Source organism: Maricaulis sp. B-26 (assembly GCF_056857855.1).
This window is the reverse complement of sequence record NZ_JBSXNX010000018.1, coordinates 55640-111806: the sequence shown is the minus strand read 5'-3', so window position 1 is coordinate 111806 and position 56167 is coordinate 55640. Positions and strand designations below refer to the sequence as shown.

General features: G+C 64.7%; 55 protein-coding genes and 1 pseudogene (1 of these 56 only partly in view). 33 read left to right on the top strand and 23 right to left on the bottom strand.

The window, feature by feature from the left end:
* Window positions 1-217 precede the first annotated feature (217 nt).
* A complete protein-coding gene (locus AC13HB_RS05550; protein ID WP_482948740.1) occupies window positions 218-1681 on the bottom strand; it encodes a serine hydrolase domain-containing protein in 1464 nt (487 codons plus the stop codon).
* A gap of 164 nt (window positions 1682-1845) precedes the next feature.
* Here AC13HB_RS05550 and AC13HB_RS05545 point away from each other — a divergent pair, with 164 nt between their 5' ends.
* Window positions 1846-2277 carry a MarR family winged helix-turn-helix transcriptional regulator gene (locus tag AC13HB_RS05545; protein WP_482948739.1) on the top strand — a complete coding sequence of 144 codons (432 nt, stop codon included), beginning with the start codon at window positions 1846-1848 and terminating at the stop codon, window positions 2275-2277.
* Between the two features lie 607 nt (window positions 2278-2884).
* On the opposite strand, the gene AC13HB_RS05540 is transcribed toward AC13HB_RS05545, so the two are convergent.
* The gene (locus AC13HB_RS05540) at window positions 2885-3550 is read right to left on the bottom strand and encodes a YiaD family glycine zipper/OmpA-like lipoprotein (protein ID WP_482948738.1); all 666 of its coding nucleotides are present in this window, start codon (window positions 3548-3550) and stop codon (window positions 2885-2887) included.
* A gap of 311 nt (window positions 3551-3861) precedes the next feature.
* Here AC13HB_RS05540 and groES point away from each other — a divergent pair, with 311 nt between their 5' ends.
* The 4 genes from groES to AC13HB_RS05520 all read left to right on the top strand — a co-directional run bounded on the left by groES (window position 3862) and on the right by AC13HB_RS05520 (window position 8382).
* A complete protein-coding gene (gene groES, locus AC13HB_RS05535; RefSeq protein ID WP_482948737.1) occupies window positions 3862-4152 on the top strand; it encodes a co-chaperone GroES in 291 nt (96 codons plus the stop codon).
* Window positions 4153-4201: 49 nt separating this feature from the next.
* Window positions 4202-5845, top strand: a complete 1644-nt coding sequence (gene groL, locus AC13HB_RS05530) for a chaperonin GroEL (protein ID WP_482948736.1) — start codon at window positions 4202-4204, stop codon at window positions 5843-5845.
* A gap of 195 nt (window positions 5846-6040) precedes the next feature.
* Window positions 6041-8020: a S9 family peptidase gene (locus tag AC13HB_RS05525; RefSeq protein ID WP_482948735.1), complete on the top strand. Its 1980-nt coding sequence runs from the start codon at window positions 6041-6043 to the stop codon at window positions 8018-8020.
* Between the two features lie 20 nt (window positions 8021-8040).
* Window positions 8041-8382 carry a hypothetical protein gene (locus tag AC13HB_RS05520; RefSeq protein WP_482948734.1) on the top strand — a complete coding sequence of 114 codons (342 nt, stop codon included), beginning with the start codon at window positions 8041-8043 and terminating at the stop codon, window positions 8380-8382.
* A 92-nt stretch (window positions 8383-8474) separates the two neighbouring features.
* Here the strand turns inward: AC13HB_RS05520 and AC13HB_RS05515 are convergent, their stop codons facing one another.
* Window positions 8475-9593 (bottom strand): glycoside hydrolase family 3 protein, encoded by a 1119-nt coding sequence (locus AC13HB_RS05515; protein ID WP_482948733.1) that lies wholly within the window; start codon window positions 9591-9593, stop codon window positions 8475-8477.
* 337 nt (window positions 9594-9930) lie between these two features.
* Here AC13HB_RS05515 and AC13HB_RS05510 point away from each other — a divergent pair, with 337 nt between their 5' ends.
* Window positions 9931-11103 (top strand): hypothetical protein, encoded by a 1173-nt coding sequence (locus tag AC13HB_RS05510; protein WP_482948732.1) that lies wholly within the window; start codon window positions 9931-9933, stop codon window positions 11101-11103.
* 282 nt (window positions 11104-11385) lie between these two features.
* On the opposite strand, the gene hisS is transcribed toward AC13HB_RS05510, so the two are convergent.
* A complete protein-coding gene (gene hisS, locus AC13HB_RS05505) occupies window positions 11386-12861 on the bottom strand; it encodes a histidine--tRNA ligase (RefSeq protein WP_482948731.1) in 1476 nt (491 codons plus the stop codon).
* A gap of 155 nt (window positions 12862-13016) precedes the next feature.
* Here hisS and AC13HB_RS05500 point away from each other — a divergent pair, with 155 nt between their 5' ends.
* Window positions 13017-13493: a hypothetical protein gene (locus AC13HB_RS05500; RefSeq protein ID WP_482948730.1), complete on the top strand. Its 477-nt coding sequence runs from the start codon at window positions 13017-13019 to the stop codon at window positions 13491-13493.
* On the opposite strand, the gene AC13HB_RS05495 is transcribed toward AC13HB_RS05500, so the two are convergent.
* The 4 genes from AC13HB_RS05495 to AC13HB_RS05480 form a co-directional block, all read right to left on the bottom strand.
* On the bottom strand, window positions 13490-15619 hold the full coding sequence (locus AC13HB_RS05495; protein ID WP_482948729.1) for a protein-disulfide reductase DsbD family protein: 2130 nt from the start codon (window positions 15617-15619) through the stop codon (window positions 13490-13492). The two genes, AC13HB_RS05500 and AC13HB_RS05495, sit on opposite strands and share 4 nt — an antisense overlap.
* Before the next feature lie 153 nt (window positions 15620-15772).
* Window positions 15773-16555: a SapC family protein gene (locus tag AC13HB_RS05490; protein ID WP_482948728.1), complete on the bottom strand. Its 783-nt coding sequence runs from the start codon at window positions 16553-16555 to the stop codon at window positions 15773-15775.
* A 156-nt stretch (window positions 16556-16711) separates the two neighbouring features.
* Window positions 16712-17332 carry an OmpW/AlkL family protein gene (locus tag AC13HB_RS05485; protein WP_482948727.1) on the bottom strand — a complete coding sequence of 207 codons (621 nt, stop codon included), beginning with the start codon at window positions 17330-17332 and terminating at the stop codon, window positions 16712-16714.
* Window positions 17333-17457: 125 nt separating this feature from the next.
* Window positions 17458-19524 carry a TonB-dependent receptor gene (locus AC13HB_RS05480; protein WP_482948726.1) on the bottom strand — a complete coding sequence of 689 codons (2067 nt, stop codon included), beginning with the start codon at window positions 19522-19524 and terminating at the stop codon, window positions 17458-17460.
* Between the two features lie 114 nt (window positions 19525-19638).
* On the opposite strand from AC13HB_RS05480, the gene AC13HB_RS05475 reads away from it, so the two are divergent.
* From AC13HB_RS05475 to AC13HB_RS05455, 5 genes are all read left to right on the top strand, one after another.
* On the top strand, window positions 19639-20067 hold the full coding sequence (locus AC13HB_RS05475; protein WP_482948725.1) for a transcriptional repressor: 429 nt from the start codon (window positions 19639-19641) through the stop codon (window positions 20065-20067).
* 25 nt (window positions 20068-20092) lie between these two features.
* On the top strand, window positions 20093-21040 hold the full coding sequence (locus AC13HB_RS05470) for a thioesterase family protein (RefSeq protein WP_482948724.1): 948 nt from the start codon (window positions 20093-20095) through the stop codon (window positions 21038-21040).
* 322 nt (window positions 21041-21362) lie between these two features.
* A complete protein-coding gene (locus AC13HB_RS05465; RefSeq protein ID WP_482948723.1) occupies window positions 21363-23144 on the top strand; it encodes an ABC transporter ATP-binding protein in 1782 nt (593 codons plus the stop codon).
* Between the two features lie 121 nt (window positions 23145-23265).
* Window positions 23266-24120, top strand: coding sequence for a thioredoxin family protein (locus tag AC13HB_RS05460; RefSeq protein WP_482948722.1), 855 nt, complete (start codon window positions 23266-23268; stop codon window positions 24118-24120).
* Between the two features lie 15 nt (window positions 24121-24135).
* The gene (locus tag AC13HB_RS05455; RefSeq protein ID WP_482948721.1) at window positions 24136-24951 is read left to right on the top strand and encodes a PhzF family phenazine biosynthesis protein; all 816 of its coding nucleotides are present in this window, start codon (window positions 24136-24138) and stop codon (window positions 24949-24951) included.
* Window positions 24952-24954: 3 nt separating this feature from the next.
* Here AC13HB_RS05455 and AC13HB_RS05450 read toward each other — a convergent pair whose 3' ends face one another.
* Window positions 24955-25416, bottom strand: coding sequence for a hypothetical protein (locus AC13HB_RS05450; protein WP_482948720.1), 462 nt, complete (start codon window positions 25414-25416; stop codon window positions 24955-24957).
* Window positions 25417-25605: 189 nt separating this feature from the next.
* Here AC13HB_RS05450 and AC13HB_RS05445 point away from each other — a divergent pair, with 189 nt between their 5' ends.
* A complete protein-coding gene (locus tag AC13HB_RS05445) occupies window positions 25606-26907 on the top strand; it encodes a trypsin-like serine peptidase (RefSeq protein ID WP_482948719.1) in 1302 nt (433 codons plus the stop codon).
* Between the two features lie 160 nt (window positions 26908-27067).
* Here AC13HB_RS05445 and AC13HB_RS05440 read toward each other — a convergent pair whose 3' ends face one another.
* Window positions 27068-28306 carry an alpha/beta hydrolase-fold protein gene (locus tag AC13HB_RS05440; protein WP_482948718.1) on the bottom strand — a complete coding sequence of 413 codons (1239 nt, stop codon included), beginning with the start codon at window positions 28304-28306 and terminating at the stop codon, window positions 27068-27070.
* Window positions 28307-28421: 115 nt separating this feature from the next.
* Between AC13HB_RS05440 and AC13HB_RS05435 the strand changes: the two genes are divergently transcribed.
* Entirely contained in the window at window positions 28422-29093 is a 672-nt protein-coding gene (locus tag AC13HB_RS05435) for a lysoplasmalogenase (RefSeq protein WP_482948717.1), read from the top strand.
* 44 nt (window positions 29094-29137) lie between these two features.
* Window positions 29138-30667 carry a glutamate synthase-related protein gene (locus tag AC13HB_RS05430; RefSeq protein WP_482948716.1) on the top strand — a complete coding sequence of 510 codons (1530 nt, stop codon included), beginning with the start codon at window positions 29138-29140 and terminating at the stop codon, window positions 30665-30667.
* Here AC13HB_RS05430 and AC13HB_RS05425 read toward each other — a convergent pair.
* Window positions 30664-31287 (bottom strand): TetR/AcrR family transcriptional regulator, encoded by a 624-nt coding sequence (locus AC13HB_RS05425; RefSeq protein WP_482948715.1) that lies wholly within the window; start codon window positions 31285-31287, stop codon window positions 30664-30666. The two genes, AC13HB_RS05430 and AC13HB_RS05425, sit on opposite strands and share 4 nt — an antisense overlap.
* A gap of 112 nt (window positions 31288-31399) precedes the next feature.
* Between AC13HB_RS05425 and AC13HB_RS05420 the strand changes: the two genes are divergently transcribed.
* A complete protein-coding gene (locus tag AC13HB_RS05420; RefSeq protein WP_482948714.1) occupies window positions 31400-32137 on the top strand; it encodes a CPBP family intramembrane glutamic endopeptidase in 738 nt (245 codons plus the stop codon).
* A gap of 60 nt (window positions 32138-32197) precedes the next feature.
* Here AC13HB_RS05420 and rpoH read toward each other — a convergent pair whose 3' ends face one another.
* The 3 genes from rpoH to AC13HB_RS05405 form a co-directional block, all read right to left on the bottom strand.
* Window positions 32198-33085, bottom strand: coding sequence for an RNA polymerase sigma factor RpoH (gene rpoH / locus AC13HB_RS05415; RefSeq protein ID WP_482948713.1), 888 nt, complete (start codon window positions 33083-33085; stop codon window positions 32198-32200).
* A gap of 159 nt (window positions 33086-33244) precedes the next feature.
* On the bottom strand, window positions 33245-33634 hold the full coding sequence (locus AC13HB_RS05410; protein ID WP_482948712.1) for a DUF6768 family protein: 390 nt from the start codon (window positions 33632-33634) through the stop codon (window positions 33245-33247).
* Window positions 33631-34203, bottom strand: a complete 573-nt coding sequence (locus AC13HB_RS05405) for an RNA polymerase sigma factor (protein ID WP_482948711.1) — start codon at window positions 34201-34203, stop codon at window positions 33631-33633. Before AC13HB_RS05405 ends, AC13HB_RS05410 begins: the two co-directional genes overlap by 4 nt.
* 136 nt (window positions 34204-34339) lie before the next feature.
* Between AC13HB_RS05405 and AC13HB_RS05400 the strand changes: the two genes are divergently transcribed.
* Both AC13HB_RS05400 and AC13HB_RS05395 read left to right on the top strand, forming a co-directional pair.
* Window positions 34340-35278, top strand: coding sequence for a homocysteine S-methyltransferase family protein (locus tag AC13HB_RS05400; RefSeq protein WP_482948710.1), 939 nt, complete (start codon window positions 34340-34342; stop codon window positions 35276-35278).
* Window positions 35224-35349, top strand: coding sequence for a pentapeptide repeat-containing protein (locus AC13HB_RS05395; RefSeq protein WP_482948709.1), 126 nt, complete (start codon window positions 35224-35226; stop codon window positions 35347-35349). Before AC13HB_RS05400 ends, AC13HB_RS05395 begins: the two co-directional genes overlap by 55 nt.
* Here AC13HB_RS05395 and AC13HB_RS05390 read toward each other — a convergent pair.
* The 4 genes from AC13HB_RS05390 to AC13HB_RS05375 form a co-directional block, all read right to left on the bottom strand.
* The gene (locus tag AC13HB_RS05390; protein ID WP_482948708.1) at window positions 35316-35711 is read right to left on the bottom strand and encodes a hypothetical protein; all 396 of its coding nucleotides are present in this window, start codon (window positions 35709-35711) and stop codon (window positions 35316-35318) included. The two genes, AC13HB_RS05395 and AC13HB_RS05390, sit on opposite strands and share 34 nt — an antisense overlap.
* Window positions 35712-35788: 77 nt before the next feature.
* Window positions 35789-36355 carry an HNH endonuclease gene (locus tag AC13HB_RS05385; protein ID WP_482948707.1) on the bottom strand — a complete coding sequence of 189 codons (567 nt, stop codon included), beginning with the start codon at window positions 36353-36355 and terminating at the stop codon, window positions 35789-35791.
* A gap of 433 nt (window positions 36356-36788) precedes the next feature.
* A complete protein-coding gene (locus tag AC13HB_RS05380) occupies window positions 36789-37220 on the bottom strand; it encodes an ester cyclase (protein WP_482948706.1) in 432 nt (143 codons plus the stop codon).
* 154 nt (window positions 37221-37374) lie between these two features.
* Window positions 37375-38043, bottom strand: coding sequence for an alpha/beta hydrolase (locus AC13HB_RS05375; protein WP_482948705.1), 669 nt, complete (start codon window positions 38041-38043; stop codon window positions 37375-37377).
* A gap of 236 nt (window positions 38044-38279) precedes the next feature.
* On the opposite strand from AC13HB_RS05375, the gene gluQRS reads away from it, so the two are divergent.
* The 8 genes from gluQRS (at window position 38280) to AC13HB_RS05335 (ending at window position 44665) form a co-directional block, all read left to right on the top strand.
* Window positions 38280-39152: a tRNA glutamyl-Q(34) synthetase GluQRS gene (gene gluQRS / locus AC13HB_RS05370; protein WP_482948704.1), complete on the top strand. Its 873-nt coding sequence runs from the start codon at window positions 38280-38282 to the stop codon at window positions 39150-39152.
* Between the two features lie 61 nt (window positions 39153-39213).
* Window positions 39214-40014, top strand: coding sequence for a sulfotransferase domain-containing protein (locus tag AC13HB_RS05365; protein ID WP_482948703.1), 801 nt, complete (start codon window positions 39214-39216; stop codon window positions 40012-40014).
* A gap of 75 nt (window positions 40015-40089) precedes the next feature.
* Window positions 40090-41142, top strand: coding sequence for a Rieske 2Fe-2S domain-containing protein (locus AC13HB_RS05360; protein WP_482948702.1), 1053 nt, complete (start codon window positions 40090-40092; stop codon window positions 41140-41142).
* On the top strand, window positions 41142-41357 hold the full coding sequence (locus tag AC13HB_RS05355) for a twin transmembrane helix small protein (protein ID WP_482948701.1): 216 nt from the start codon (window positions 41142-41144) through the stop codon (window positions 41355-41357). The genes AC13HB_RS05360 and AC13HB_RS05355 overlap by 1 nt, the downstream gene beginning before the upstream one ends.
* A 4-nt stretch (window positions 41358-41361) precedes the next feature.
* Complete coding sequence (locus AC13HB_RS05350; protein WP_482948700.1) at window positions 41362-41937, top strand: cob(I)yrinic acid a,c-diamide adenosyltransferase; 576 nt, start codon at window positions 41362-41364, stop codon at window positions 41935-41937.
* 122 nt (window positions 41938-42059) lie between these two features.
* The gene (locus AC13HB_RS05345; protein WP_482948699.1) at window positions 42060-42647 is read left to right on the top strand and encodes a YceI family protein; all 588 of its coding nucleotides are present in this window, start codon (window positions 42060-42062) and stop codon (window positions 42645-42647) included.
* A 336-nt stretch (window positions 42648-42983) separates the two neighbouring features.
* On the top strand, window positions 42984-43733 hold the full coding sequence (locus tag AC13HB_RS05340) for an electron transfer flavoprotein subunit beta/FixA family protein (protein WP_482948698.1): 750 nt from the start codon (window positions 42984-42986) through the stop codon (window positions 43731-43733).
* Between the two features lie 2 nt (window positions 43734-43735).
* On the top strand, window positions 43736-44665 hold the full coding sequence (locus AC13HB_RS05335; protein WP_482948697.1) for an electron transfer flavoprotein subunit alpha/FixB family protein: 930 nt from the start codon (window positions 43736-43738) through the stop codon (window positions 44663-44665).
* 62 nt (window positions 44666-44727) lie between these two features.
* Here AC13HB_RS05335 and AC13HB_RS05330 read toward each other — a convergent pair whose 3' ends face one another.
* The 4 genes from AC13HB_RS05330 to AC13HB_RS05315 form a co-directional block, all read right to left on the bottom strand.
* On the bottom strand, window positions 44728-46140 hold the full coding sequence (locus AC13HB_RS05330; RefSeq protein WP_482948696.1) for an amidohydrolase family protein: 1413 nt from the start codon (window positions 46138-46140) through the stop codon (window positions 44728-44730).
* An 87-nt stretch (window positions 46141-46227) separates the two neighbouring features.
* Entirely contained in the window at window positions 46228-47310 is a 1083-nt protein-coding gene (locus AC13HB_RS05325; protein ID WP_482948695.1) for a helix-turn-helix domain-containing protein, read from the bottom strand.
* A gap of 75 nt (window positions 47311-47385) precedes the next feature.
* Complete coding sequence (locus AC13HB_RS05320) at window positions 47386-47724, bottom strand: hypothetical protein (RefSeq protein ID WP_482948694.1); 339 nt, start codon at window positions 47722-47724, stop codon at window positions 47386-47388.
* A gap of 266 nt (window positions 47725-47990) precedes the next feature.
* Complete coding sequence (locus tag AC13HB_RS05315) at window positions 47991-48581, bottom strand: TlpA family protein disulfide reductase (protein WP_482948693.1); 591 nt, start codon at window positions 48579-48581, stop codon at window positions 47991-47993.
* 27 nt (window positions 48582-48608) lie between these two features.
* Between AC13HB_RS05315 and argH the strand changes: the two genes are divergently transcribed.
* The 5 genes and pseudogenes from argH (at window position 48609) to AC13HB_RS05290 (ending at window position 54249) form a co-directional block, all read left to right on the top strand.
* Window positions 48609-50048, top strand: coding sequence for an argininosuccinate lyase (argH, locus tag AC13HB_RS05310; protein WP_482948692.1), 1440 nt, complete (start codon window positions 48609-48611; stop codon window positions 50046-50048).
* Between the two features lie 11 nt (window positions 50049-50059).
* Entirely contained in the window at window positions 50060-50227 is a 168-nt protein-coding gene (lptM, locus tag AC13HB_RS05305) for an LPS translocon maturation chaperone LptM (protein WP_482948691.1), read from the top strand.
* Between the two features lie 111 nt (window positions 50228-50338).
* Complete coding sequence (locus AC13HB_RS05300) at window positions 50339-51238, top strand: hypothetical protein (RefSeq protein WP_482948690.1); 900 nt, start codon at window positions 50339-50341, stop codon at window positions 51236-51238.
* A gap of 55 nt (window positions 51239-51293) precedes the next feature.
* Window positions 51294-51491, top strand: a pseudogene (locus AC13HB_RS05295) (IS6 family transposase); the annotation flags it as partial.
* A gap of 208 nt (window positions 51492-51699) precedes the next feature.
* Window positions 51700-54249, top strand: a complete 2550-nt coding sequence (locus AC13HB_RS05290) for a DUF4175 domain-containing protein (protein ID WP_482948689.1) — start codon at window positions 51700-51702, stop codon at window positions 54247-54249.
* A 22-nt stretch (window positions 54250-54271) separates the two neighbouring features.
* Here the strand turns inward: AC13HB_RS05290 and AC13HB_RS05285 are convergent, their stop codons facing one another.
* Window positions 54272-55132, bottom strand: coding sequence for an MJ0042-type zinc finger domain-containing protein (locus AC13HB_RS05285; protein WP_482948688.1), 861 nt, complete (start codon window positions 55130-55132; stop codon window positions 54272-54274).
* Window positions 55133-55253: 121 nt separating this feature from the next.
* On the opposite strand from AC13HB_RS05285, the gene ftsE reads away from it, so the two are divergent.
* Both ftsE and AC13HB_RS05275 read left to right on the top strand, forming a co-directional pair.
* Window positions 55254-56102 carry a cell division ATP-binding protein FtsE gene (gene ftsE / locus AC13HB_RS05280; RefSeq protein WP_482948687.1) on the top strand — a complete coding sequence of 283 codons (849 nt, stop codon included), beginning with the start codon at window positions 55254-55256 and terminating at the stop codon, window positions 56100-56102.
* Window positions 56095-56167: the 5' end (the start) of a cell division protein FtsX gene (locus tag AC13HB_RS05275; RefSeq protein WP_482948686.1), read on the top strand. Its footprint extends 833 nt past the window's final position; 73 of the gene's 906 nt are visible here — the first part of the coding sequence; its start codon is at window positions 56095-56097; the stop codon falls past the right edge of the window. The genes ftsE and AC13HB_RS05275 overlap by 8 nt, the downstream gene beginning before the upstream one ends.

Here is a 56167-nt window from a genome sequence, read left to right as displayed (position 1 = left end):
TCGCCGGCCCGGGCGGATTTGCGGATGTCAAAGAGCCCGGGGAGTATAGCAAGTGCGCAGCCTCGGAGGATAAGCGGGGATTGCCGCGGGAGAGGCTTCCGGTTTCCCCCTGCCCTCTCCCGTTTCCCGCATCCCCTCGAACACCGTCATGCCCCGGCTTGTCCTGAAGGACTCCCGACCGCATGAGGGATATCGCCGAACGGGCTCCCGTATTTCCCTAAGGAGCGTCCCCGTTGAGCTGGTCGATAAAGGCTTGTGCCTCTGTGCTGTCCGGAACCCGTTCGATATAGGCCCGGTACATGTCCAGCGCTTCGACCTCGCGGCCGGTTACGCGCAGCCCCTGCGCCAGGCTGAAGATTGCGTCATCTGAATCCGGGCTGATCGCCCGATTGAGGCGCAAGAGGTTGAGGCCCGCATCGCTCTGTCCGCGGTGGATGTATTTGAAAGCGGCAAGTTCGATGACGCCTCGTCGCGGTTCGCGGGCCGTTTCATCGCGACGGAACATCGCCAACCCGGCTTCATGGCCCATCGACACGGTTGCTGCGATGAGGTCCTGAGTGAAAGCATAACTACGCGTCTCGTCCGTCGGCCCGACGATGAGTTCATGGGCAAACATCTCGACACCCCAATAGCCGTCGACATCGCCGTTGGTGAGCACGATGAAGGTGGTGTCTTGATCCGGGAAGATCATCAATTCGACGGCAACGCCGTAATGCCCACCGGAATGGCCCAGAACACGTTGACCATTGAGCGTTTGCTCGATCACCCCATAACCGTAATTGCCGATCGGTGTCTCGCTGCGCCCTTGCAAAAAGACCGCTGTCATTTCAGGGCCCAGCAGGCGGTGATTATTGAGCGCCACGACGAAACGGTGCAGGTCGGCGAGGGTCGACATGGCGCCGCCCGCGGCACTCCCGCGTTGCTCCCAGCGTTCGGTGCAATCCTCCCATTCGCCCGGATGTTCGAGCGACCTCATATAGCCGATCGCTCGATCGGGGACAGTCTCGTCAAGCCGCGGAAAGCCGGTGTCGTTCATCCGGGCCCTGTCGAAGACCGCGCTTCGCACGTGATCGTAATAGCTGCTGCCGGTCACGGCCTCGATGATCAAGCCCAGGACGATGTATCCACCATTCGAATAGGAAAAGGCAGACCCCGGCTCATGCTCGAGGGGAATGTCCGCGAACAAGGAAAGATAGTCGCGATGCGTGTCCGGCCTTTCGCCTTCCAGGGCGTCCAGCCCTTCCCAGTAATTGCCGATCCCCGACGTGTGCATGAGAAGGTGTTCGACCGTTACGCGGGTCGATGCCGTGCGGTTCGGATAGTCGGGCAGATAGTTGCCTATCGTATCCTGGAGTGAAATGGCGCCGGCCTCGACCAGCTGCAGTATGCAGACCGCTGTGAACATCTTGGACAGCGACGCCAGGCTGAATTTGGTCGACGTGGTGTTTGGCTGCCCTGTCCGCCGGTCCGCCAGACCATAGGCTCCCTCGAACTCGATGGTGCCGTTTCGTGCGAGCAGGACGGCTCCGCTGAAATCATCGGCTGTGGCAAGATTGGAAGCGTGAGCCGCCAGAGCGGACGCGCGGGAACGCCCTCCCATGCAGCCGGAGATCGCCAGGGACGAGGCCGTTGCGACACCGAGGGTTAGAGCGTCACGGCGGGATATGAGCGGGATCGACATACGCTGATTTCACTTTCATCTTGGACACAGTCCAATTATTTATGTAACTGATTACGGATATGTCAAGCCACACTGATACCCCTTCAGAAAATCCCGCGATCGATGCCGTGCAGGCGCAAGGTGCGGCCGCCTTGGGCGGCCGATTACGGCGCCTGAGCGATCGCATGGATCGCGACGCCAAGTCTTTATATGACAAGTTCGGTGTCGCCTTCGAACAGCGCTGGTTTCCCGTGTTCAACTGCCTCCTGGACGGGACACCCATGTCGGTTACGGATATCGCCGACCGCCTGCGCGTTTCCCACGTCTCCGTCAGCGTTATCCGCACGGGCCTCGAACAGGCCGGCCTGATCGCCTCGCGTCCCGACGAACACGATGGCCGACGACGCGTGCTGGCTTTGACAGAGAAGGGCGAAGCATTGGCGCAGGAAATGGAACGACTCTTCGATGCCCTCAACAAGGCCGCAACCGAGCTGAACGCGGAAGCCGGCGATGCGATCGCAACGATCGCGAGATTGGAAAAGGCGCTCGACGAAAAACCGCTTTCCACCCGGGTCATGGACCTTCTCGATCGGCCGGAACGCCATGGGGAGAAATAGCACCGGGCAGATCTCGCACCGAGCGGGGGAATTCTGCGGCGAGCGAGCAAAAGGGGCAGACGAATCTAACGCGGACATTCTTCCCGCCTTATGGCGCTCGCCCCCTCGCTCCAATCCCCGCATCCTCCCGACCACCGCCATCCCCCGGCTTGTCCGGGAGATCTCGTCACTCACGCTGACAGGATAGGTGAAGTCCCCCGAATGACCGCTGCGCGCTCACCGAGGGATGACGGGGTGTGTGGAGAGAGGCGAAGGAATAAGGGATACGGAGAGAGAGTGTGTGTGTGAGAAGTTAGGCGCGTCCGCCGCGCCCACTTCCCCATTCATCTCTTGCCGAGATTCCGCCGCACGGGTCCAGCGCCGTCAAGGCGCATGCCCGCTGTGCGACGCCGAAGGCGGCCTTGACGGCGCTGGCCCCGTGCGGCCTGCTGGCTGGCATGAGATGTATGGGTACGTCTGCGCGAGGCGCGAGAGCCCCGGTATGCGCAAGAAACAGGAACAGGTGAGCTTGCCGCGCCAATCCCACCCGTCACAATTCCACCCGCCCCAACCAAAAACGGCCCGCACAAGGCGGGCCGCTTCCAGATTCAGTTTCAGACAGTCCCGGTCAAGCCACGTGCGGGCGGATCAGGATTTCAACGCGGCGGTTCTGCTGGCGGCCATAGGCCGTCGAATTGTCGGCGATCGGCGAGCGTTCGCCCATGCCGGCGATGTAGAAGCGGTCGCGCAGTACGCCCTGGGCGATGAGATAGGAGCCGACCGAAGAGGCGCGCTGCTCGGACAGGCGCTGATTGTAGTCGGCAGCGCCGGTCGAGTCGGCATGACCGATGACGTCGACATAGGTCGCCGGATAGCGGTTCAGCACCACCGAGACATCGTTGAGGATGGCGTAGTACTCGCCCTTGATGCTGGCCGAATTGGTGTCGAAGGTCACATCGCCCGGCATGATCAGGCGAAGATCGTTTCCTTCGCGGCGAACGCCGACGCCGGTATCGCTCAGCGCCTCGCGCATGGCGGCTTCCTGGCGGTCCATGTAATTGCCGATGGCGCCGCCCGCGAGCGCGCCGATACCCGCGCCGATGAGGGCGTTGGTCCGGCCTTCCTCGCTGTCGGACGTATTGGTCATATAGCCCAGCGCGGCACCGGCGGCTGCGCCGATCAGGACGCCGCGGCCGGTATAGTTCGGACGCGTTTCGCCGGTGACCGGATCCGTCGTCGTGCAGGCAACCATGGCCAGGGCCGTCAGGGGAATGACTGCGAAGCGAAGTTTCATGGGTTCTACCTTTTAGCTACCGCTGGTGGTGTATCGAACATCATACTGCCGAATATGACAGTCTTTCCAGATGCCCGATAGCCGGACCCGTATGAACGGCAAATGACCGGCCCTTGCCAGCGGCTTGGCAGCGCCTTGTCGGAACAAGGCTTTCCGCCTTACTGCACCTGGGCCGAAGATTCCCATTTGCCACCTCTTGACGCCCCTGCGGTCACCGCCTATCTGCCCGCTGTTAGCAGTCGGCTGGGGTGAGTGCTAACGCACCCCGGTCGCTGTCGGAACCACAGTCCTCTTGTTGGAGAAAGACAAAGATGACCTTTCGTCCCCTGCACGACCGCGTGCTTGTGAAGCGCGTCGAAGAAGAGTCCACGACCAAGGGCGGGATCATCATCCCGGATACGGCCAAAGAGAAGCCGCAGGAAGGCGAAGTCGTCGCCGTCGGCGGCGGCGCGATCAAGGAAGACGGCTCCGTGCGTCCGCTGGACGTCAAGGCCGGCGACCGCATCCTGTTCGGCAAATGGTCGGGAACCGAAGTCACCCTGAACGGTGAAGAACTCCTGATCATGAAAGAGTCCGACATCCTCGGCGTGATGGGCGCTTAATCAGCCGCCCTCCCCCTGAAACGACACTCTAGAAAACGGATACAGAGACATGTCTGCCAAAGACGTACTTTTCTCCTCCGACGCCCGCGAGCGCATGCTGCGCGGTGTCGACACGCTCGCCAACGCCGTCAAGGTCACGCTGGGTCCGAAGGGCCGCAATGTGGTGATCGAGAAATCCTTCGGCGCTCCGCGCACCACGAAGGACGGCGTTTCGGTCGCCAAGGAAATCGAGCTGACCGACAAGTTCGAGAACATGGGCGCGCAAATGCTGCGCGAAGTCGCCTCCAAGACCAATGACGTCGCCGGCGACGGCACCACGACCGCCACGGTCCTGGCCCAGTCCATCGTCCGCGAAGGCATGAAGTCGGTTGCGGCCGGCATGAACCCGATGGACCTCAAGCGCGGCATCGACAAGGCCGTCGCGGTGGTGGTCGAGGACATCAAGTCCATCTCCACCCCGATCAAGGGTTCGGACGAAGTCGCCCAGGTCGGCACCATCTCCGCCAATGGCGAGAAGGAAATCGGCGACATGATCGCCAAGGCCATGGACAAGGTCGGCAATGAAGGCGTGATCACGGTCGAGGAAGCCAAATCCCTCGAGACCGAGCTCGACGTCGTCGAAGGCATGCAGTTCGATCGCGGCTACCTGTCGCCCTACTTCATCACCGACGCCGACAAGATGCAGGCCGAGCTGGAAGAGCCCTACATCCTGCTCTTCGAGAAGAAGCTCACCTCGCTCCAGCCGATGCTGCCGATCCTCGAATCGGTCGTGCAGTCCGGTCGTCCGCTGCTCATCATCGCGGAAGACGTGGAAGGCGAAGCGCTGGCCACCCTCGTGGTCAACAAGCTGCGGGGCGGCCTGAAGATCGCGGCCGTGAAGGCTCCGGGCTTCGGCGATCGCCGCAAGGCCATGCTGGAAGACATCGCCATCCTGACCGGCGGCCAGGTCATCTCCGAAGACCTCGGCATCAAGCTGGAAACGGTGAGCCTGGACATGCTCGGCTCCGCCAAGCGCGTCACCATCACCAAGGATGACACGACGATCGTCGACGGCATCGGCGGCAAGGAAGAGATCGAGGCGCGCGTGACGCAGATCCGCCGCCAGATCGAGGACACCTCCTCCGAGTACGACCGCGAGAAGCTGCAGGAACGCCTGGCCAAGCTGGCCGGCGGCGTTGCGGTGATCAAGGTCGGCGGTGCCACCGAGATCGAAGTGAAAGAGAAGAAGGACCGCGTTGACGACGCCCTCAACGCCACCCGCGCCGCGGTGGAAGAAGGCATCGTTCCGGGCGGCGGCGTCGCCCTGCTGAAGGCCTCCTCCAAGCTGGCCGGTCTGGAAGGCGACAATCCCGACCAGACCCAGGGCATCGCCATCGTGGCTCGCGCCCTGCAGTCCCCGATCCGTCAGATCGCCACGAATTCGGGCGTCGAAGGTTCGATCGTCGTCGGCAAGGTGCTGGAAAACAGCTCCGCCACCTTCGGCTTCAACGCGCAGACCGAAGAGTATGGCGACATGCTCACCTTCGGCGTGATCGACCCGGCCAAGGTCGTCCGTACGGCTCTGCAGGACGCCGCCTCCGTGGCCTCCCTGCTGATCACAACGGAAGCCGCCGTCGCCGACGTCCCGAAGGACGACAGCGCCCCGGCCATGCCCGACATGGGCGGAATGGGTGGCATGGGCGGCATGATGTAATCATCATGAAGCCGCCCATCATCGAAAGGTGAGCAGACCGGCAAGCCGGTCTGCGGGGGCGGCATGATGTAATCATGCCGGTCACCTGACCGTACAAGCGAAGGCCCGCTCCGATGGAGCGGGCCTTTTCTTTTGCTTGCCACCCGCCCTGTGGTTGCGGCTATGCTGCGGCAGCGCTCACAGGGGGAGGCCGTCATGATACCGGCACGCATTTTCGCAACATCTGCCATCACCATTCTGCTCGCGGCCTGCCAGCCCGCAGAAGACGCGTCTCCGGGCGAGGCGGCGAACGAGGCCGCCGCCACCGAAAGCGTCGCCGAGTACGACGCCGCCACCTTCCACATGACGACGAGCTTCGGCATGGCCGCGTCCAGCGGGCACGCCTTCTCGGCCGAGACCGGACATATCCTGATCTCCTCGGACGAAACCGGCGTGTTCAACGCCTATGCGGTGGACCCGGCCAGCGGCGACCGTGTGGCGCTGACGCAGTCGGAGAGCAATGCCACCTATGCCGTGAGCTGGTTCCCCGAGGACGACCGCGTCCTCGTGACCGCGGATAATGGCGGCGACGAGCTCAACCACATCTTCGTGCGCGAGCTCGACGGACGCCTCACCGACCTCACCCCCGGCGATAATGTGAAAGCGCGATTCATCGGCTGGTCGCCGGACGGACAGGATATCTGGATCGCCACGAATGAGCGCGACCAGGGCGCCTTCGATATCTACGAGTACGACACGCTGAGCTATGAGAGCGGTTTCGTGTTCGAGAATACGGATGCGCTGCAGATCGGCGATGTCAGTCCGGACGGCCGCTGGCTCGCCCTGGTGCGCAACCGGACCTCGGCCGACAGCGACATCCTCCTGGTCGACCTCGCCGCCGACGATCCGGCGCCACAGCTGATCACGGAGCATGAGGGCAATATCGCCTATGGCGTCTACACCTTCACCCCGGACAGCGAGGCCCTCGTCTACGCCACCGACGAGCATGGCGAGTTCAACCAGGCCTGGACCTACGATCTCGTCACCGGCGAGGAAGCGCCGCTCGTCGAAGCCGACTGGGACGTCTCCTATGTCAGCTATTCGCCCTCCGGCGATTATCGCGTCGTGGGCGTCAATGCCGATGCCCGCACCGACGTGACCATCACCGACACCGGAACCGGCGAGCCGGTCACCCTGCCCGACCTGCCGGCCGGCGATTTGCGCTCGGTCCGCTTCTCGCGCGATGAGGGGCAGATCGCCTTCCTGATCAATGCGGCCACCTCGCCTTCAAACCTGCATGTGGTCGATCTGGCGACCCAGGATCACGCCCAGCTGACCAATGCGCTCAACCCGGCCATTTCCGAAGACGAGATGGTGGACGCCGAAGTGGTGCGTTTCGAAAGCTTCGATGGGCTGGAAATCCCGGGCATTCTCTACCGCCCGCACGGCGCCAGCGCCGACAATCCGGTCCCCGCCCTCGTCTGGGTTCATGGCGGTCCGGGCGGGCAGAGCCGGATCGGCTATTCCGCCACCATCCAGCATCTGGTCAATCACGGCTATGCCGTCTACGCGGCGAACAATCGCGGCTCCTCGGGCTACGGCAAGACCTTCTATCACATGGACGACCGCCGGCACGGCGAGGAAGACCTGATGGACATCGTCTCCGCCGGCAACTGGCTGCGCGAGCAGGACTGGGTCAATGGCGACCAGGTCGGCGTGATCGGCGGTTCCTATGGCGGCTATATGACCGCGGCCGCCCTCACCTTCCATCCGGACGCCTTCGATGTCGGCATCAATATTTTCGGCGTCACCAACTGGGTGCGCACGCTGCAGTCCATCCCGCCCTGGTGGGAGAGCTTCCGCGAGGCGCTCTATGACGAGATGGGCGATCCGGCCACCGATGCCGAGCGCCATGAACGCATCTCACCGCTGTTCCATGCCGAAAACATCGAGCGCCCCATGCTCGTCGTCCAGGGCGCCAACGATCCGCGGGTCCTGCAGGTGGAAAGCGACGAGCTCGTCGCCGCCGTGCGGGCCAATGGCGTGCCGGTCGAATACGTGCTCTTCCCCGATGAAGGCCACGGCTTCCGCCGCCGCGACAACCGCATCGCCGCGTCAGAGGCGTATGTGGACTTCCTCGGCACCTATCTGCGCGGCGAAGGGGCTGCGGAAGAGGTGAGCGAGTCCGGGGACTAGATTGGAAAAAGGGGATGGGGGTGAGTAAAGCAATTGCGGGGCGCGTAGTGCGGTATGCTCTCCTCCTTGGCACTGTCGGTTGGTATTTTCTCGCTGTCCGGGGTGGGCAGTCTGTGCTCGATGAATGGATCGCTCCCAGCTTGGCTGTATCAATTTTTATTTTTCTAGTTACTTCATTTATAATTATTTCAATATTTGATTATGCAAACATTGGTAAGTCCAAAAATTATAATTACAAATTATTTGAGCATATCTTTGCAAGTGCTGTAAATCTCGTCACTATAGTATCGGTTTTTATTTTGGGTGGTTTTTTTGCGATAGTAATAGGGAGCGTAATTTTTAAGACGACATTGTCAGGTTAAACTTGCCTTGAAGCGGCGCTGTCAGAAGAAAATCGTGAAAAACAGGGACACACACCATTTTATGTCCGGTCACATGTTAAACTGTCGCCTTCTCACACCCGCGCCTTCAGCGCTTCCAGCCGCGCGACCGAGGCGTCGATGCGCGCTTCCGTCAACCGGCCGCCGGCAATCGCCTCGCGGACCCAGCCGGTCACGCGCTGCGGGAGCTCCGGGTCGGGGGCGGCGGAATTTGACATCATGATGATGTCATTTCCGGCCTCGATGGCGCGGAGCACGGCTTCGCGCTGATCGAAATTCTCGCGGATGGCGGCCATGTCCAGATCGTCGGTCATGATCGCCCCGGTAAAGCCGAGCCGGTCGCGCAGGAGATCGTCCAGAATGGCCTTCGAGAAGGTCGCGGGGACGCCGCTCGGATCGAGCTCGCGATTGATCAGATGCCCGCCCATGATGAGATGGGCGGAATTTCTCTCGATGAGACGGCGGAACGGGTCCAGTTCGGCCTCGCTCCAGGTTTCGGAGATGTCGACGAAACCATCATGGCTGTCGCCGCGCGAGCGTCCGTGTCCCGGGAAATGCTTGATAGCGCAGACGGCGCCTTGCGCCTCGAACGCCTCGATAAAGGTGTGGGCGTACTCGGCGACGGCGCGTCCGTTATCGCCATAGGCGCGGCCATGCCGTCCGATCACGGCGTTCTCCGGATCGTGCAGATCGGCGACGGGCGCGAGGTTCATGTTGAAGCCGGCAGCCCGGAATTCGCGCGCGCCGATTGCGTAGATCTCCTCCGCGCCAGCCATGCCGCGCTCCTCGACCACCTGCTTGGCGCGCGGGATCCAGGTATAGCCGAGATCGCGCGAGAGACGCTGGACCAGCCCGCCTTCCTGGTCGATCGCCATCCAGGCATGCGGATCGGCCTCGCGGAAGCGGCGGGCGGAACTCTCCGCGCCCTCGCGGGAGCGCACATTATGGCGCAGGAAGAGCACGCCGCCGATACGGCGCGCGCGCAGATGGGCGTCGATGATGTCCGCACCCGTCGTTTCGGCACTGGAGCCGATGAAGCCGAGCAGCAGCATGCGGCCCACCTTCTCGTCCAGCGGCATGGCGGCGGCTTCCGCGAGCGCGGCGGGCAGGCCGGCAGCACCGGCCCCGATGGCGCAGGCCCCGGCTGCGCCCCAGCGCAACATCGTCCGGCGACTGGGCATCCTTAACGTCATCCATGTCTCCACTCTTCACGCACCGCCGGGGCGAAGGCCCCGCAGACGGTCAACCGTAAGCCAGAATGACGGCGATCTGTCAAAATGGTCATAACGGCGCAAGCATCCGGACGGACCGGCTTTGCCACTTTATGCAGGCCGTGATTGCTCACGATTGCGGCCCCTTTCGTGACTTGGCGCGGCAGGCACCCCTATCGACCTGCCGCGCCCTTTCTTTCCCGCCTCCTGTCCATGCCCGAGCACTTCGCAACATGACGAAATATTCAGACGGAAGAACTGGGCCTGTAAGATGATCAATGACAGGGTCGTGACAACTACACTGATCGAGGGACACAAAATGAAACGCATTCTTCTTGCCAGTGCCGCGATCGCGAGCCTCGGCACCGCCGCTTTCGCGATTGATGGCGACGACAAGCAGCAGACCCGCGTTCGCGTGGCCGACAACTACGGCGTGGTGGTCGCCGGCGACGGACCGATCGTCGAACTGCGCGGCGAAAACGGCGAGCGCACGCTGCATATCGAACGGGACGGCTTCGAGACCGAACTTCTCATCAACGGCCAGCGCGTCGAAATCCATGACGGCACGGTCACGGTCGACGGACAGGCCGTCGAGGCCTCGCCCAACAGCGTGGTGGTCATCGAAGGCAACGAAATCCGCGTCGTCGACGGCGGATTCGAAACGCGCTTCGACGGCGAATTCGAACTCCACATGGCCGAGCGCGCCGAGCACTTGGCGCGGATGCACGAAGACATGGACGCGATGGTCTTCGATGTCGATATCGACGGCATTCATGCCGACGTCATGACGTCCCTTCAGGCGACTCTGGAAGATCTGGACGGCGATCACTACTACCGCGGCCACGACTGGGACGAGCTGAGCGACGAAGAGCGCGAAGAGGTCCGCGAGGCCCTGCGCGAAGCCCGCGAGGAAGTCCGCGAAGCCATGCGCGAGGTGCGCGTCGAGATGCGCGAGGCCGAGCGCGAGCAGGGCGAAATGCGCCGCCACATGCGCGTCGAGATCCGGCGTGCCGGCGAGGAAATGGCCCGGGCCGAACGCGAGATGGCGCGTGCCGAGCGCGAAATGGAACGCGCAGTGCGCGACGCCGAACGCGCCGAGCGCGAGATCGTCCGCATGCGCATTCATCGCGACGGCGAGACCATGCACGGCGAGGATCACGCCACGATCCTGCGCCGCCATCGCGATGGCGAAGATATCCATGTCGAACGCCGCGACGTCCGCATCGAACAGGATGACAGCGGCCGCCGCCGCGTCTGGATAAATGGTGAGGAGCAGGAAGGCGACGATCTCGTCAACTGGCTCAACCGCCTTGAGAGCGACCGTCTCGACGGCGCGCGGGACGACCGCCGCGCAGAGCGTCACGCCGAACGCCGCGCCGAACGCCATGTCTACCGTTTCGACATGGATGGCGACGACGAGGTGATCGAGCTCGATGGCGGCGAACGCGTGGTGATTCTCCGCCGCGAAGTCGAGACCGACGACGACAACTGACCCGGTCGCGAACCGGACGGACAGAACGGGTCGGCCTGCGCCGGCCCGTTTTTCTTTGCCGGATCGCCTTCAGCGCGGGAAATCGGGACAAAAAAAGGGGCTGGCAAAGCCAGCCCCATAGATAACGGTTGGTCGATAAAGGGCGTCTCCTCCCCGAAACGCCAAAGGACAAGACGGTCAGGTCCAGTCCTGATGTGACGTTGACGCAGGCTTACCCTTGCGTCAACCCCAGTAATCCGAAGACGTGGGGATAAATACCGCGCCGATTTCGTCTTTTTGGCTCTAGTCGTTTCTTGCCGCCAGCTCGCGAACAGCCTCGATCCAGCTTTCCCGGGACACGGTCTGCTGGGCCGGTTGTTCTTCGCGCCATTGCTTGTTGTCGCTGATATCGGCGGCGAGCCGGGCGCCCAGTTTGAGATCCTTGATCGTCACCTGGCCGTTCTCGCGCTCGTCCGAGCCGACGATGACTGCGGCGACGGCACCGCGGCGGTCGGCATATTTCATCTGCTTGCCCATATTGCCCGATCCGACGAAGGCTTCGGCGCGGAAGCCCGCCGCACGCAGCTCGCCCGCCATGGCCAGGTATTCCGCGGACTGGCCCTTCTCCGCATTGACGACGAGCACCAGCGGCTTTTCCGTCGCAGCTCCGGCCAGACCCAGCGCGGACAGGGCCGCGGCGAAGCGGCTGACGCCGAAAGAGAAACCGGTCGCCGGAACGGCCTGACCGGTGAAGCGGGCGACAAGATCGTCATAGCGCCCGCCGCCGCCGACCGAACCGAACTGGATCGGCTTGCCGTCCTCGTAATGCGCCTGGGCCAGCAATTCCGCTTCGAAAACGGGGCCGGTGTAATAGCCCAGCCCGCGCACCACGGACGGGTCGAACACGGCCCGGCTTTCGCCGACGCCGATCGCAGCCAGCACAGCATGGATTTCCGCCAGCGCCGCCAGCCCGTCCTGGCCGGCCTGCGAGGCGCCGACCAGCGGCTCGAGGCGCGCGATCACATCGTCCCGGCTGCCACCACTGGCATCGAGAAAGGCGAGAACAGTGTCGATCCCCTTCGTGTCGAGGCCGGCGCCTTCGGTGAAGTCGCCGGATTCGTCCTTGCGCCCCTCACCCAGCAGTGCCGCCACGCCCTCTCGGCCCAGACGATCCAGCTTGTCGGCCGCCCGCAAGACGCGCATGCGACGGTCCGGATCGGCCGCGCCAATGCTTTCCAGCACACCGTCGAGCACGCGGCGGTCATTCACCCGCACCACGTAGTCGCCATCATTCAGCCCGACGGCACGCATGACGTCGGCCGCCAGGGCGATCATTTCGGCGTCGGCCGCAGGACTGGCCGCACCCACCGTGTCGGCGTCGCACTGGACGAATTGCCGGAATCGGCCCGGCCCCGGCTTCTCGTTGCGGAAGACATCGCCCGCCTGATAGCGGCGATAAGGCTTGTTCAGGTCCTGATAGTTCTCGGCCACGAAGCGCGCCAGCGGCGCGGTGTGGTCGTAGCGCAGGGACAACCACTGGCCGTCATCGTCTTCAAGAGCGAAGACGCCTTCATTGGGACGTTCCTCGTCCGGCAGGAATTTGCCCAGCGCGTCGGCAAACTCGAAAGCCGGCGTCTGCAGCGGCTCGAAACCCCAGCTGTCATAGACCGCGCTGGCCGTCTCGACGAGATGATGCTCGACCCGGAGGACGGAACCGCTGCGGTCTTCGAATCCGCGCGGACGGCGGGCCTTGGGTCTGAAGGGCTTCTTCGAGCTCATCTGTGTCTCCGGTCAAAGGTCTGGGGGTGTTTTCCATACCAGGGGAGGGACTGTGAACCCGTTTTGGCACCCCGGACCATGCAATTGCCGCTGATTTACAGGAAATCAAGACGATAGGTGGAATAATCCGCGCAACACCCCGGAGGAGTTCCGTCATGATCCGCCGCACCCTGCTGCTGGCCGCCCTCGTTCTCGCAGGCAGCGCCCCTGCCCTCGCCGGTCCCGGCGCCGACTTCGCGGCCTTCGCGCGGACGATCGGAGCGCAGACGGCTGAGCGCTCGCGTGAGGCTGCCGCCCGGCCGGCAGCGCCCGCCACGCCGCTGGGTATCGAGGACCCGCTCACCTTCGAGCTGGAACAATTCTCCGTCGAGGCCCTGCTGATCAGCCGCCGCATCGACGCCTCCGGCGGTCCCGTCGATCTGCGCTGCATTTTCCGCGGCATGTCGGAAGACGCGGCACGCCGCCTTGAGGCGCTCAATACCGCCGGGACGGCGGCCGAGCAGGCGCATATCTATCGTGAGATTTCCGAGCTGATGCGCGACGCCGCCGAAATCGCCCCCGCCGTGGACAGCGATGCCGATATCGAGGGCGTCGAACTGCCCGCCAGCTGCCCGGCTGCGACCCGCGACTAGCCGGCCGCCGCTTCCAGCGCCTCGACCAGTCCGGACCGGGTCAGCACGATCGGGAGAACTTCCGGCTCGCCGCTATTTGCCGGATAAAGCAGATAGAGCGGCACGCCCGCCTGGCCGTGCGAATAGATGAGCTGCGTGATTGCCTCGTCCCGATTGGTCCAGTCGGCCCGCATCTCGACCACGTCCAGGCGCTCGAAAGCCTCCTGCACATTGCGATCGTTCAGCACGGTGACCTTGTTGACCTGGCAGGTCACGCACCAGGCGGCCGTGACGTCGACGAAGACCGCCTGGCCGCCCGCCTGCAATTCGGCCACGCGCGCCTCGGACCAGGTTTCGTAACGAGCGCCATCGACGGGCGTCGCAGTCGCCGCGGGCAGGCGCGACACGCCCACCACGCTGGCGATTGTCGCGGCGAAGGCGATGGCGGCGAGGACCGACCAGGCGGCCCCCTTCACGCTGTGCGCCCAGACCGCAAACCCGAACAGGACCATGGCAATGCCGAGCAGGAGCACGCCGGTCGCGCCGGACTGGATGGAAAGCACCCAGCCCAGCCAGACCACCGATGCGAACATCGGGAAGGCGAGGAGCTGTTTGAAAATCACCATCCACTGGCCCGGCCTGGGCAGGACACGCAGCAGGCTCGGCGCGAAGGCAAAGACGACGAAGGGCGCGGCGAGTCCCAGGCCCATCGCGGCCGCGACCAGCAGCACGACGATGGCCGGCTGGGTGAGAGCCAGTCCCAGCGCGCCCGCAGCAAGCGGACCGACGCAGGGCGCGGCAACCACGACGGCCAGCACGCCGGTGAAGAAGGCGCCACGCTTGCCCGGCTGGTCGGCCAGGCCCGATCCCGCGCCCATCAGGCGGGTACCGATCTCGAACACGCCCAGCAGATTGAGGCCGATGGCGAAGAAGAGCATGGCGAGGCTGGCTACCACGACCGGCACCTGCAGCTGGAAGCCCCAGCCGACGGGCAGGCCGAATTCGCGCAATCCGACGAGGAGCGCGGCGAGCAGCACGAAACTGGACAGCACCCCGATCAGGAAGAAGACGCCCTGGAGCCGGATCGCGCCCGCCTCGTTATGGGCGACGCGGACGAATTTCAGCACCTTGATCGAGAGCACCGGGAAGACGCAGGGCATCAGATTGAGCAGCAGACCGCCCCCGGCTGCTAGCAAGAACAGCATGGCCAGATTGCCCAGCGGGAGCGGTGCGGCAGGCGGTGCGGCCGGAGCGGCGTTCTCTATCGGCGCCGTGACGGCTCCGGCTTCGGCACGGATCTCGAACGCGGCCGGCTGCCAGCCGCTGCCGGTATCGCGTTCATAGGTCACGACGCCGCCATACTGTCCGGGCTCGAGCGCGCCCTCGACGCGATAACCCGGTTCCGTCAGGAGCAGGAAACCGTCCTCGACCGGTTCGACGGTCTGGACTGCGGCATGCCGGATCAGACCGGCCTCGAAGGGGAAGAATTTCACCGAGCGCCAGCTTGCCGGGTCCCCGGCGAAATCGCCGCCGGACACCTGCAGGGCGAAACGGCCGTTCTCGACGTCCACGCCGCCGCTTAGGGCCGGGTCGGGTTGCGGCACGGCGTCCAGCGCGCCGCGCACATACCAGTAGCCGGCCTCGTCCCGGACGGGCGCCTCACCGACCGGCAGCGTCATGCTAAAGCTGCCCTCCTCCGGGATGCATATCTCTTCGCAGACGAGCCAGGTCGCGCTCAGCCCGATGGTCACGCTGTCGCCGGCATAATCGCCGGACAATGTTACCGGGACAGGCAGGACGATCTCGCCCTTGTAGCCGTAATCCATGATGTCGGCAGTGAGGGGCAGCTCGATCGGCGTCGGCCAGGCGATCTCGCCGACGCTCACCCCGTCCGGAACGGTCCAGTCGAGCGTGGCCGGCAGGCCGTTATCGCCCGGATTGCGCCAATAGGTGTGCCAGCCCTCGGGCATGACCTGATGCAGGCCGATATGAAAACTGTCGCCGGGGAGGGTCTGCGCGCGTTCGGAGACGAGTTGCGCCTCGATGATGGGTTCGCCCTGCGCCCAGCCCGGCTGGGCCGATGCAGGGGCCGCGAGGGCTGCAAAGGTCAGGGCGAGCAGAGCCGGGAGCGCAAACGGGAAACGCATTAACAAGCCTCGTGACATATCCGGAGCGGAAATCTGACGTCCGATATAGAGGGTTTTCGCGAAAGGTCTAACCGACCTCCCGGAAAGGTGATTGCAGAAATGAAAACGGCCGCACCTGAAGGTGCGTCCGTTTCAATCGCGTGATCCGTCGGATCAGGACTTGGCAGCGTCGCCGGCAGCCTTCGCGGACGTGCGGCGAAGAATGCGTTCCCAGCGTTGCAGCGAGATCATGTGCGCCATAATCGCGCCGAGATCGCCATTCTGGGCCAGCTGCTTGAGCTGGTCGCCGGACAGTTCGGCGAACTTCTTGTCGGCAACGCCCCAGTATTCCGCAACCGTCACCGGGTTTTCCGGATCCTGCGGATTGGAAACCTTGACCGTCTTGGTCTCGAGCAGATCGAGAGCGATGAGACGCTCGATGAAGGCTTCGGTTGCCTTGGCGTCATTTTCGAACGCGGACACGAAATCGACGGCCTGCTTGGTGTAGTCCGTCGGCTCGCCGTTTTCGTCGAAGAAAGGACGCTCCGGGTTTTCGGAAACGACGAATTCCGCACTCGTATCGACGCACACCGTGGAGGGCTGATCGTCCGCGTTGGACGCACTCACGAACGGATAACGGCGCACATAGGCCGGAATGTAGTGATCGTCGTCGAACGTGCCTTCGTCCGTGACGAAGACGTTCGATCCTTCGCGCAGCCCCATCACCAGAACCGGCATTTTCTTGTCGCCGAGGAAGATGATCGGATAGCTGCCGCAGGCATAGGCAAACTCGGCCGCGATTGCGGGGACGAAATGCCAGTCCTTGAGGAAATTGAACGGCTGCGAAACCGTGTTCACACCGTAAGTCTTGTGCGTTTGACGGTTGAGCGGCTCCACATTCTTGTAGAGCGGAACACTACCCGTAATGCGCGGCTCGGTGGCGGGCGCGTCGGCCATGGTACAAACCCCTTCAGTTCTTTCAGCGCTTGATAGCGGATTACCCTGCACCCGGCAACGCGAGCACGCAGGCGGTTGCCGGTGTCACAGCAAAAACGGTGCCGGACTCGCGAGGAGCCCGGCACCGCACTGCGTTTTTCGCCGAAACCGGAAGGGTCAGAAACGGCGGCCGAAGCCGACACCGACCACGAGCGGGTCGATCTCGACATCGGCGGCGATGGCGCCGTCGATCAGCACATCGGTGTCGATATCGATGTATTTGACGTCGACATTGAGGAACCAATCGTCCTGCAGGGCGAAGTCCACACCCGCCTGTGCTGCAAGGCCGAAACTGTCGTCGTACTCGATCGTGGACAGGGCCGAACCGCCCGGCAGGTCTTCATTGAAGAAGTGGGTATAGTTCACGCCGGCACCGACATAGGGACGCACCTGACCGTCCGGATTGAAGTGGTATTGGAGGGTCAGCGTCGGGGGCAGAAGGGTGACGTCACCCAGATCGATGTCTCCGGCCAGCGTGTCGACAGCCGCGACGTCGTGCGGTGTCACAGCGAGGATCAGTTCGACGGCCCACTGGTCGTGGACGAAATAGGTGATGTCCAGTTCCGGGACGATACTGGTGTCGATATCGACATCGCCACCGATGGGCGTGATCGTCGCCCCTTCGTCGGGAATGACGTTCAGGCCCCGCAGGCGAACCAGCCAGTCCCCCGATTCAGCCGAAGCCGGCGCTGCGCTGACAAGTCCCGCCGCGATGGCACCAAGAAGAAGACGTTTCATGGGAAAGCTCCTTTTGTCCCCAGATTAACTGTGGACTTTCTGGACCCTTTCCCGCACTCGTCACACTGCGCGTTTCGCCGCGCGTCAGCCCGCCGCGCGGCAGGCTGACGCACGAAGGGATTTCATCAGAAATCGAGAACGAGCGCTGCCCGGAAATTGCGCCCGGGCAGGGGCACCTGTTCCTTGAGGAAGGAGGTGTGCAGGCGTGCGTCCTGATCGGTCAGGTTCCGGCCTTCGAGCAGGACGCGAAGGTCGCGGTCCTCGAACGGCTCGAAGCTCCAGCGCGCATTGAACAGGACGTAGGACTGCGTCTTCAGCTCGCCCGGGGCGGTTTCGTCCTGGACGTCGGACCATTCCACTTCGGCGTGGAAGGTGTGCCGCTCGGAGCGCGCGGTCAGCCCGCCCATAAGCGCCAGAGGAGGAAGCCGCGGCAGATTGGTGCCGTCGTCCAGCTCGCCATCCACGTATTCCGCGGTCAGCTCGGCATCGAGGTCGAAATCGCCGATACGGCCGACCGGCCCTTCGAGGCTGGCCTCGAACCCGCTGAGCACGACGTCTTCCTGGCGGTAGGCATAGACCGGGAAACCATCCGCTTCGGCCCCGGTGGGGAAGGCCGCGATGAAGCCGTCGTAATCGGCGCGGAAGACCGCCGTTTCCATCTCCCAGTCGCCAAAGGCCGTACGCGCTGTGATTTCGGCGGAGAGGGCTTCCTCGACATCGAGCGCGGGACTGCCGGTCTCGTAGCTGCGGGTGGCGACATGCGGGCCGTCGGCGAAGAGTTCGACATCGGTCGGAGCGCGCTCTGCCTTGGACACGGTCAGGGCCAGGAAGGTGTCCCCGCGCGGCCGCACAAAGAGAGAGCCGGATGCGCTCATCGTGTCGAAGCTGCGGCTTTCGGCCGGCGTCGTCAGATCGCGCGTCTCGAGGCGCAGGCCGCCCTCGACGCCCCAGCTGTCGGCATCCCAGCGCTCGACCAGGAAGATGCCCCAGTCCTCGGTCTGCGACGGCGGCACATAGGCCTCCGGTCCGATCGCGGCGAAATCGCGATTGAAGGCCTGGATGCCGGCCGCGCCTTCCCAGACGCCGCCCCAGCGATCGACCGGGACATGGCGCGCCTCGATACGGCCTTCCCAGCCTTCGTTCAGGAAAGTGGTGCCGATCTCGTCGCCCTCGAGTTCGACATGCTCGTAATCGCCGAGGCCGAAAGAGAACTTCACGCGCTCGATATGGTCTCCGAGTTCGCGCCACTCGCCGCGCAGATCGTAGCGGGTCTGTTCGAGATCGATCCGGACGTCCTCGTCATGACCGGGCTCGCCGGGCGCAGGCGCTTCCTCTTCATGACCTGCATGACCGCCCGGTACGCCATAGAGCGAGGTCGAGCGCTTGACGGCGACGCCGACATAGCCGTTCTCGCCGACCCAGGAGACGCCGCCGGACACGGCATCGAAGGTCAGGCCGGCATTGTCTACCGTGCCTGTCGGGTGCTCTTCCTCGATGCCGGGGCCTTCTTCGGCTTCCTCGAAGAGGCGAAAAGCTTCGGACTCCGCATGACCGGGAATCTCGTAATCGTCCGCTGTCCGCGTAAGGGCCTCGAAATTGAAAACGAACTCGCCGGCATTGAAGCGGACGCGGCCAGCCGCCGTTTCGCCATTGTCGACCGAAGTCAGCCCGCCATAGAAGCGACCTTCGAAACCGTCCTCGGCACGGGCTTCGGGAATCCGGCCGTCGATCACATTCACCACGCCGCCGATCGCGCCGCCGCCATAGGCGATCGCGGACGGGCCGCGCAGGATTTCGACCTGCTGCGCTTCCAGGGCCTCGGACGCCACGGCGTGATCCGGGGAATTGGTCGAGGCATCGATCAGGCCGACACCATTGACCAGGACCCGCACCCGGTCCGAACCGAGACCGCGGATCACCGGCCGGCTGGCAGCCGGACCGAAGAAAGTGGTGGAGACACCCGGCTCGTGCGCGATCGTATCGGCGAGAGAGCCGGCAAGATTGTCTTCGAGATGACGGCGGTCCACCACCTCCACCGCACCGGCCACTTCATCCGCACCCACGCCCAGCGGCGCCGACGTCACCAGGATCACGTCATCGGTCTCTTCGCCATCCGTCTGAGCGAGCGCGGACGGCAGCCCGGCGAGCGCAATCGAAGCGGATGCCGCGGACAGGAAAAGTAACGAACGCATATTGACCCCGTTATGAAATAACATCTGATTTCGGGTGGTGATATTATAACGTTTCCGAGGTGACAAGAGGCTGCGGCTGGGAAATGCGGCCAAGTACGATTAAATATCGGCAAGATGACCAGTGATTCCCTCGATAAGGCCCTCGTGGCAGCCGAAGCGCATTGCGCGGAACGGGGCGAGAAGCTCACCCCGGTGCGCCGCCGCGTGCTCGAACTCGTGCTCACCGCCGAAGGGCCGGTGAAGGCCTATGACCTGCTCGAAGCGCTCAAACCGGGACCCGGTGCCGCCAAGCCGCCCACTGTCTATCGGGCGCTCGACTTCCTGATGACCGCCGGGCTGGTGCACAAGGTCGAGGCGCTCAACGCCTTCGTCGGTTGCTCGCACGCCCATGACGAAGGCGGAGCCGAGCTCTTCATCTGCTCCGATTGCGGCGCGGTCGAGGAACGCCATGGCGCGGAGGTTTCCACCCATGCGCCCGAAGGCTTCGTGATAGAACGCTCCGTGGTCGAGCATTTCGGCCATTGCGCCAAATGCCGCCACTGACCGGCGCTGAAGGGGACACCGGACCATGACCCGATCTGCCGAAACGACTGGCTGGCCCGAACTCTGGCGCGGTTCCGTGAATGCCTGGGAATGCGACGAGCTGGGCCATTTCAATGTGCGCTTCTATCTCGCCAAAATGGCCGAGGCGGTCGGCAATCTCGCCGAACTGTCCGGACTCAGCCCTGTCCTCCGCGCCGACGTCGCCGCGACGCTGATCCCGCGCGACATCCATATCCGCTTCCTCGCCGAAGCCCATCCCGGCGCTCCGCTTTTCATCGAGGGCGGATTTCTGGACATGCGCGACTGCGAAGCCGACGCGATTTTCGTGATGCGCCATGCGGGCAGCGGCAAGCCTGCGGCCAGCTTCCGCGTCACGCTCTCGCACACCGATCCCACGACCGGCCATGACTTTGCCTGGCCGCAGCGCTTCACGGACCGGGCCGGCGCCCTGTGCGTGGACCGGCCAGACTTCGCTGCGCCGCGCGGGATCGACCCCGCCACGCCGCCGGGCGAGGCTTCGCTGGCGAAGGCCGACCGGATGGCGCTGGAAGCCATCGGCCGCGGCCGTTTCACCCATGCCGAGATGGACGCATTCGGCCGCCTGCGCGCCGAATTCCTGCTCGGACGCGTCTCCGACAGCGTGACCAATTTCACCACCGCCTTTCCCGAGGAAGCGGAGGTGCATGCCAGGGGCGGCGGACGCATCGGGTCCGTCCTTCTGGAATGCCGCATACGCCCCCTGCGCTGGCCGCGTACGGGCGACGGTTTCGTGATCCGCTCGGGACTGCGCTCGGCGGGGCCGAAAGTGCGCAATCTCGTGCACTGGGTCCTCGAACCCGCGACGGGCAAGCCCTGGTGGACGATGGAGGGCGTGGCCGCGCCGATGGACCTGGATGCGCGCAAGCTCATCGTGATCGACGCGGAAACGCAGGCGAAGGTCGCCGCAGCGACCCGGCCCGATCTCGCCCCGTAAGGCCCGGACGAGGGCGCGCCCAGACTGTGTCCGGATAGCCACACAACTCGCGTCAAACACGAAAATGCGTCACTCCGGGTTGCGCTCCGGCGTCAGCGGTCGTAACTCCGCGCCCCCGGATCAATCGGCACGAAGAGAGCAGATCCATGAACCGAACCATCTAGGAAATCCGGGCGGCCGACGCGCTGCCTGAGCCTGCAATCCGCCCAGCCCGCAGCCCGGGCGCGGCCCTGCCGGTATCCGACGCGTCACCAGTCCTGTTTCCCAGATGCCGAATTCATGAGGACGGATAGCCCCGGACAAGAGGGGCGCCGCTGCTGCGATGACCGATACCTTCAATACCGACGAGACCCCCGACCAGCGCACGCTCGACAATCTGGAAGTGCTGGCCTACCTGACGCGCCAATGGCGCCGGCGGCCCTGGCTGCTGAGCGGCATGATCGGGTTCATGGTGCTCTCCACCCTGACCGAGCTGATGATCCCGCTCGCCGCGGGCGGGCTGATCGATGCGCTCGCCGCCGGCCCGGAAACCGGAACGCCCTGGCCGGCCTTCGGCCTCTATCTCGGCGTGGCCGTGCTCTACTACGCTTTCCGCCAGATGGCCTCGCGCTGCGAAGTGCCCTTCTCCTCGGCGAACATGGCGGACCTGACCACGGAAGCCTTCGCCAAGGTGCAGCGCTTCTCGCTGGACTGGCATGCGAACACTTTCGCAGGATCGGTCGTGCGCAAGATCACGCGCGGCATGTGGGCCTATGACAATCTGACCATGAACATCATTTTCGGCGTCGGCCCCTCGATCGCCGTGATGCTGGGCGTGGCGGGGCTGATGGCCTGGCGCTGGCCGCTCGTGGGCGGAGTGGCGCTGGCGATCATGATCGTCTTCGTGATCTCCACCATCATGCTGAGCCGCTATTACATCCGGCCGCAGAATATCCGCTCCAATGCCCTCGACAGCGAGATCGGCGGCGCGCTGGCCGATGCGGTCGGCGGTATCGCGACGGTGAAGACCTTCGGCGCCGAGGCCCGCGAGGATGCCCGCTTTCACGATCTCGCCTGGCGCTGGCGCACCGAGGCCAAGAAGACCTGGCTGCGCTTCGTCAATTCCTGGCTGGTCAACATCATGACCGACCTGTCCATGCAGGCGGGCCTTGTCGGCCTGCTCGTCTGGCAGTGGTCGCGCGGGGCCGCGAGCGCCGGCGACGTGGTCGCGGCGCTGACCGCCTACATGATCGTGGCCAGCTATATGCGCCGCTTCGGCGAGCAGGTGCAGCAGGTCCAGAAAGGCATGGACGAAATCCAGGACCTGGCGATCTTCGCGAAACAGGCCCGCGGCATCGAGGACGTGCCCGGCGCGCCCGGCTTCCGGCCGGCGAAAGGCGAGATCCGCTTCGACCGGGTCGGCTTCACCTATGCCGGCCAGATCGAGCCGCTCTACACCGATTTCAGTCTGACCATCCGGCCCGGCGAGAAGGTGGCGCTCGTCGGCCCGACCGGTGCCGGCAAGTCGACCTTCGTGAAACTCGTGCAACGCCTCTACGACGTGAATGAGGGCGCCGTACTGATCGACGGACAGGATGTGAGGGACGTGTCCCAGGCTTCGCTGCGCAGCCATATCGCGCTGGTGCCGCAGGACCCGGCCCTCTTCCACCGCTCGATCGCGGAGAATATCGCCTATGGTGCTCCCGGCGCGACGCCGCAATCGATCGAGGCTGCCGCGCGCGCCGCGCATGCGCACGCCTTCATCGAGCGCCTGCCCAAGGGCTATGACACCCTGGTCGGCGAGCGCGGGGTGAAGCTGTCCGGCGGCGAACGCCAGCGCATCGCCATCGCGCGGGCCATCCTCGCCGATGCGCCCATCCTCATTCTCGACGAGGCGACCTCCAGCCTCGACAACGAGACCGAGCGCGACGTGCAGGCAGCGATGGAAACGGTCATGGCGGGGCGGACGACGATCCTGATCGCGCACCGCCTGTCCACCATTCGCAATGCCGACCGCATCCTCGTCTTCAATGAAGGCCGGATCGTCGAGCAGGGCTCGCATGAAGAGCTCGCGGCGAATGATGACGGCGTCTATGCCCGCCTCGCCTCGCTCGCAGCCGGCTAGGCCCGGCATGGTCCGGAAATCAGGTGACAGGGCTGTGCATTCTCACAGTCCTGTCACTGGCGGACCTGCGAAACGCGTGCTTACCTGCCCCGCAGTTCCGGTTTTTCCGAAAGTCCCTGTCATGCACCGTTTCGCAGTAGCCCTGCTCTCATTCCTCGTCTTGATGGTTCCGGCCCACGCCACCGATCACCACGAGGGCGATGCGCATCCGCGGCCCTATGACCGCAATTTCGACGCCATGCCGGTCGTCGACGAGGCGATGGCGCTGGCGCGGAACGAGAACAAGCGCCTCCTGCTGGTCCTCGGCGCGAACTGGTGCCATGACAGCCGCGGCCTCGCCCATCATTTCGAGGACGCAGACGTCGCGGCCCTGCTCGACGCGCACTACGTCACACGCCACATCGATATCGGCTGGCGCGACCGCAACCAGGACATTCCCCGGCGCTTCGGCGTCACTGCGATCTATTCGACGCCGACCGTCTTCGTGATCGATCCGGAGACCGGCGACTTGCTCAATCGCGGCGACTGGAACCGTTGGGGCATGGCAGCCTCCGCTTCGAGCGAGGCCGTGCATGACTGGCTCGAGCGCTGGTCGCAGCCGCGCCACGACCCGGCGGACGATCTCGTCGTCAGCTCGCTCATCTACCAGTCCATGCTGGTCGAGATCGATATCTACGAAGACGAGGAAGGCGAGCGCCTGGCGGCCGCCTATCGCGAAACCGGCCCCTGGCTCGATGCCGAACCGGAAGACCGCCCGGAGGATTTCGACGCCATGATGCGCGAGATCAGCCAATGGCGCCGCGCTTTGCCGCAGACCGTCACCGCCCTGCGCGAGGAAGCGCATGCCCGCGTGATGGCCGCACTCGAGGAAATCGCCGGCGATGCCCCGGTCACGCTCGACACGGTCGCCATTCTCGACGCACGCGACCCGCACATCTCACTGACTTTCGAACCGCACGACAGCGAGCGCTGGTAGAGGAGCGTCCCGCCCATGACCGCACTGCCCTATTTCGAGGTTCATTCCTTCGCCGAACCCGGTCAGGCCTTCACGGGCAATCCGGCCGGCGTGTGCCTGCTCGACAGCTTCCCGTCCGACGATGTCCTGCTCGGCATCGCCAATTCGAACAATCTGTCGGAGACCGCCTTCATCGTTCCCGCCAAGGAGGTCGACGTCTGGTCGCTGCGCTGGTTCACGCCCTCGGTCGAGGTCGATCTTTGCGGTCACGCGACCTTCGCAGCCGGCGCAGTCCTGTTCGAGACGGGCCGGGTGCGGGGCGAGACGGCGCATTTCGAGAGCCGCTCCGGCCGCCTCGATGTGGGACGCGATACGGCGGGCTTCGCCATGGACCTGCCGCGCATCGGCTATCGCGAAACCGGGATCGATCCGGACGTGCAGAGCGCGCTCGGCCTCGCCGGAGATGCCGTCGCGGTGTACGACGTCGAACGCATTCACGGCGCGCGCTATCAGATGTGGGTGGTCGAGGACGAGGCCGCAGTTCTTGCGGCCCGGCCCGATCATGGCCGGATGCGCGAGATCGGCATCAACACCATCGTGACGGCGCCCGGCGACCGAACCGATTTCGTCTCGCGCTTCTTCGCGCCGGCATCCGGCGTCGACGAGGACCCGGTAACCGGCTCCGCCCACTGCACGCTGGCGCCTTACTGGTCCGGGCGGCTGGGCAAGCCGCGCCTCACCGCGCGCCAGATCGGACCGCGCCCGGGCTATCTGGAAGTGGCGCCGGCAGGCGAACGCGTGGCGCTTTTCGGCCACGCGCCGCTCTATCTGTCGGGCGAGATTACCGTGTGAGCCTCAATACGGGTGGCGTCCGAGACCGAGGCCGCGCCCCGGATGATGCCGGCGATGGCCATAGCCCGGGCGGCCGCGCGGATACTCGATCACGACATTGATCCAGCGGATGTCGCCGCGGAAATTCCGGATGAAATAGCCACCGTCCCGAGATGCGTAGACGAGTCCCGGCGACCCGAAACGCGCGCCAGGCTGGAAGCGCGAGTCGTAATAGCTGTACCGGCTGTCGTGACGGTCGGGCACATAGCTCCAGGCATAAGCCGGACAATCGATCACCCTCCGGTCGCGGCGGTCCTCGATCCGGTCCGCACGACCGCGGAAATAGCGGCTGTCCCGGCGGTCTTCGCGCAGATCGGGACAGGCCGCGGCGTCGAGATACCAGGTGCCCGCACTGGCCGCACCGGAGACGCCGGCCATGCCGGTCAGGGCGAAGGCGGCGGTCGCAATCGTTTTGGTAAGGCTCATCATGGCAAATTTCCTTTCGGCATTGACCCCGCATGCCAGCCATTGAGCCACATCGGCGCTGAGCCGGTTTTGAATGTGGCATTCAGGCCCCAGTCATCTTGCTGAACGTTAGATATCGGGGGGAGCGGCTTGGTTTTGCCGTGAAATTGACCGATAAGACCGAAATTGCCGGGTGGGAGCGTAAAAGTGATGAATCGAGTCTGGATTGCAGCGTCGGCGGCCATTCTGGCGTCTGGCCTTGTCATTGTCGGCAGCAGCTCTGCGCAGGATGAACCTGTTCTCGCGGGCGGCCCGGAAGAGCGCCTCTCCAGCCGCGATATCGGCAACTGGCTGCGCCAGGCCGGCAGCAAACCGCCCAAGCCGGGCGCGACGGGTACGGGGGCCGGCTATACCGGTACGGACACCTGCCAGTGGGCCAATGATGGCGAATGCGACGATCCGGGCATCGGAACCGGCGCCTGCGAGCAGGGCACGGATTATTCCGATTGCTGGCGCATCGTGCAGGGCGTCGAGGACAATTCCTGCCGCTGGGCCAATGACGGCGAATGCGACGAGCCGGGCTTCGGCACCGGCGCCTGCACCCAGGCGACCGATCTGGCCGATTGCGGCAGCGTCATCGAGCTTCGCTTCCGCAATGACAGCTGCGAGACGGCTTTCGACGGAATCTGCAACGAGCCGGGCATCGGCGACGGCACCTGCGAGGACCGCACCGATCGCGCCGACTGTTTCGGCCGCGACCGCCCGCTGGGCATCAACGACCATTATTTCGGCCGCGACGACCGGGTCTTCATGGACACTTCGGCCTTCCCCTGGAGCGTGATCGGACAGATCGATTTCGATGCGGGCGGCGCCTGCACCGCGACCCTGATCGCGGATGACGTGCTGATCACCGCCTCGCATTGCATCAATGAGGATGGCCGCACGGATGCCCGCGGCGTCTTCCGAACCGGTTTCGACCGTCCGGGCGGCGCGCTCGAGGCGCGGGTCATCGACTATTTCATGGACCCGGACTGGGATGAGCAGCGTTTCTCCTCGACCGACGAGATCGACGGGACCGACTGGGCGATGCTGCGGATCGACCGCCCGCTCGGGGCGGAGCTGGGCCATGTCGGCGTGCGCGGCCTGGTCGAAAGCGCGGGCAATCGCGCGGCGCTCCGGACCGAACTCTTCCAGGCCGGATACAGCTGGGATACCGGCGCACACCTGTCGGGCAATATCGGCTGCACCATGGTCGAGGTCTTCAACGACAACACCATGGCGCACAATTGCGACACCACGCGCGGCGACAGCGGGTCGCCCTTCATGGTGCGCGATGGTGATAATTACTACGTCGTGGCGACGGACTCGAACTTCCGTTCCAATCCGGGCGGGCCGATGATCTACATCGCCGCGCGCTCGGAGCGCTGGCTGCCCTATTACGAGGACTTCGTGGCCGGCCGCATCGGAAACAGCAGCCCGCGCCCGCGCGGCCCCGGCAAACCGCCGAAATAGCGGCCACTCCACGGCTTTCTTCCCCGCTCGCGGGGAAGTGGGCCGCGGCAAGCCGCCGGTCGATGGGGCGGCCGCAGGCCGTATGACACCGACCGGCTTTGCCGGCCCCCGCCCCTGCGGGACACCTCCCCGCACGTGGGGAGGAAAAACCTGCCTTCGGCTAGTCCCCGAGCAGCGCGACAAGACCGTCCGCCAGGGCGAGCCGCCAGCCGGCTATGTCATGCCCCCCGCCATAGACGGCGAAGGCGGTATCATACCCGGCCGCCTCCAGCGCCGCATCGAAACGGCGATTGGTATCGAGCATGACATGCCCGCCATTGGTGGTGGTCACGACGAATTCCAGCGAGCCCGCAGCCAGGTAGAACGCGGGTGCGTCCGGAGCCGCCGGCCCGATCTCGCGCGCCAGCCATTCCGGCGCCTCGCCCTCGGGCGACCAGTAGAAGGAGCCGGACAGGGCGATGACGCCGTCGATCAGGTCCGGCCGGTCGAGCGCCACGCGGCTGGCCGCCAGCCCCCGGCGCGAAGCACCGCCCAGGACGACCCGGTCCGTTCCGATCCCGGCTGCCTCCAGCGCCGGCAGCAGGTCGTCTGCGACGAAGGCGGTCTGGTCCGCATAGGCACTTTGCGCGCTATCGGCGTCGAGCTGGTCGATCAGAACGATGTGCGCCGCCGGAATATGCCCGGCATTGGCGAGATTGCCGGCGATCTCGACCGCCGGGGCCCGCACGCCCCAGAGAAAGCTGTCCCAGAGGATCACCACGGGCGCGCCGGGCCCGGCATCGGGCGAGCGGAAGAGCTCGACCGAGACATCGCGTCCCAGCGCGGGACTAATCACACTCATCCGGTCGGGCTCCGGCTGCAGCCGTCTTGGCCAGGGCCGGATCGCGGACAGGTCCCCGACCCGGTCGAGTTGCAGTATGGCCTCGGCCGCATTGCCGCGCAGCTTGCGGCGATTGGCACTGTCGGAGCGGCGCTGCCAGCCCTCGCCGCGATCGACGAGGAAGGAATAGACCGCCTGCACGTCGCGCGGAACGTCCAGCGTGATCGCCCAGATCTCGCTGCCCGCGACACGCGTCATGGGCAGGGTGAAGTCGCGCACGTAATCGCGCACCACCGGCGCCGCGCGCGGCGCGTTGATAACGCTGTCCAGGCGCACGCCGACCGCATCGTAAGGCGCCTTGTAGGCGAAAGTCACCCGCGCCATGTCCGGATCGTCCGGACTGGGCTCGATCAGGGGCAGGCCGCGCGAGGTCAGCAGGCGCCACGCCTCGTCCACGGCATGAGGCCGCGTCTCCAGCATGGTCTCGACCCGCGCCACGGAAACGTCCGTCGCTGCGTCGTCGGCATGGCCGGAACCCGTCGCGGTCAGAGAGACCCAGACGGCGCCCGCAAGCACCATCAGTCCGGCATTCCGGTCTATCCACCTGATCCCGCTCACTCTCACCGTGTCACAAATCCGCTTTGGCCCGCTCGCGAGGCAGTCTAGCCTGCGCGGCAGACAAGGGGGAGCGGGCATGAACACCATCATGAAACTCGCGGGGCAGGACCGCGTGGCAGCCATTATCCTGGCGGCGTCGGCCGTTTTCGGCCTGATCTATCTGTTCGACGATTTCGGAATCGGCGCGCCCTATCCGCTCGACGTGGCGATCAAGTCCGCCGGCATACACCTGCTTGCCGCCTTCGCTCTGCGGCGCGGTGCGCCTGTCCTCGCACTGGGGCTCTTCCTCGGCGCCTGGGGCGATATCTTCCTGGCGCTCCAGCCGACCCAGATCGCAGCGGGCATCGGCGCCTTCGGCCTCGGCCACCTCGTCTATATCGGCCTCTTCGCGCGCATCCGCATGAGCCGGGGCGGCCGCGGCGGGTGGAGCCGCGTCGGCGCGCTGGCCATCGCCGCTTTCGGCATCGTCATGCTGTCCTGGCTGCAGCCCTATTTCGGCGATATGCAGCTCCCGGCCTCGATCTATAACGGCATCATCCTGGTCATGGCCGTTCTGGCCATCCTGGGCCGCGCACCGCTTCTGGCCATGATCGGTGCCATTCTATTCGTGATCTCGGACAGCGTCCTCGCCGCGCGCATGTTCGCCGGCATGCTCGACTGGGCCGGCCCGGTCGTCTGGATCACCTATTATCTCGGGCAGGCCGGAATTGCCGTCGGTTTGAGTCAGGAGACAGACGCTCTAGGTTGACGGGGCAAGGGCATTCACCGCCCGCCAGCAACACGGAGCCCGTCATGTCGCGCCCCATCGTCGCCGAGAACGCCCCCGCCAAGGTCGAGCTGAAAGCCGGAAAATCCTACTATTGGTGCGTCTGCGGCCGGTCGAAGAACCAGCCTTTCTGCGACGGCTCCCACAAGGGAACAGGGATCACGCCACACGAATTCGAGGTCGACGAGGATCAGGACGCCTGGCTCTGCCGCTGCAAGGGGACGGGCAACAAGCCTTTCTGCGACGGTACGCACAAGACGCTCGAAAAGGGTCAGGAACTGCCCGAGACCGCGCGCGACACGGATGACGACAGCGCGCCTGAGGCCGAACCGACTCCGGAGGAACCCACCGTAGCCTTCATCCATCAGCTCGCCCGTGAAGGGCTGGAAAAGATGGGGCATGAAGGCCCGGTCGAGGCGATGGGCGTACCGCGGGACCAGTTGCCCAAATGGGAGGACATCCAGATCCTCACGGCCCAGCTGGCGCGTCGCCCTCTGATGACCGATGCCGAGGTCGGCACCAAACTGGTCATCGGTCCGAATGCAAAGAAGCCGCTCGAGCTCGATATACCGCTTTTCGTCTCGGACATGAGTTTCGGCGCTCTCTCACCGGAAGCCAAGGTCGCCCTAGCCAAGGGGGCCGAGAAGGCGGGCACGGGCATCTGCTCCGGCGAAGGCGGCATGCTGCCCGAGGAGCAGGCCGCAAACAGCGGTTATTTCTACGAACTCGCCTCGGCACAGTTCGGCTATGACGAAGCCATCCTCGAAAAGGTCCAGGCCTTTCACTTCAAGGGCGGACAGGCGGCCAAAACCGGCATTGGCGGGCACCTGCCCGGCAAGAAGGTCACCGAGAAGATCGCCGAGGTCCGCGGACTTGAAGCCGGTGAAGACGCAATCTCTCCACCAGTCTTCAAATCGCTGAAGAGCGCCGCCGACTTCCGGCTGTTCGCCGATCGCGTCCGCGAGCTCTCAGGCGGCATCCCGATCGGGTTCAAGCTCTCGGCCAATCATATCGAGGCGGATATCGATTTCGCGCTGGAAGCCGGGGCCGACTACATCATTCTCGACGGCCGCGGCGGCGGAACGGGCGCAGCGCCGCTTCTATTCCGGGACAATATCTCGGTGCCGACCATCCCCGCCCTCGCGCGGGCCCGCCGCCATCTGGATGCGCGAAAGCGCCGCGACGTAACGCTGATCGTCACCGGCGGACTGCGCACGCCGGCGGATTTCGTGAAAGCCATGGCGCTCGGCGCGGACGGCATCGCCCTCGCCAATTCCGCCATCCAGGCCGTGGGCTGCGTCGCCGCCCGCATGTGTCACACCAATCTCTGCCCGGCCGGTGTGGCGACCCAGGACCCGGAATTGCGCAAACGCCTCGACGTCGAGACGAGCGCCGAGCGCCTGGCGCGCTTTTTCGGTGCCTCGGTCGAGCTGATGCAGTCGCTGGCCCGGGCCTGCGGTCATGACAGTCTTGCCGGCTTCAACCGCGATGACCTGACGAGCTGGAAGCGGGAAACGGCCGATCTGGCCGGCCTCGACTGGGCCGGTCCGCGCTAGCCGGGATCGTGTCCTGAGGAAGCCCCGCTACCACTATCGGCCGGGGTTTGGTCCAGAATGCCCGCCCAGTGGCTGGCCCAGCTTTCAAGAAGGATTCGGCTGTCCAGTTCAGGCATTACCACGCCCTGCTGCAGCTTGGTGAGATAGAAAAGCCAGCCGCCGAAAACCATCATGGCGAGAGCGTGAACCTGCTCCGTTGCAAGGTGCCGGCCCGCCGGTTTGAACGCGACCCATTTGCCCAAGGCGACCAGCATGTCCCGATTGAGCTGCGTCTCGATCGCGAGACCTTCCTGTGTCCGCCTCAGCTCCTCGAAGAGCGGAAGAAAGCTCTTCTGACGCTTGCCGGCTTTCTCCCATACCAGCGCCATGCGGACGAGCTCCGCGCGCGTATCGCCCAGCAGCTGCAATTCCTCGAAGTCGAATTCGTCGGGAGTTTCGGTAAGTCTCTCCCGTGCAATCTCGTGAACGATCGCCATCTTGCTCTCGAAATACCGGTAGAAGGCCCCGGCTCTCGGCGCCAAGCCGGCGCGGGCCTCGATCGCACCGATCGACGTCCCGGAAAATCCTTTTTCCTGAAAGAGTTCGCAGGCGGCATCGAGGAGTTTGTCGCGTGTTTTCACAATTAGTAATAACATCGTTATTGATTTACGATAACGATGTTATTACTAATGCGCTTCGGGGGTGCTCCGCAAGGCGAAAGGGCGTCGCGCGGCAGACTGGAGACAGGGTTTCATGGCTGATCTACACACCGGGGCGGAGGCACCGTCACGGACGGGCGGCTCGCATTTCGCTGGCCCGGCGATCGATATCATCCTCGTCATCATCGCCTCCATCGGCGGATATATTCTCGAAGGCTGGATGATCGAAAACGGGGTCTTTCCGCTTGGCCCGGGCGCCCGCGGGCTTACCGGAATTGCAGCGGGAATCGTCATGGCAGTGGCCCTGACCTTCATGCGGGGGAAATCCTGGGCGGATCTGGGCTTCAGGCGCCCCAGGCGATACTGGACGATTCCGCTCTGGGTCGCCGGCATTCTCGCCGTTTTCTTCGCAGCGCAAGTCTACCTCCCGCAACTGCTCGCGCCCTATTTCGATCTCCCCGCGGCAGACATGTCGCGACATGCTGCGATCCAGGGCAATCTGGCCGCGGCGGTAACGATGGCGCTGGTTCTGCCCATCACCGCATCGATACCGGAAGAAATCATCTATCGCGGCTTCCTGATGGACCGGCTGGGAATGGTGTTCGGACAAGGCGCTGGCGGCACCCTGCTGACGATTATCGGACAAGCGGTCTTCTTCTCGGCGGCACATTTCGGCTGGGGTGCGGGCGGCCTTTTGCTCACCTTCGTCATGGGATTGATCTGGGGCAGCGCCTACATCCTGACCGGACGCAATCTCTGGATCATGATACTCACTCACTCCACCGGGCACGTGATCTGGGTTTTCCAGCTCTATCGCGGAGCGGTCGGCTGAAAGCAAAAGCCCGCCCCGACGAATGCCGGGACGGGCTTTTCATAGCTCGCGGCGTGAAGCCTATTGCATCAGGCCCTGATCGGCAGCCATGGTCTTCATGGCCTTCTGGAGCTTTTCGAAAGCGCGTACCTCGATCTGGCGGATACGCTCGCGGCTCACGCCGTAATGCTCGGCCAGCTCTTCGAGGGTTTGCGGTTCCTCGGTCAGGCGGCGCTCCTGCAGGATGTGCTGTTCGCGCTCATTGAGTTCGCCCATGGCGGACTGGAGCAGCGTCATGCGCGTGTCGAACTCGTCGGTCTGGGCGAGATGCTCTTCCTGGCTTTCCGCCTCTTCGTCCGCGAGCCAGTCCTGCCATTGCCCCTCGCCTTCCGTGCCGCGCAGCGGCGCGTTCAGCGAGGCATCGGGACCGGAGAGACGGCCATTCATCGACACGACCTCGTCCGTGGTCACGCCCAGCTTGGTGGCGATGGCCTCGACCTGGTCGGGCTTGAGATCGCCCTCGTCGAGGGCCTGCATCTGGCTTTTCATGCGGCGCAGGTTGAAGAAGAGCTTTTTCTGCGCAGCCGTCGTACCCATTTTCACCAGCGACCAGGAGCGCAGGATGTATTCCTGGATCGAGGCGCGGATCCACCACATGGCATAGGTGGCCAGGCGGAAACCCTTGTCCGGGTCGAATTTCTTGACCGCCTGCATCAGGCCGACATTGCCTTCCGAGATCACTTCCGCGATCGGTAGGCCGTAGCCGCGATAACCCATGGCGATCTTGGCGACGAGACGCAGGTGGGAGGTGACCAGCTTCTCGGCGGCCTGGGTGTCTTCATGCTCCTGCCAGCGCTTGCCGAGCATGAATTCCTCATCCTTTTCCAGCATGGGAAAACGACGGATCTCGGCAAGGTAGCTCGACAACCCCTGTTCCGGGGAGAGCGTCATGGAAACTGCATTGGCCATAAACTACATCCTATCCCTTCGAAGCCTTGCGCGCATGCGGCATTTGCACGCCCCCAATGCCTCGTCCGATCCCCATGTGGGGAGCGAGGCCGGAAAATGTAACCCCCTCACGCGCTCGTGATGAGAAACATCATTCCGGCCCCGCACCCCCACGCCGGATCAGACCGTTTCGCGGGCCTGCCCGCGCGCGAGCTGGAGCTCGAGCCGTTTCAGCTCCCGAAGAACGCGGTTGTTCTGCATCTGGTCGCCCATGAAGCCTTTCATGAAGATGCCGATATTCAAGGCGACCAGCGTCAGCACGCCCCAGCGCATGACAGCGGCCGGATCGCTCGTCTGGAACATGTTCCAGCCCGCCCAGATCGCCAGGGCCCCACCGAGAATATTGACGATATAGGCAAACCACATCACCCAGGCCATCTTGCCCCTGAACAGGCCCATCGCCTGGGCGAAATAGCCGGGCTCCTCGCCCAGTTCGCCGAAGAGTTCCCGGTCCTCGGCATCGAGGGCTTCGCTGATCATGCGGTCGATATCATCGCTACTACGGGTCATGATCCACTCCTTTTCTGATTGGGATCAAACTGCTCGGCGAGCTTTCGCCGGGCATGCATGAGCCGCGTCTTGACCGTGCCTTGCGGCACGTCGAGCGCGACGGCAATTTCCGAAACGGTGAGGCCGTCCTGGTGATGCAGGGCGAGCGTGATCCGCTGCGCCTCCGGCAGTCCCAGCATGGCGCGGCGAAGGCTCGCCAGGTCCGTCTGCGTCTCTGCATCGCCCACGCCATCGACATTCGCATCGGCCATTTCGAGCGTGAGCCCTGCCGAGAGACGCCGTTCGACCTGCCTTGTACGGACGCGCGCGGCCGCCTTGCGCGAGACGATGCGCCAGGCCCAGCCCGGGAAGGCTGCCGGCGTTTTCAGACGATCGAGACCACGCACGATGTCGACCCAGGCTTCCTGCATGATATCGCTGGCCTGGTCGGCATCATCGCTCAGCCGGCGGGCATGACGCAGCAGGTCGGGCTGCCACAGGCGCGCCAGACGCCCGAAGGCCTCCCGGTCGCCGCTCTGGGCACACAGGACCAGGTATTCCCCCAGAACTCGCTTGCGTTTGTCTGCCATGAACCGTCCCGTTCCCGTGTCTGGACCGAAAGTCGTGTTTCGGGAATAAGGTGCATGGATACGGCCAACCGGTTCAATCGCCCGGTCGGAAACTGCAGTCCGCCATGTCCGGCCTGGCTGCGAAAGGGGATCATCAATGCCGGAATTTCCGCGCCCCGCCCTGCCCCGGCCGGGAGGCCCGCTTTTTCTCTCCGACAGCAGTCTGGAAACCTGGCTGAGCTTCGAAAAGGGCGTGGACCTGCCCGAATTCGCCGCCTTCCCTCTGATCGAGACGGATCAAGGCCGCGCCATGCTGGGCGAGCATTGGCAGCGCCATATCGCCATCGCAATGGAGCACGGCACCGGATTGATCCTCGGCACGCCGACCTGGCGCGCCAGTGCCGACTGGGGTGCGAGACTAGGCTATGACGCCGCGGCTCTGGACCGGGTCAACCAGGCCTGCGTGATGTTCCTGCAGGCGATCCGGGCCGATGCCGGCGTGGACATTCCGCTCCCGATCAGCGGCCAGCTGGGGCCGCGGGGCGATGGCTATTTCCCTGAAACCCTGCTCTCGCCGGAGGAGGCCGAGGCCTATCACTCTGCCCAGATCGCCAGTTTCGCTGCCGCTGGCGCCGACATGGTCACCGCCATGACCCTGCCCCATTCCGGCGAGGCGACCGGTATCGCCCGCGCCGCGGCAGAAGCCGGCCTGCCCTGCGTCATCGCTTTCACCACGGAGACCGATGGCCGCCTGCCTTCCGGGCAGTCGCTGGGCGAGGCGATCGAGACGATCGACGCCGCGACCGCTGCCTCGCCGCTCTACTACATGATCAATTGCGCCCACCCCGATCATTTCGAACGCGTGCTCGACCCGGACGCCCCCTGGATCGGGCGTCTGACCGGCCTGCGGGCCAATGCCTCGCGCCTCAGCCATACCGAACTGGACAATGCGGAAACGCTTGACGACGGGGACCCGTCCGAGCTGGGCCGGCTCTATGCGGCATTGCGCGAGCGCCTGCCTGCGCTGAGCGTGCTCGGAGGATGCTGCGGCACGGATACGCGCCACCTGGAACATGTCTGCGAGGCGTGCGCCTGACCGGCGCTATTTGGTCCGGTGCTAACTGGTCCGGCGCTTATTTGGTCACGACGGGGGCGAGCTGGAGGTAGCCGCGTTCGACCATGCGCCGCATGGCTTCATAGGCTTCGCACAGCTCGTCATAAGCGCTGCGTAAATGGCTGAGACGCTTGACCTCTTCCTCGGACAGCGGCGAGCGGCTCTGGGCCACGGCCCTCGAGGCCTCGACCCAGGCGATACGCGCCTTGGAAGCGGACAGGGCCAGATTCTGGAAATCCTCGATGGAGACATTGTGCAGCGTCTTCTTCACCACCGCCTGATTGGCGGCAAAAATGGTGTAGTCGATCTGCTCGAGGAGACCGCGCCGCTTGCGCTGTTCTGCCGGATCCTCGACGAGGTCCGGTTCGAAATGGTCCGACACCCGCCGATAACTCGACGTCATCTTGGTCGACATGACGATCCCTCCTGAAGGGTATCAAGGCGTTGATAGTGCCGGACAAGTGCTTAACGAGGCGTTGCAGACGGCCCCGACTACCGCTCCAGCTCGATATCCCAGTAGAGATAGTCCAGCCAGCTTTCATGCAGGAATTTCGGCGGGAAACGGCGGCCCTGGGATTGCAGCTCGTGCATGGTGGGACGTTGCGGCGGCCGGGTCAGCGGCATGCCGGCCTCGCGCGGCGTGCGGCCGCCCTTCCTGAGATTGCACGGCCCGCAGGCGGCGACGATATTCTCCCAGCTCGTCCTGCCGCCCGACCGGCGCGGGATGACATGATCGAAGGTGAGCTGGTCGATCCCGTCCTTGCCGCAATAGACGCAGCGGAACCCGTCGCGAAGCCAGACATTGTACCGGGTGAAGGCCGGCGTGCGGTTCTGCGTCACGTATTCGCGCAGCGCCACCACGGAGGGGACATGCATCTCGAAGCTCGGCGAGTGCACCACCTCCTCATAATGCGAGACCACGGCGACCCGCTCGAGGAAGACATTCTTGATGGCTTCCTGCCAGGGCCAGGTCGAAAGCGGCCAGTAGCTCAAAGGCTGGTAGTCGGCATTCAGGACGAGACAGGGCATGCCCTGCGGCGCACGATCAAGCACCTGCATGGCGACCTCCCTCGTAACGACCGCCGGTCCGAACCTGACCGGCCTTGCCGAGGAGGGGGTGTGTATTCCGGACCCGCGTCCTGAAAGCTCACCTCCCACGACCCGCAAAGTGCCGAAACGCCGAGACGAATCAAACCGCACCTGAGTCGTGAACAGAGGTTACTCCCGTTCGCGTGACAGGGCTATGACGGGGTTGGAGATGTTGGATGACGGATAAACCGAGCTTTCGTCCTCTCCCACCGGGGGAAGACGTTGTGCAGCATTTTTCCTCCCCACGCGTGGGGAGGTGTACCGGAAGGGACGGAGGGGCCTGCGGAGACGGTGTCAGGTTTTCGGCCCGCGGCCGCCCCATCGAGCCGATGCGGTGCATCGGCCCACTTCCCCGCAAGCGGGGAAGAAAGCCCGTCCGTCCGCAAACCGGACCCGCCCGCGTTTATGCCCAGCCCAGCTGTTTCAGCGAAAGCACGTCGTTCCAGATCTTGGTCATGTGACGGATCTTGTCGCCGTCGAATTCCATGACATAGGCATAATCGGCCGCCAGAGACTTGCCCGTCGGCGGGATATCTCCGGCTGCCACCGTGTGCGTGGCGTGGAAGACGCCGGCCGCAGTCACGGTCTGCGTCTGGTCGTCCACGGCGAAGGAGAGCAGCTCGTAATGCCCGTCAGGCATCGCGACGAGCATGGACTTCATCCACTCCGTATAGGCTTCGAGCGTGTCGATCCCGGCAAGCGCGTCGGCCTGGGCCGAAAAGCTCGCCCGGGTCTGGCACCATTGCTTGCAGACATCCCACCCCTTGCCTGCCTCGCAGGCTTCGAAAAAGTCTCGGGCGATCGGTTTGATATCCACCCTGGTCTTGACTGACATCGTCTTCGTCCTCCTGGTTGCGAAGGTACGCGGTACGTCTTGGAACAGGTACGAACGCATACGACGCTACACCCAGCAGGCCCGCGCGGCAAAGGGATACGCGTTCCGGAGCGCTGCTCTCGCGATCTGCAGGGGGACCGGTCTGCCCGCCGAACTACTCCGCCAGCCGCCCCGCAAACGCTTTCCCGATAAAGTCGGCGCCCAGTTTCAGCCCGTCCTCGCCGATCGAGTGGGGGATGCCCTGGGAGATATGCCATTCGGCGCCGTGGCCGGCGGCGGCGATGTTTTCCAGGGCGTCGAACATGAAGGGCAGCGGCAGGACATCGTCGCGGTCGCCGTGGATCAGCATGATGGGCGGTTTGGAGGCCATCTCCTCCTTGAGGCGCCCGCCGGCCGGCAGTGCGCCGGAGAAGCCGAGAATGCCCGCCAGCGGCCGCTTGCGGCGCAGGCCGGTATAGAGGGAGAGCATTGTCCCCTGGGAGAAGCCGCACAGGATGAGGTCGCGCTCGGTCAGGCGGTAGCGGGTCAATTCCTGGTCGATGAAAGCGTCCACGACGGGCCAGACGCTGGTCGCGCCCTGCTCGATGCGCTGCGGGTCGAGATTGGAGATCGGGAACCACTGAAACCCGTTCGGCGCGCCCGGCACCGGATCCGGCGCGTTCGGCGACACCCATTGCACATGCGGTAGGTCCGGCGCCCAGTGCTGACCCAGCCCGATCAGGTCCTGACCGTTTGAGCCATAGCCGTGCAGGAAGATCACCAGCTTTTTCGGCGCCTGCCCGTCGCGCGGAGCCAGACGCGGACCGTCGATCGAAGGGGACATGGGGATACTCCTGACCGTCAATTCATGCTGGATAGCGGGATGCGGGGAAGCGAGGCAAGGATTGTGTGGAGCGCGGTGGGCATCTTCAAGACCTGTGCGAGAGCACAATGCGCCATTGATCGCTTGTCAGCCAGCAGGCCGACAATGAAGAGGTGGGACCGTCCGGTCCCGAACCGAAGCCGGGAACAGAAAGCCCCGGGATGACAAACCGCCCGGCTTCTGGCTCATTCCCTGCCATGAGCTTCACCACCCGTTTCGCCCCCTCGCCGACCGGATATCTCCATATCGGCCATGCCTTTTCGGCCTGGACGGCGTTCCGGGCGGCCTGCGAGGCGGAGGGGCGTTTCCTGTTGCGGCTGGAGGATATCGACACGGTGCGCTGCAAACCGCACTTCGTACCCGTCATCTATGACGACCTGATCTGGCTCGGCCTCGACTGGGAGGAGCCGGTGCGGCGGCAATCGGAGCATTTCGACCAGTATGACGCCGTGCTGCAAAGGCTGCGCGGGCTGGGTGTCGTCTATCGCTGTTTCAAGACGCGCCGCGAGATCATGGAGGACATCGCCCGCGCGCCGCACGGCAAAGGCGAAGGTCCCGAGGGTGCGATCTATCGCGGCCCGGTCGAGCCGATGAGCGCCGACGAAGAAGCGGAGCGTCTCGCCGCCGGCGACGCCTTCGCCTGGCGGCTTTCGCTCGATCGCTGCCGGGACGTGCTGGGGACGCGCTTCGGCGCGATGCGGTTTATCGAGGAAGGCGAGAGTTCGCTCGGCTCGGGCCGGCGCGAAATCGTCGCCGATCCGGACCCGCTGGGCGACGTCATCCTGGCGCGCAAGGATGTCGGTACGAGCTATCACATCGCCGTCGTCCATGACGACGCGCTACAGGACGTCACCCATATCATTCGCGGAGAGGATTTGTTCGGCATGACGCCGCTTCACGTCCTCTTGCAGACCTTGCTCGGCCTGCCCGTTCCGACCTACCGCCACCACCGCCTCCTGCTGGACGCGGACGGAAAGCGCTTCGCCAAGCGCGACAAGGCCGCCACGCTGAAAGCCATGCGCGAGGCCGGCGAGAGCGCAGACGCGCTGCGGGTGCGCTTTACTGTCTGAAGTTTTGGCCCCGCCTCGACTCGGCGCTATCTTCTTGGTCAAGGCTTGGGAGAGTGCAGGTTTGCGGGACTGGAATATCTATCTCGACGTCGACAATGACACGATGTCGGACTATGCGACGCTCGCGATCGACGGACGCTATGCGACGCTGACGCCGAAAGACGACTTCCGGCGCATCATTCTGGCTGGTCTGCCGAAATCCGCATCGCTCTATCTGGAAACCCTGATTGCGACGACCTTCAACCTGCACCGCCACCAGATCGGCTATGATCACCGCGGCGGGACGGTCTATTATCCGCGCGTGCTCGCCATGCCGCTGATCCAGCGGGACATGCTGGCCCATTGCCATGCCGACGCGACGCGCCTCCTGCCGATGATCCGGCCGCTCGGCCTCAAGGTCATCGCCCTGACGCGCGACCTCTTCGACGTAATCGTCAGCCGCCGCGACATGCTGCTGAAGGACAAGCGCGTGGAAGGCGTCACCGACCGGGCCCTTGCGCATTTCCGGGAGCTGGAGGAGCGCGAGCAGTACGATTTCGTGATGGATGTCTTCCTCGCCGAATACGTGGCCTTCATCGCCTCCTGGTGGGAAGAGGCGCAGGCGGGCAGCGAGGACGTGCTGCACATTACCTTCGAGGAGATGATGACGGACCGGAAGGCGCTCATGCAGCGTCTCGGCCGCGAACTCGATCTTCCCTTCGACGACACGGTCTACGAGATCGCCTCGGGCACATTCCAGCGCGTCAATTTCAACAAGGGCGTGGCGGGACGCGGGGCCGCCCTCAGCGCAGCCCAGCGCCAGCGCATCCACGATGCCGCCTCCCGCTACGGTCTGCCGCGCGAAGCCTACGAACGCAGCTGAAGGACGCCATATGCCGCAGACGCTTCGCGGTGCAGGCGCTAGGCAGGCGCGGCGCTTCGCGCTATGTGCGGTGCCATGTTTGTGAAAGACCTCTGGTATTTCGGCGCCCTGTCGAGCGAGCTGAAGCCCGGCCAGCATCTCCACCGCGAGCTGCTGGGCCAGCCCATCCTGTTCGGCCGCGACCATAACGGCAAAGCCTATGCGCTGCGCGATATCTGTCCGCACCGCGGCATCCTGCTCTCGGGCGGCGAGGCACAGCAGCATGACGGCGAGACCCATGTGGAATGCCCCTATCACGGCTGGCGCTTCCGCACGGACGGCTCCTGCGCCGCCATCCCGTCCCTGACGGCCGACCAGGCCGAGGCGATGGATCTCTCGAAGATCCGCACCCGCGCCTATCCCGTGCACGAGGACCAGGGCCTGATCTGGATCTACTACGCGGACGAGAGCGAGGACGGAAAGCCGCCCTGCATCGATCCGCCCAAGCTGGACATGCCCGAGGGCGAACGTCCGCGCATGATCATCAAGGACGTCTTCAACTGCCCGATCGACCATGCGGTGATCGGCCTGATGGACCCGGCGCACATTCCCTATATCCACCGGCAATGGTGGTACCGGACCAAGAAATCCGTGCGCAACAAGGAGAAGGCCTTCGGCCCGATCGAGCGCGGCTTCTCCATGCTGCCGCACACGCCCTCGGCCAATTCCTTCGTCTACAATCTCCTCGGGGAAGGCCGCACGACCGAGATCCAGGTCCAGCTGCCGGGCCTGCGCTACGAATACATCAAGGCCGGCGGCAAGCATGTCACGATCTTTACGGCCGTAACGCCGACGAACGAGAACTCGACCGCGATTACCGTGGCGATCTACTGGAACCACCCGATCCTGAGTTTCGTGCCGCGCCCGCTGCTGCGCCTCGCCGGCGAAACCTTCCTGGGCCAGGACCGCGATGCGGTGAACGCCCAGCAGGTCGGCCTCGCCTACGATCCCAAGCTGATGCTGATCCACGACGCCGACGTGCAGGCGAAATGGTATTTTGCCCTCAAACGGGCCTGGGAAAAGCATCGCGAGACCGGCGAGCCCTTCAGGAACCCCGTCAAACCCGCCACCCTGCGCTGGAGAAGCTGATGACCACCGACACCCTCCTCACCGGTTTCCTCTATATCGCCATGCTGGCGGTGGTCGGCGTGCTGATCTTCGGCATCGTCAATCTCTATCGCGGCGACGAGAAAGCCCGCTCGCGCTCCAACAAGCTGATGCGCCTGCGCGTCGTGCTGCAATTCGTCGCCATCCTGATCCTTCTGGCCATCCTCTGGGTGCGCCAGAATTACGGCGGCGCCTGATCCCGTGGTCCGCCTGACGAAAATCTACACCCGCACCGGCGACAAGGGCGCGACGCGGCTCGGCGACATGTCCGAGACCGTGAAGCACGATCCGCGCGTGGCCGCCTATGGCGATGTCGACGAGACCAACGCCGTGCTCGGCCTCGCCCGCAGCGCACTCGGCGACGCGCCCGAACTCGACGCCAGCCTTGCTCGTATCCAGAACGACCTTTTCGATCTTGGCGCGGACCTCTGCGTCCCGGAAACGGACGAGCCACGCGACTGGCAGCCCTTGCGCATGACGGCGGCCCAGACCGAAAGGCTGGAGGGCGAGATCGACGCACTCAATGCGCGACTGAACCCGCTCGAGAGCTTCATCCTGCCCGCCGGCAGCGAAGCGGCAGCCCGCCTGCACCACGCCCGGACAGTCTGCCGCCGCGCCGAACGGTCCACCACCGCCCTCGCCGCCTCCGGCGCGGCAGTGAGCCCGGCCGTGCTGACCTATCTCAACCGCCTCTCCGACCTGCTCTTCGTGATGGCCCGTATCGCGAACCTCGAGAGCGGCGGCGACGTGCTCTGGGTGCCCGGCGGCGAGCGATAGCCGGCCCCTTCCCTCCGCACTCTTTCCACGACGGAAACATCAACTTGTCGCGAAGCCGGTCGATTTCGCGCGCGCATGCCTTATCTGTCGCTGCGACAGTTCAACGCACAAGGAGAGTGCAGATGTTTCGCGAGTTGATCCTGGCCGCCGCGCCGGCCGCCCTGTTCGCCGCCGCCGTCCACGCCGAGCCGGTCGCCTTCGATTTCGACAAGAACCACACGCAGATCGAGGCCAGCTGGGTCCACCAGGGCTATTCGACCATGTCGCTCCAGTTCACCGACTATGACGGCACGCTGGTGCTGGACATGGAAAACCCGTCCGCCTCGCAGGTCGACATCACCTTCAACCTGATCGGCGGAATCTGGGCCGGCGCCAACCAGGACCGTTTCATCGGCCATCTCAATTCGGACGACTTCTTCGAGACCGCGCTCAATCCGACCGCGCGCTTCGTCGCCACCGGCTTCCAGACCGAGGACGGCGAGACCGGCGTGATGACCGGCGACCTGACCATGAACGGTCAGACCCATCCGGTCTCGCTCGACGTTACGCTGAACCGTGTCGCGGAAACCAATGACGGCCGCACCAAGGCCGGCTTCACCGCCACCGGTTCCCTGATGCGTTCGCAGTGGGATATGGGCTATGCCGTGCCTTACGTCTCCGACGAAATCGACCTCTTCATCTCGACCGAGCTGGTGGCCGAAGCGGAATAGGCTCCGTCAGAACTGATCCAGAAAGGGCGCACCCGGGGTGCGCCCTTTTTGATTTCAGCCCGCCGGCTTCGGGCCCTGTCAGATCGAAAACATACCGAAACATCAAAACTACATTCCCGGCACTCGATGTGACCGCGGCATTGCGGCTGCACACGCAGTTGCAAATGACAGAACGCCCCGTGCCGCCGCTCGCCATACCCACAATACCGTGACTGCGAAATGACGCAGACGTAAGCCAGCTTGACGCATTGACTTGCCGCACTTGCGAAGGCAGTTTCCCGGCCTACTCTTTCACGGTGCGCAGAATACCCGCGCGCGGCCAACCGGAGCCCAAGCATGAAGATTCTCGTCCCCGTCAAACGGGTCGTTGACTACAACGTGAAGGTCCGCGTGAAGCCCGATCAAACGGGCGTCGACCTCGCGAACGTCAAAATGTCCATGAACCCCTTCTGCGAGATCGCTGTCGAAGAAGCGATCCGCCTGAAGGAGCAAGGTGTCGCCACCGAGATCGTCGCGGTCTCGATCGGCCCGGCCCAGGCGCAGGAGACGATCCGTACCGCGCTGGCCATGGGCGCCGATCGCGGCATCCTGATCCAGACCGACGACACGGTCGAGCCGCTGGCCGTGGCCAAGCTGCTCAAGGGCGTGGTCGAGGAAGAGAGCCCGGAGCTCGTCATTCTCGGCAAGCAGGCCATCGACGACGACAGCAACCAGACCGGCCAGATGCTGGCGGCGCTGCTCGACTGGCCGCAGGGCACCTTCGCCTCCAAGGTCGAAATGGCCGACGGCAAGGTCAATGTGACCCGCGAAGTCGATGGCGGCCTGCAGACGGTCGCGCTGCAAATGCCAGCCATCGTCACCACCGACCTGCGCCTCAACGAGCCGCGCTATGCTTCGCTGCCGAACATCATGAAGGCCAAGCGCAAGCCGATCGACACCAAGGCCCCGTCCGATTACGGCGTCGACACCGCGGCGCGTCTGGAAGTGCTCAAGGTCACCGAGCCGCCCAAGCGTGAAGCCGGCGTCAAGGTCGAGAGCGTCGCCGAACTGGTCGACAAGCTGAAGAACGAAGCGGGAGTGATCTGACCATGGCTGTTCTCGTTATTGCCGAACACGACAATGCCGAACTCAACGACGCCACCCGCGCGGTCGTGACCGCCGCCAAGGCGATCGGCGGCGACATCCACCTCCTCGTGGCCGGTTCCGACTGCCAGGCCGTGGCCGATGCCGCCTGCAAGATCGACGGCGTCGCCAAGGTGCTGCACGCCGAGAGCGATGTGCTGGCCAAGCCGACCGCCGAAGCGCTGGACGCCCTCGTCACGCCGCTGATGGAGGATTACGACGCGGTCCTCGCCGCAGCCACCACGCAGGGCAAGAATTTCATGCCCCGCGTCGCGGCCAAGCTGGACGTCATGCAGATCTCGGAAATCTCGTCTGTCGAGGCGCCGGACACCTTCGTCCGCCCGGTCTATGCCGGCAACGCCATGATGACGGTGAAGTCCACGGACGCGAAAAAGGTCATCACGGTTCGTCCGACGACCTTCGAGAAAGCCGGCGACGGCGGCTCGGCCACGCTCGAGGATCTCGGCGCAGCCTCCGGCCCGTTCAAGTCGGAATTCGTCTCCGAGGAACTCTCCGAGTCCGATCGTCCGGAACTGACCGCTGCCAAGATCGTCATCTCCGGCGGCCGCGGCATGCAGTCCGGCGACAATTTCCACCTGCTCGACAAGATCGCCGACAAGCTCGGCGCCGCGGTCGGCGCCTCGCGCGCGGCCGTCGATGCGGGCTATGTGCCGAACGACTACCAGGTCGGCCAGACCGGCAAGGTCGTCGCCCCGGAGCTCTACATCGCCGTCGGTATTTCCGGTGCCATCCAGCACCTCGCCGGCATGAAGGACTCCAAGGTCATCGTCGCCATCAACAAGGACGAGGAAGCCCCGATCTTCCAGGTCGCCGATTACGGCCTGGTCGCGGACCTCTTCAACGCCCTGCCGGAACTCGACGAAGCCCTCGGCTAGATCGAGCCCTCACGGCAAACGGACAACGCCCGGCCATTGGCCGGGCGTTTTTCGTCGGGGTTTCAGCGCACCGCCAGCATGTGCCGGCCCAGCCGCCACCAGGTGCGCAGCTCCGACGGGTGACGGCCCGCCTCGCCAAGGGCCTGAAGGTCTTCGCGCTCGAGCCAGCGGCCATCGCGCATGACCGCGGCCGGCGCATAAAGCAGGCTTATATCGCGGCGCGGATCGCCATTGACCAGAACGAAATCCGCCGCGCAGCCCGCAGCCAGGCACGCGATCTCGCCGCGCATGCCCAGAACGTCCGCCGGATTGACGGTCGCCGCCTGGATCGCCTCCATCGGCGTCAGCCCGGCGGAGACCAGCAATTCCATCTCCCGGATGGTCGAAATACCGTGCGGCGAGGCCATGACGCCGGAATCGGTGCCCACGGTCAGCGGCACGCCGGCCTCGTGCATCATGCCGGTAAAAGCGACGTAGAAGGCCTGCATCCGGCTGCGGTCGTCATGCGGGTATTGCGCCCAGTAGTCGAACCCGTCCTGTTCGAAGCCGGCGACCACCGGATTATAGCCGCGCATGGCGGGACGCGTGATATGGGCGCCGCGCGTCTCGACGATCCGCGCCAGGTTTTCGTGCACGACAAGCGTCGGATCGACGACCGCGCCGGACGCAGCGATCTCTCCGGCGAGGGCGCGGGCCAGGTCCGGATCCGTATCGTCGCCCAGGCCGTGCCAGACGATGGATTCGGTGTGTTCGATCGTGCGGAAGCCCGCAGGAAGAGTTGCCGCGAAGGACAGCGGATCGGCTTCCGTGCCCTCGACCGGGTGACCGCTCAGCGTCATCCCCAGCGCAGCGGCTTCCTCGCGGATGGCTGCAAAACTCTCGCGCGAGAGATTGGAATAGAGTTTGAGGTGGCGGTAACCGGCAGAGTACTGGCGGCGGACGGCGCGGCGCGCCTCGCCGGCTCCGTCGACGAATTCGTGCAGGGCATTGCCGTTGCGTCCGCCGGTCTCATTGATGATGGCGCCGGTCGTGACGAGGCGCGGGCCATACACATCGCCCCGCTCTATGCGGCGGGCGAGCGGCAGGTGGAATGGCATGCCGCCCATATTCCGCACCGTCGTCACGCCATGCGACAGGCCTGCGGCGAGATCGACCTCGTCGAACACATGAACATGCAGGTCGATCAGGCCGGGCATGAGCGTCCGTCCTCCCGCATCGATCCGCCCGATCCCGTCCGGGACTTCGAGCGTCCCGTCCGGGCCCGTCCGGATAATACGCCCGTCCACGACCAGGACCGACGCGTCCCGGCGAAGCACGCCGGTATAGGGGTCCAGCAGGCTCGCATGTTCGATCAGCCGGGACCGCGGCTCGGACCGGTCGGGAATCATGACTCCCGGCACGTGGAACACGGTAAAAATGAACGACGCCGCAGCGATTGCGACTGCGATCAGGATGATGGCGAAAAGGCGAAACATGAGATCTCCCGGGACAATTCCGGGAGAGATCAGCACGATGCCCGCCATGGGTCGTCCGGAATCCGGATTCCGGACGTACGGAATTCGTCAGACGCGGGGGGCGCCGGAAGCCCGCCCGTCTCCCGGCTGACGCAAGCCGGCTGCATAGGCTGACGGCGTCTGGCCGGTTTCCCGCTTGAAGACGTCGTTGAAGACCGATTTGGAGCTGAACCCGGCCGTAAAGGCCAGGTCGATCACGCGGCGGGACGTCCCGGCCTCCGCATCCTCGCGCATCATCGCGCAGACATCCTCGATCCGCAGGGAATTGACGTAGTCGTTGAAATTGCGGCCCGTCGCCGCCTTGATCGCCCGCGACACGGCCCGCTCGCCCAGACCGGCTGCCTCGGCCACTTCAGGTCGGGTCAGGCGAGGCTCCGTGTACAGCGCCTCGCCGCGGACCACCGCATCGATGCGATCGAAGGCTCCGCTCTCTTCGGCCTTCAACTCACGGCTTGCACCGCCGCTTTCCAGCGCGCCGGGAGCCAGGCCTCCGAACAGGCGGGAATGCCGGACGGCCAGCAGGATCAACAGCGTGACGAAAGCCAGCGAGACGCTGAGCTGGAAGAAATAGGCGGACTGCGTGTCCAGCCAGGGCCAGTAAGGATGGAGCCAGTGGGCGTCCATCCGCACGATGTCGAACACTCCGTCGACCACATAAAAGCCGATCAGGGCGTAGAGCCAGTTGAGCTGGATCGATTGCGCATCGGACCGGGTCTCCCGCGTGGCCCGGTGATAGCGGTGGACGAGCCGCAGCGCGGCGGCAGCATAGATGAAAAGGCTCAGCCGTGCTGCATGCTCGACCAGGGCGATCTGCGAGGTGAAGAGCAGCGCGACCAGGAAGGGCACCGCATGGGGCCAGTCGCGCCAGGTCAGGGCCGGACCGGACATCATGACGCCGCGCGCGACCAGATAGACCAGCGGCGGATAGGCCAGCCGGAAGGCCGGCGTCACCAGCCAGACTTCGCGAAATCCGGCAATCTCCTCGAGAAAGTTGAACACCATCCAGGAGGCCGACATGGCCAGAAGCACCGTGACCGCCCGCAGACGCGGCGCACTCACCGTCAGCACGATGCCGACGGCGGCGATCGCCATCAGCGCGATCTGAACGAGATTGACCGGTTCGATGATCATCTGGGTCCCTGGACTGGTCGCGGCAACGCCAAATCTCCCCGGCGCCGACCACGCGATTACACCGGACCGGACGGGTCAGGTCCAGCCGCGAAATTCCCGGTATTCGTCGAGCACCTGCAGGCACCGGCTCAGAACCGCCGCAGCGTCCGCATCGCCCCTGTCGAGCGCCCCGTAGGCCTCGGTGACGGCCGCATGTACATGGTGCGGCGCCCGCAGGATCGTCATCGTATCGAGTCCGGCTTCCGGTTCGGGAATCGCCGCCGGATCGCGGCCGGCCTCGATCGCTGCGCGCAGCTCGGTCAGATCGCCGGTCACCGTGTTCAGATGTCGTCTGAGCCGGGTCTCGCGCCCGCGATGCTGGAGCATGATGACGACCAGCACGGCGACAAGGATGACGGGGAGGAAGAGAGCCATGATGTATCCGGGCTTAGCCTCCTGCACCCCGGAGCCGCAAGGTCAGGGCGCAGGGAAGGTGCCCGGCCGAAGCGCCCGGGGCGCGGCGTCGGCCCAACGTCATCAATCCGTCGCGATGGACCGCTAGACAGGCGCCGATCCGCTCCTCCCCGAACGGATGTCCGACTCAGACGATCCCTCCGAGTCGGGACCACACGAACTCAAAAGGGCTGCCGTTTCCGCGGCAGCCCTCTTTTTTGTTCGAATTTCCAGGGAGCGCCGGCGGATCAGGCGGAGCCGCGGGCGATGGCAGCGCGGATGAGGGCGTAGGCCTCCTCACTGTCCCATTCGGCCGGAGCCGGCAGTCGGCCGATCTCACGGCCATAGGGGTCGTAGAGGATCGACATGGGCAGGCCGAGCGCATTCACCAGGCCCGGGCTGGAGAAGGTCCCGTCATGAATGAGCGGAAGGTTTTCCAGCTCCATCCGGGCAAGGAAATCGCGGGCCGGCTCGATACCGCGGTCGAGCGAGACCGTCACCACATCGAACTGATCGCCTCCCATTTCGGCCTGCAGCCGGTCGAGCGCCGGCATCTCCTCGACGCAGGGTCCGCACCAGGTCGCCCAGAAATTCACCAGAATGACCTTGCCGCGATAATCGGACAGGCGGACTTCATTGCCGTCACCGTCGGTATAGACGAGGTTCGGCTGGGCCGGCGGATTGTCGACGGTGACGAAAGCGCGCATCTCCCCGCGCGCATAGCTGTCCAGCGCACCCGTATCGCCCTTGTCCATGGCGGAAAACACCACGTATACAATCGCGAACAACCCGATCAGCGGCATGGCGATGAGCCCGGCCTTGAGGGGGGATAGTTTCATAGTTTTCTCCATACGGACGGGACGCACATGAGCAAGGATACCGACAACGCTTCGCACAACGGTACCACCGACGCCAGCGGCAAGGCTTCCAGTGCCATGTGGGGCGGACGTTTCGAGGCCGGCCCGTCCGCGGTCATGGAAGCCATCAACGCCTCGGTCGACATCGACCAGCGCATGGCGGAGCAGGACATCAACGGGTCCGTCGCACATGCTGAGATGTTGGGCGCAACCGGGGTGATTTCAAGCGCGGATGTGGACGCCATCAAGCGCGGCCTCGAAAAGGTCCGCGAAGAGATCCGCGCCGGCAATTTTCCCTGGTCCACAGCGCTTGAAGACGTGCACATGAATGTCGAGGCCCGGCTCAAGGAGATCATCGGCGAACCGGCGGGACGCCTGCACACGGCGCGCTCGCGCAACGACCAGGTCGCGACCGATTTCCGGCTCTGGCTCCGCGATGCCTGCGACCGCATCGACGCCATGCTGGCCGGATACCAGGCGGCCCTGCTGGCGCAGGCGGCCGAGCATGTCGATCAGGTCATGCCCGGCTTCACCCATCTCCAGACCGCCCAGCCGGTCTCGCTGGCCCATCACCTGCTGAGCTATGTCGAGCTCGCCGAGCGCGATCGCGGCCGCTTCGCCGATGCCCGCAAACGCCTCAATGAGAGCCCGCTGGGCTGTGCCGCCCTGGCCGGTACGGCCTTTCCGATCGACCGGGAAATGACCGCGAAAGCCCTCGGTTTCGACCGACCCATGGCGAACTCCCTCGACGGCGTCGCCGCCCGCGATTTCGCGCTGGAAGTGCTGTCCGCGGCCGCCATCTGTGCGGTGAACCTGTCGCGTTTCGCCGAGGAGATCGTGCTCTGGTGCACGCGCCGCTTCGGCTTTGCCTCCCTGTCGGATGCCTGGTCCACCGGCTCTTCCATCATGCCGCAAAAGCGCAATCCGGACGCAGCCGAGCTGGTCCGGGCCAAGCCGGGCCGCATCATCGGTTCGCTGACCGGACTTCTCACCGTGGTGAAGGGCCTGCCGCTGGCCTATTCCAAGGATCTTCAGGAGGACAAGGCGCCGGTCTTCCAGGCCATCGACGACCTCGAACTGGCCCTCTTGTCCATGACCGGCATGGCCGGCGATCTCTCCTTCAACGGCCAGGCAATGGAAGAAGCCGCCGGGGAAGCCTATTCGGACGCCACGGACCTCGCCGACTGGGTGGTCCGCGAGCTCGGCAAGCCCTTCCGCGACGCGCACCACATCGCCGGATCGATCGTGAAGATGGCGGAACAGGCCGACGTGCCTCTCGCGCAGCTGTCGCTGGCCGACATGCAGAGCGTAGAACCGGGTATCGACGAACGGGTGTTTTCCGTGTTGAGTGCGCGGGCATCGATGGAAAGCCGGACCAGCTACGGGGGAACCTCGCCGGTCCGCATTCGCGAACAGATTGCCGCCTGGCAGGACAAGCTCGGCGCCTGAGGAGAGGGTTGATGACGGGGAAATCGCAAACCGGCCGTATCGCGGGCTTCGCCTTGGTCGTGCTCAGCGCCCTTGCGGCCACCGCTTGCGGCATGCGCGGCGATCTGGAACGCCCGCCGCCGATCTGGGGCGACCCGCCGGAACAGTCCGAGGACGGCGAAACCGGCGGCGAAGACTAGCCGCAGCGCGCGCTCGAATCCCGGCACCTCCGTCGATTTGCCTTACGAGCTCATTCAATTTGCGTGCGACAACTAACCCGCGAAAATCGAGGCTACCTCGACGCGGGTCTTGTGAGTTTTGATGTGCTAAATTTGTCACGTGTAATTCATGTTCTGTTCCTGAGTCTCCTTTTTGGGGGCGGGCAGCTTGGTGCCCAGCCTGATGAGCCCGTGCCTGAAGGGGGGTGGCAATTAGTGATCGGGGCGCCCGAAGTATTTATCTACGGTATTCAGGATCAATCTGGAGGTGGGTATTGGTTTCTTCGGATGTTAAGCGACGCAGAATATGGCCTGTCGGGAGAGCAAGGGGGAGTTGTCGCGGTCCTTTCTCATGAATTTCCCGATTGCGCTTCGAGGCGTAGCGCCGCCGATTTGCTGGCTTACTACGAAGATGGTGCGCTTTATCCGTCGGAAAATAACGCTCACAGCGATGGGGTGATGCGACCATTTTCTGAGGGTTCAATCGCTGAGGTGCGATACGAATATATGTGCGGGCGCAGAGAGCCTCTTTTCGATATCGAGTTTACCCTGCAAAACGCAACCGAAGTGTTTCGCACCCACCTAAATAAGGAGGCACGCGCCAATAATTGGTTTTTGCTAACCCGCAGTTCCGGGGGGTACTATTTTATTCGCCCAGGAGCCGAAATTGGGGCGGGGGATTGGGTGAGCTGGGTTGGCAGAAGCAATCCTATCGATCAAGCATTGTTCGGGGCAGATTTTATAATGTATCGGGCTCACGTAGTTATTGACTGTGATTTAATGTCGGTATCATTCGACCCAGCGGTCGCGCATAGCTTTCCTAATCTCACATTTATACCGCCGCCACCTAATTCCGAAGAATTGTTTACCTATCAGGAGCAAGTGAGTCGGCGAGCTTTGGGTTTAATTTGTTTTGATGAGGGGCGGGGCGAAATCGGCTTGGATTATGAAGATATAAGGGCATTGTTGGACAATCTTGCATTGTCAGATTAGGGCGCTGTCAGAAGAAAATAGCTTGAGCGCCGAAACCCCGTTTCGTAGCCCCCCGATGCGTAATCCGTTCCGGTATTTCAAGACTTCGCCCGAGATCATTCGCCTTGCGGTGATGATGTATGTCCGTTTCCCGCTGGCGCTTCGGAACGTGGAAGATTTGCTCCACGAACGCGGCATCGACTTCACGCACGAGACGGTTCGGTTCTGGTGGAATCGCTTTGGGCCATTATCCTCGAAATCGATCCGCAACGAGTTCAGTCTCGAACGCCACTTCCATTCACGCTCCGACTTCAGGAAAAGCCGCTCCGCCGTCTTCGCCGAATGGCGTCATCTGGCTGCTTGAATTAGGGTCGCAGACGACCTTTCCAGACCACTCCACTTTTGTCCTACAGCACCGGGCTCTCAAAATCGTAATGCAGGCGGCTCTCGTGAATTCGTCAGGGCGTGATAGATTTTAGCCCATGCGTTCGAGAGCTCTGCTGACAGCCTGGATTGCCCTGGTATGGGAAAGATCCGTCCCGGTCCTCTGGCCCGGACTGACGGCGCTCGGCCTGTATCTCATCCTCGCCCTGCTGGGCTTGTGGGACTGGATCGGCGATCCCTGGCGCGCGCTCTATGCCCTGGCGTCGATCGGCCTCGCCGGCTGGCTGACCTGGCGCGCATCGCGCGGCTTCGCCTGGCCGAGTTCCGACGACACGGCCCGGCGGGTCGAGGCGGATTCGGGGATCGAGGCGCGCCCGCATGAAGCCCTGGTCGACACACCCAGCGAGGACGACCCGATCGCGCGGCGCCTCTGGGCCGAGCACCGCCGCCGCATGGCGGAACGCCTGAAATCCGCAAAAGCCCGCCGCCCCCACGCCGCCTGGGCGGCCTATGACCACTGGGCCGTGCGAGGCCAGATCGCCGTCCTGCTCGTCGTCGCCCTGATGATCGCCGGACCGGCCGCGCGCGGCCGCCTCTCCGAAGCCTTCAGCCTGACCCCGATCCTTGCAGGCGGCACGACGCTGAGCGTCGACGCCTGGATCGATCCGCCCGCCTATACCGGCCGGGCGCCGGTTTTCCTCGCCGAGGGCGAAACCCGCGCCGACATCCCGGAAGGCTCCACCTTCGTGACCCGGATTGCCGGCAGCCGCCGAACGCCGCGCCTCACCCTGACCGACGCCACGGGAAGCCAGCGCGCCGAGGCGAGCTCGATCGGAGCGAGCGTCTGGGAAGTCCGGCAGATCGTCATGCGCGACGGGACGCTGCGCCTCGCTGCGCCCGGACTGCGCGAGACGTATACGCTGAACGTGCTGGAGGACGAGGCCCCGGACATCCGGCTGACCGCCGTTCCGGAAGCCACCGCGGCGGGCGAACTCGACCTCCGCTTTACCGTGGCCGACGATTACGGCGCGACCGGCTATGCCCTCGAATTCCGCCCGGAGGGGGATCGCAGTGCCCCTTGGGAGCGGATGGAGATCGATCCCGTATCCGTCATCGCCGAGAGCGAGGAAGACGGTTTCCGGACCCTGCTCGAAACCGCCCGGCACCCGCTTGCCGGCACGCGTGTCACGATCCGGATGACGGCCGTGGACGCGGCGGGCAATATCGGCCTGTCTCCCGAACTGGGCGTGACCCTGCCCGAACGCGTTTTCCTCGATACGCTCGCGCGCGCCGTCGCCGAACAGCGGCAATGGGTGATGGCCGCCGATGGCGACTATGCGCCCCTGCCCGAGCGCCCGGCCATGACGGCCGAGGACATTCCGCCCGGTCCGGCCTTTCTCGCCGAAGATCCCCGGCGCCGCATCGAACGCGCGCCGGACGGGCTTCAGCGAACCGCGCGTGCCCTCGACGCCATTACCGACGCGCCGGAATATTTTTTCGAGGACCCGATCGTCTATCTCGGACTGAGCGAGGCGCTGCACCGGCTGCGCCGGGCGCGATGGCAGTCGGATCTCTCCGGGCTGGACGACGACCTCTGGGACATCGCCGTACGGGCGGAGCTCGGCTCGCTCGCCGATGCGGAAGCGGCCCTTCGCGCCGCCGAACGCGCCCTGATGGAGGCCCTCGCGCGGGGCGCCGACGAGACCGAGCTGGCCGCCCTGTTCGAGGCCTATGAAGAGGCCATGCAGAACTACATGGCCGCGCTCGCCCGCGAGGCCGCCGAGGAAGGCCGCTTCGCCGAGGGCGGCAGCGGGCCATCCATGGACAACGAAGCGCTCCAGGCCATGCTCGACGCCCTGCGCGAAGCCGCGGAGCTGGGCGATACGGCCGATGCCCGCACAGCCCTGGCGGCACTGGGCGAGATGCTGCGCAACATGCAGATGCAGCTCGGTCAGGGCAGCGGCGACGGCGAACAGAGCGACCCGATCTCCGAAGCCATTGCCGAAGCGCTCGAGGAACTCGGCGAAGTCATCGGCGAGCAGCGAAATCTGCAGGACGAAACCTTCGGCCTGAATCAGGAAAACCAGCAACAGGGTCCCGGCCAGCCGCAATCGGGGGCGGAGAGCGGCCAGGGCGAACAGTCCGGCCGCATGCCCCAGGGCCTCGCGGAAAACCAGAGCGGCTCGTCCGGCGCCCAGGCGCTCGCCGACGCCCAGGGCCAGCTCGCCCAGCGTTTCGGCGAAACGCAGGACTCCCTGCCCGGCGAAAGTGCCGAGGGCATGGGCGAGGCCGGCCAGGCCATGCGCGAAGCCGAAGAAGCCCTGCGCCGCGGGGATGTCGACGATGCGCTGGAAGCCCAGGAAGATGCTCTCGCCGGACTGCGCGCCGGTGCCGAAGAGCTGGCGCGCGAACTGCTCGAGCGTATGCAGGAAGGCCAGGGCGAAGGCGGACAGGGCGAGGAAAATCGCGACCCGCTCGGCCGCCCGGCCGACGGCGCCTTCGCCGACGGCTCCGGCGTCGATGTTCCTGACGAGATGAGCCGGGCCCGCGCGCGGGATATCCTGGAAGAGCTGCGCCGCCGCGCAGCCGAAGCCGGGCGTCCGCAGGAAGAACTCGACTATATCGACAGACTGCTCGACCGCTTCTAACGGGCGGCAGGATCAGACCTGATCAGTGCTGACCGCCCGAAGGGGGGGGGGGCGAAGCCTCGGCGGTCTGCTGACCGGTCGAGTTGCGGATTTCAGCAGGTTCGATCTGGTCCCCCGCGGTATCCTCGACCGTTTCCGGACCCTGCGTTTCGCCTTCCGTTTCCGGATGCGACTCATCCAGAGCGGGCTCATCCTGACGTGGTGCCGCCGCGACGACCACTTCGACCTCGACGGCCTGGGGCGGCGGATCGGACACGACGGTCCGGAAATCCTGACGCCTTCCGGCACGGACGCGGGTCGCCTCGAGCGGGATGTTCCATTCCAGCAGCGCCTGTCCGGTTTCGTCCCGGAGGATGGCGCGCAGACCAGGCACCGTACGGGTCCGGCGATCGAAATTGTGCAGATCGCCCTCGACGACCAGAAGCGGGACACCGTGATCGATATCACGCTCAACATTCAGCGTACCGACGCTGAAACCATAGGGGTTCACGTCGGCGCCAACCGCCGCATAGGCGGAGGAGGCACGCGGCCAGAGCGTGACGACATCGACCCGGAATATCCAGGCGGTCAGGAAGAAAAGCGCGCAGGCCGCGACGAGGCCGCCCCAGGCACTGCCGGCCACGGCGGCCGACATGGTGCGGCGCTTGGCGGCCTGACGCTCGCGGAAAACAGTGTGAACCTTCTTCTCCGGCTCGATCTCCGCGGGTTCTTCATCTATGGGCAAGGCGGCTTGCAGAGCAGGCAGATCGGCAGGGTCCTCGACCTCGGCGGTCCACACATGTCCGCACGATGCGCAGCGCACACGCCGGCCGCTCGAACCAATCGCCTGGGGATTGGCACGATAGCGCGTGGTACATGACGGGCAGCTGAGTACTATGCTCATATGAGTCGTCTGCGTCCTGCTTCGGCCTGCCCCGAGCCAGTGGAGGTTCTCCATCGACCCGAGTGAAAGTCATTCCCCGCACACCGATCCCGAGCCGGTCATCCGCTTCGACAATGTCGGCATGCGGTATGGAGCCGGACCGGAAATTCTGCGCGATTTGTCGTTTGATTTACCACGTGGTTCTTTCCAATTCCTCACCGGACCATCAGGAGCTGGAAAAACCTCGCTTTTGCGGCTGATTTATCTGGCCGCCAAACCCTCGCGCGGACTGATCAGCTTTTTCGGGCGGGATGCCGCAACACTGCCGCGCAAGGACCTGCCCGATCTCCGGCGGCGCATCGGCGTGGTTTTCCAGGAATTCCGCCTGCTTAACCATCTGAATGTCTTCGATAATGTCGCCCTGCCCCTGCGCGTGGCCGGTCGCAGGCGCCAGGACTATGCCGAAGACGTCGCCGAATTGCTCGCCTGGGTCGGCCTTGGCGACCGGATGGAGGCCCATCCCGCGACGCTATCCGGCGGCGAACAGCAGCGCGTAGCCATTGCCCGTGCGGTGGTCGCGCAGCCGGAAATCCTCATCGCCGACGAACCGACGGGCAATGTCGATCCGGAAATGGGCATGCGCCTGCTGCGCCTTTTCGTCGAGCTGAACAAGCTCGGCACGACGATCATCATCGCGACGCACGACCTGCAGCTCGTGCGCATGCTCGACGCGCCCGTGATGACACTGTCGAACGGGCATCTTCATATCCGCCCGCCGCGCAGTCAGCGCCAGGCGGCGGCCGCCGCGGCGGCAAGGGAGTTCCAGGCGGAACCCTTCTCGGACGCACCGCTCTCTCCCGCCCATCGGCCGCTTCCGCGCGAAGCGGAGGATGAAGAGGCCCTGACGGACGCCGAAGACGACGCCGGCGACGCGGACGATGACGATATGGACGGCGATACCGACGACCGCCGGGAGGGCCGCGATGACTGAGACCTTCCCGAAACCGCCCTCCGGCGGCAGCGGCCGTCTTCTTCCGCCCGACAAGGGACGCGATC

Coding starts and splice junctions, on each gene's coding strand:
- AC13HB_RS05340 (WP_482948698.1), top strand. CDS start 42,984: ATGAAGATTCTCGTCCCCGTCAAACGGGTCGTTGACTACAACGTGAAG.
- AC13HB_RS05465 (WP_482948723.1), top strand. CDS start 21,363: ATGACCGATACCTTCAATACCGACGAGACCCCCGACCAGCGCACGCTC.
- AC13HB_RS05460 (WP_482948722.1), top strand. CDS start 23,266: ATGCACCGTTTCGCAGTAGCCCTGCTCTCATTCCTCGTCTTGATGGTT.
- AC13HB_RS05525 (WP_482948735.1), top strand. CDS start 6,041: ATGATACCGGCACGCATTTTCGCAACATCTGCCATCACCATTCTGCTC.
- argH (WP_482948692.1), top strand. CDS start 48,609: ATGAGCAAGGATACCGACAACGCTTCGCACAACGGTACCACCGACGCC.
- ftsE (WP_482948687.1), top strand. CDS start 55,254: ATGCGGTATGGAGCCGGACCGGAAATTCTGCGCGATTTGTCGTTTGAT.
- AC13HB_RS05395 (WP_482948709.1), top strand. CDS start 35,224: ATGCTGCGGCACGGATACGCGCCACCTGGAACATGTCTGCGAGGCGTG.
- AC13HB_RS05335 (WP_482948697.1), top strand. CDS start 43,736: ATGGCTGTTCTCGTTATTGCCGAACACGACAATGCCGAACTCAACGAC.
- AC13HB_RS05290 (WP_482948689.1), top strand. CDS start 51,700: ATGCGTTCGAGAGCTCTGCTGACAGCCTGGATTGCCCTGGTATGGGAA.
- AC13HB_RS05390 (WP_482948708.1), bottom strand. CDS start 35,711: ATGTCGACCAAGATGACGTCGAGTTATCGGCGGGTGTCGGACCATTTC.
- gluQRS (WP_482948704.1), top strand. CDS start 38,280: ATGAGCTTCACCACCCGTTTCGCCCCCTCGCCGACCGGATATCTCCAT.
- AC13HB_RS05445 (WP_482948719.1), top strand. CDS start 25,606: ATGAATCGAGTCTGGATTGCAGCGTCGGCGGCCATTCTGGCGTCTGGC.
- hisS (WP_482948731.1), bottom strand. CDS start 12,861: ATGAGCTCGAAGAAGCCCTTCAGACCCAAGGCCCGCCGTCCGCGCGGA.
- groL (WP_482948736.1), top strand. CDS start 4,202: ATGTCTGCCAAAGACGTACTTTTCTCCTCCGACGCCCGCGAGCGCATG.
- AC13HB_RS05455 (WP_482948721.1), top strand. CDS start 24,136: ATGACCGCACTGCCCTATTTCGAGGTTCATTCCTTCGCCGAACCCGGT.
- AC13HB_RS05400 (WP_482948710.1), top strand. CDS start 34,340: ATGCCGGAATTTCCGCGCCCCGCCCTGCCCCGGCCGGGAGGCCCGCTT.
- AC13HB_RS05490 (WP_482948728.1), bottom strand. CDS start 16,555: ATGGCCGACGCGCCCGCCACCGAGCCGCGCATTACGGGTAGTGTTCCG.
- AC13HB_RS05375 (WP_482948705.1), bottom strand. CDS start 38,043: ATGTCCCCTTCGATCGACGGTCCGCGTCTGGCTCCGCGCGACGGGCAG.
- AC13HB_RS05360 (WP_482948702.1), top strand. CDS start 40,090: ATGTTTGTGAAAGACCTCTGGTATTTCGGCGCCCTGTCGAGCGAGCTG.
- AC13HB_RS05440 (WP_482948718.1), bottom strand. CDS start 28,306: ATGGTGCTTGCGGGCGCCGTCTGGGTCTCTCTGACCGCGACGGGTTCC.
- AC13HB_RS05495 (WP_482948729.1), bottom strand. CDS start 15,619: ATGCGTTTCCCGTTTGCGCTCCCGGCTCTGCTCGCCCTGACCTTTGCA.
- AC13HB_RS05385 (WP_482948707.1), bottom strand. CDS start 36,355: ATGCAGGTGCTTGATCGTGCGCCGCAGGGCATGCCCTGTCTCGTCCTG.
- AC13HB_RS05380 (WP_482948706.1), bottom strand. CDS start 37,220: ATGTCAGTCAAGACCAGGGTGGATATCAAACCGATCGCCCGAGACTTT.
- AC13HB_RS05345 (WP_482948699.1), top strand. CDS start 42,060: ATGTTTCGCGAGTTGATCCTGGCCGCCGCGCCGGCCGCCCTGTTCGCC.
- AC13HB_RS05320 (WP_482948694.1), bottom strand. CDS start 47,724: ATGGCTCTCTTCCTCCCCGTCATCCTTGTCGCCGTGCTGGTCGTCATC.
- AC13HB_RS05540 (WP_482948738.1), bottom strand. CDS start 3,550: ATGAAACTTCGCTTCGCAGTCATTCCCCTGACGGCCCTGGCCATGGTT.
- AC13HB_RS05435 (WP_482948717.1), top strand. CDS start 28,422: ATGAACACCATCATGAAACTCGCGGGGCAGGACCGCGTGGCAGCCATT.
- AC13HB_RS05420 (WP_482948714.1), top strand. CDS start 31,400: ATGGCTGATCTACACACCGGGGCGGAGGCACCGTCACGGACGGGCGGC.
- AC13HB_RS05475 (WP_482948725.1), top strand. CDS start 19,639: ATGACCAGTGATTCCCTCGATAAGGCCCTCGTGGCAGCCGAAGCGCAT.
- AC13HB_RS05500 (WP_482948730.1), top strand. CDS start 13,017: ATGATCCGCCGCACCCTGCTGCTGGCCGCCCTCGTTCTCGCAGGCAGC.
- AC13HB_RS05515 (WP_482948733.1), bottom strand. CDS start 9,593: ATGACGTTAAGGATGCCCAGTCGCCGGACGATGTTGCGCTGGGGCGCA.
- AC13HB_RS05480 (WP_482948726.1), bottom strand. CDS start 19,524: ATGCGTTCGTTACTTTTCCTGTCCGCGGCATCCGCTTCGATTGCGCTC.
- AC13HB_RS05330 (WP_482948696.1), bottom strand. CDS start 46,140: ATGTTTCGCCTTTTCGCCATCATCCTGATCGCAGTCGCAATCGCTGCG.
- AC13HB_RS05410 (WP_482948712.1), bottom strand. CDS start 33,634: ATGACCCGTAGTAGCGATGATATCGACCGCATGATCAGCGAAGCCCTC.
- AC13HB_RS05545 (WP_482948739.1), top strand. CDS start 1,846: ATGGATCGCGACGCCAAGTCTTTATATGACAAGTTCGGTGTCGCCTTC.
- AC13HB_RS05285 (WP_482948688.1), bottom strand. CDS start 55,132: ATGAGCATAGTACTCAGCTGCCCGTCATGTACCACGCGCTATCGTGCC.
- AC13HB_RS05325 (WP_482948695.1), bottom strand. CDS start 47,310: ATGATCATCGAACCGGTCAATCTCGTTCAGATCGCGCTGATGGCGATC.
- AC13HB_RS05470 (WP_482948724.1), top strand. CDS start 20,093: ATGACCCGATCTGCCGAAACGACTGGCTGGCCCGAACTCTGGCGCGGT.
- AC13HB_RS05315 (WP_482948693.1), bottom strand. CDS start 48,581: ATGAAACTATCCCCCCTCAAGGCCGGGCTCATCGCCATGCCGCTGATC.
- AC13HB_RS05355 (WP_482948701.1), top strand. CDS start 41,142: ATGACCACCGACACCCTCCTCACCGGTTTCCTCTATATCGCCATGCTG.
- AC13HB_RS05485 (WP_482948727.1), bottom strand. CDS start 17,332: ATGAAACGTCTTCTTCTTGGTGCCATCGCGGCGGGACTTGTCAGCGCA.
- AC13HB_RS05450 (WP_482948720.1), bottom strand. CDS start 25,416: ATGAGCCTTACCAAAACGATTGCGACCGCCGCCTTCGCCCTGACCGGC.
- lptM (WP_482948691.1), top strand. CDS start 50,060: ATGACGGGGAAATCGCAAACCGGCCGTATCGCGGGCTTCGCCTTGGTC.
- rpoH (WP_482948713.1), bottom strand. CDS start 33,085: ATGGCCAATGCAGTTTCCATGACGCTCTCCCCGGAACAGGGGTTGTCG.
- groES (WP_482948737.1), top strand. CDS start 3,862: ATGACCTTTCGTCCCCTGCACGACCGCGTGCTTGTGAAGCGCGTCGAA.
- AC13HB_RS05510 (WP_482948732.1), top strand. CDS start 9,931: ATGAAACGCATTCTTCTTGCCAGTGCCGCGATCGCGAGCCTCGGCACC.
- AC13HB_RS05405 (WP_482948711.1), bottom strand. CDS start 34,203: ATGGCAGACAAACGCAAGCGAGTTCTGGGGGAATACCTGGTCCTGTGT.
- AC13HB_RS05430 (WP_482948716.1), top strand. CDS start 29,138: ATGTCGCGCCCCATCGTCGCCGAGAACGCCCCCGCCAAGGTCGAGCTG.
- AC13HB_RS05550 (WP_482948740.1), bottom strand. CDS start 1,681: ATGTCGATCCCGCTCATATCCCGCCGTGACGCTCTAACCCTCGGTGTC.